Below are 57,671 nucleotides of genomic sequence, written 5' to 3' on the forward strand. Positions count from 1 at the left end.
TTAGAATAATTAGTATGGCGTTTTTCATCATTTTAAATTTGATAGAAATATATTGGTTTTTTCACTTAATAAAGCGTCTAAATGCTATTTTTATTAACTTAAAGACATATAACACTATTTAATGCATTTAAAAACGGACCAACTGAAACGTTTATATCAAGGTTATTTGAATACACCTTTACTGTGGAATTCAAGTTCTGTGTTGGGATTAGATCAACTTCATTTGCCAGATGATGAATTTATTGAATTTAAAAGATTACTACATAGAACACTTCGTTTGGGTCAACTCGCAGAACAATTTGCATTCAACCAAATAGAAAATCTAAGGGATTGTGAAATTTTAGCTGAAAATATTCAGATTCAAAAAGAAAAACAAACGCTGGGAGAGCTGGATGCCTTATTGGAAATAGGTAATAATCGAATTCATCTTGAAATCATTTATAAATTCTATTTATATGATGCATCCTTAGGTAAATCTGAAATTGAACAATGGATTGGTCCTAATAGAAACGATAGTTTAATTGAAAAAATCACGAAGCTTAAAACTAAGCAATTGCCACTACTCCATTCTTCTGAATGTAAATCTACCTTAGAAGAATTCAATGTACATAATAAAGACTTCCAACAATGCGTCTTATTTAAAGCTCAACTGTTTATTCCATATCAGCAATCTGTTGAGTTTAATTTGTTGAATAAAGATTGTGTTTGTGGATTTTACCTCAATAAACAACAATTAGTAGAATTCAACACTTCTGAATTTTATGTGCCTTCAAAACTCGATTGGTTTTTAGAAGTTGATAATTCAGTTGATTGGGTAGATATGGAAACATTTAAAATCAAAACTGAAGCGTTTCTAAAACAGTCTAAATCACCCTTAATTTGGATTAAAATGCCAGATGGAACTATTTTAAAGAGTTTTTTGGTTTGGTGGTAATACATAAATATTTCATCTTTGTTTTTTAACTAAATCTATCTTATGAGACGTTATTATTTTTTGGTTTTTACAGTATTAATAATTCTAATTTCAGGGTGTGGATCTGATGATAATATAGTAGAAGATTGTACTAAAATTATTGTTTCTGAACCTCAACAAGTTGTTACAAATGCTTCAGGAACGACAGTAATTCCTGAAGTAACTCAAGAAGTTCCTTGCGATTATGAAGAAGGAATTCCAATAATTGGAACTAATGTAAATCCATTAGAAAACTTCACATATGAGGTGTTATATTTTACATTTATTCCTGATACTGGAAATAACACTCGACGTATAGAATTTGAAATACAATTGAATAATTCTAATGATTTTATAGCTGAAGGTAAACCCATAACTACAATAGAAGCAAATGGGGAAATTTCAGCTGGACCTTTTTTTATTAATAACGCAATTGAACCATGCTTTTCGATAGATGCCAATTCTACCTGTATTTTTGCTTTTGAAATAGAGGAGCCTTTAGATGTTATTTTAAATAGTATTTCGCTCATAGATGTAGATTATTGGCTGACTACCGAGTAAATTAAAACTATTCACATAAATGAAAGTCTGTATTGCTGAAAAACCTAGTGTTGCAAGAGAAATTGCCCAAGTACTTGGCGCCAATTCAAAACGTGACGGCTATTATGAAGGGAATGGTTATGCAGTGACCTATACTTTTGGACATTTGTGTACGCTTATGGAACCAAACGATTACAAACCATACTGGAAAAGTTGGGATTTGAATAATTTGCCCATGCTTCCAGAGAAATTTAAAACTAAGGTGGTTAGTAATTCTGGAATTAAAAAACAGTTTAATATTGTTAAATCCTTATTTGATAAAGCAGAACTTGTAATAAACTGTGGTGATGCTGGACAAGAAGGAGAATTGATTCAGCGTTGGGTTTTAGATCAAGCAAATTATAAAGGAAAAGTTCAGCGACTTTGGATTTCTTCGTTAACTACAGAAGCGATTAAAGAAGGTTTTGAATGCCTTAAAGATTCTGAAGCGTATGACAATTTGTATTATGCAGGATTTTCTCGTGCTATTGGAGATTGGCTATTAGGTATGAATGCTACGCGTTTATATACCGTAAAACATGGTGGTTACAAGCAAGTGCTTTCTGTTGGTCGCGTTCAAACACCAACATTAGCAATGGTCGTAAATCGGTTTACAGCCATTGAAAACTTTATTCCTCAGCCGTATTGGGAGTTACAAACGATGTATCGCGATACGCTTTTTGCTTATGAAGAAGGTCGCTTTTTAAAAATGGAAGATGGTGAAGTATTGGCGAATAAAGTAAAAGCATCAGATTTCGAAATTGTGTCAACCACTAAAAGGAAAGGAAAGGAATACGCACCAAAATTATTTGATTTAACAGGATTACAAGTGTATTGCAATACCAAGTTTGGGTTTTCGGCAGATGAGACTTTAAAAATCGTTCAGAAGTTATATGAACAAAAAGTGGTAACGTATCCTAGAGTTGACACGACATTTTTGCCAAATGATGTGTATCCTAAAGTGCATGGTATTCTTCAAAAATTGACAAATTATTCTGAATTAACACAACCACTTTTAGGTAAGAAAATAAAGAAATCGGCTAAGGTTTTCAATGATAAAAAAGTTACTGATCACCATGCTATTATTCCAACAGGAATTCAGATTAACTTACAATACAATCAGCAACAGGTTTATGATATTATTGTAAAGCGTTTTATTGCTGTGTTTTATCCAGACTGTGACGTTTCAAATACAACAGTAATAGGAAAAGCGGATGATGTTAATTTTAAAACCACAGGAAAAGAGATTTTAAAAGAAGGTTGGAAAGTTGTTTTTAAATTCGGTAAAGAAAGCACTTCGACTGCGCTCAGTGTGACAGATAAAGATACATTGCCAACATTTGTTAAAGGTGAAAAAGGTCCGCATGAACCTTCATTTTTAGAAAAGCAAACCAAGCCTCCTAATCAATTTACTGAAGCCTCTCTCCTACGTGCTATGGAAACAGCTGGTAAACAAATTGATGATGACGAGCTTCGAGACTTAATGAAAGAAAACGGGATAGGTCGACCTTCAACTCGTGCAAATATCATAGAGACTTTGTTTAAACGTCAGTATATTAAACGTAATAAAAAGCAAATTCTTCCAACAGTTACTGGTGTAGCTTTAATTGATACCATTCAAAATGAACTATTAAAGTCTGCAGAACTTACAGGTCTTTGGGAAAAGCAACTTAAGGATATTGAAAAAGGTGAATACAGTGCAAGTTTGTTTATTCAGAACATGAAAAAAATGGTAGATGAATTGGTGTATGAAGTTAGAAGTGAAACCAAACGCGCAAATATTTCACAAGCATCTGTTGTTAAAGAACGTCAAGCGAAAGTTAAGAAAACGAAAGCTGCAGGTATGACCTCTGAAGCTTGTCCGAAATGCAAAAAAGGCCATCTTTTGAAGGGAAAATCGGCTTATGGTTGTAGTCAGTTTAAATCTGGATGTGATTTTGTAATGCCTTTTAAAGTCTACGGAAAAAAGATTTCAGAAAAACAATTGATACGTTTACTTCAAAAAGGGTCGACAGTGAACTTGAAAGGCTTTACTTCTAAACAAGGAACAACTGAAGGATTGTTGCGATTTGATGATGCATTTAAATTGGTGTTAGAACCGAAAAAGCAACTGGCTAAAGTTTCAGAAGTAAAAAATAAAGACACAATCAATTGTCCGAAATGTAATAAAGGAACTATTATACGAGGTAAAACTGCTTATGGTTGTAGTGCTTATAATTCTGGATGTGATTTCAAAATGTCATTTGATGCTATTCGGTCTAAAGCTAAAGACAAACAACTCACAAAAGATCTTGTTTATGCCATTTTAAAAGGTGCTGTTTAATATGGAACATTGTCATTTTAAACTCTTCAAACCTTATGGCTATTTAAGTCAGTTTCAAACCAATGCCAAACACGAAATCAACAAAAAGTTCTTGGGAGATTTGTATGATTTTCCAGAAGGAACAATGGCAATAGGACGATTAGATAAAGACTCAGAAGGCTTGCTCCTACTTACAACAGACGGAAAAGTTAGTTTTGACATCACAAGTTCTAAAACAGATAAAGAATATTATGTACAAGTAGATGGTGAAATTACAGAGGAAGCAATTTTGCAAATAGAGCAAGGTGTTGCAATTAGTCATCAAAGTGAAACGTACATCACAAAACCTTGTAAGGTATTTCGAATAATGCAAACTCCTAATTTCCCTGAAAGAGCAAAAAAAATTCGTGATGATCGTCATGGAAAAACATCTTGGATTTCAATAACCATAAATGAAGGGAAATTCAGGCAAGTTCGAAAAATGACTGCGTGTGTTGGATTTCCAACATTGAGATTGGTGCGAATTCGTGTTGGCACGATGACTTTGGAAGGGTTAAAAATGGGAGATGTAATGGAATTAAATGCTATCAAATAGAAAAGCCAATGAGTTATCACTGGCTTTTTATAAATAAATAGGACTAAAATTTAAATCAGTTTCACACGAACTGCGTTCATGCCACGTTGTCCTTTTTCTAGTTCAAATTGCACCTTGTCGTTTTCTTGAATTTCATCAATTAAACCACTTACATGACAAAAGTATTTTTCTTGGTCTTCAGTATCAATAATAAATCCAAAACCTTTAGAATTATCAAAGAATGACACTTTTCCTTTACGGATCGGATCATATTCTTCTTCGTCTCCTTCTTCTTTCTTAGGGATACCAATGACAATATTTTTAGCCTTCACTTTAATTTTTTCTGATGGATCTGGTGGAGTGTCTGTTAAATTCCCAAACTGATCTACATAAGCAAAAGGGATGCTTTCTGCACCTCCATTTCCTTCTTTTTCAAGCTTGCGCGCTTCCATTTTCTTACGTTTATCTTCGCGCTTTTTTAAACGTTTTTTTTCTTTTTCACTTTTGTTGAAGGTCTGTTGCGACTTTGCCATTCTTTACTCTTAAATATTTTAATTTTTTACTGTACAATACAGCATTAAACGTAAAGATAACTGTAATTATTGAATTTTTAAAAAAATATGCTATTTAGTTAATCAAAAGTTAAACATTAATAAACTAATAGTATTACTATTATATTTGCGTGTAATTTATATTAAAATGAAATATTTACTTTCAAATTTAAAAATAGACATCAATGAGAAGATCTATTTAAAAGATCCAGAATCATCAACTCTTGGTAAAAAAATTATTGAGCATAGCATCAAGCTTATTGATGATATTGGTTTTGATAGCTTTACATTTAAAAAGTTAGGTGTTATTATTGGTTCAAACGAAAGTTCTATTTATCGCTACTTTGATGGTAAACATAAACTGCTTCTCTATTTGACGTCGTGGTATTGGGCTTGGTTAGAATACCAATTAGTATTCTCTACAACTAATATGTCTAACTCAAATGAAAAATTAGAAAAAGCAATTGATATTTTGACAAGAACCATCGAATCTGATTCCACTTTCGAGCATATCGATGAAGTCATATTAAGTCGCGTTGTGATTAATGAGTATTCAAAATCGTACCTAACTAAAGAAGTCGATGACGAAAATAAAGACGGCTATTTTTCAATTTACAAGCGGTTGGTAACCAGATTACATGACATGATTATTGAAGTGAATCCTAGTTATAAGTTTCCACATAGCTTGGCAAGTACTGTTTTAGAAGGCGCATTACACCAACATTTTTTAAAAGATCATTTCAAATCACTTACAGATTGTGATCATAAAGTTCAGCCTTCAGATTATTTCAAACATTTAGTTTTTAATGCTATAGATTCAAACACATGACAAAAACAATTTTAACAGCTTGGCAACGCTTAATTGGTCTATTAAAATTAGATCGTAAAGACATTAAGCAAGTGTTTTATTATGCAATTTTTGCTGGAGTCGTTAACCTTTCTCTTCCTTTAGGAATTCAGGCCATAATAAATTTAATTCAAGGTGCTCAAATTAGCAGTTCTTGGATCGTCTTGGTCATTTTAGTGACTTTGGGAGTTGCATTTGTAGGCTTGCTTCAATTGATGCAAATGCGAATCATTGAAAACGTACAGCAAAAAATATTTACGAGATCTTCTTTTGAATTTGCCTATCGTTTTCCGAAAATTAAAATGAGTGAGTTAAGACATTATTATCCGCCAGAATTAGCCAATCGTTTTTTTGACACTTTAACCGTTCAAAAAGGATTGTCTAAAATACTTGTCGATTTTCCTGCTGCCATCCTTCAAATTATTTTCGGATTAATGCTTCTATCTTTTTATCATCCATTTTTTATCATTTATGGAATTTTACTAATTCTTTTGATATATGTGGTCTTTAAATTTTCGGCACAACGTGGATTAGATACAAGTTTGGATGAGTCAAAGCAAAAATATAAGGTTGCACATTGGTTGCAAGAAGTTGCACGCTCTATTTTAAGTTTTAAATTATCTGGAAAAACAAGCTTAGCACTTACCAAAAATGATAGTTTAGTTTCTGATTATTTAGATGCCAGAGAAAGTCACTTTAAAGTATTAATTCAACAGTTTATTAAACTAATTGGTTTTAAAATTCTTGTTACGGCTGGTTTACTTGTCATTGGAGGATTTTTAGTATTGAACCAAAAAATGAATATCGGACAGTTTGTAGCTGCTGAAATCATTATTCTTTTGGTGATAAGCTCAGTTGAAAAATTGATTCTCGGTTTAGAATCTTTTTATGATGTATTGACATCAATTGAAAAACTCGGACAGGTCGTCGATAAGGAATTAGAATCTCAAGAAGGTGATGCCATTAGTTCTGAAAACAGAGCAATAAAAATCGAGCTAGACAAAGTTGGCTATTCGGTTCCTGATAGAGCACGTCCAATACTAGAAGATATTTCGTTAGCTATAGAACCAAAAGATAGAATCCTTATTCATGGATCGCATGGTTCCGGAAAGTCAAGTTTATTAAAACTCATTGCTGGTATAAATGCGCAATCTAAAGGCGGTATTTACATTAATGACATTTCACTTAGTGGAATTAAAATTAATGATTACAGAGCACTTATTGGACAATCTCTACCTGAAGAATCACCTTTTGAAGGTACAATTCGTGAGAATCTAACGTTTGGAGATCCATCTATTACTGACGACGAAATCAACTTTGTTTTACAGAAAATAATGTTAGTAGATTTTGTAAAAGCTCAACCAAAAGGATTGCGAACCATTCTATATCCTGAAGGCCAACGCTTATCAACAACAGTATCTAAAAAGATTGTATTGGCTAGAAGTATTTTAAAGAAACCGAAATTATTATTACTAAAAGATCCTTTAGATCAATTTGAAACACATGAAGCTAAAAGCATTATGAAATTCTTAGTAGAAAAAAGTAATCCATGGGCTTTAGTTGTGGTTAGCTACAATATGGATTGGAAAGAAAACTGCTCCAAAATTCTAAATTTAGAAGGCGGTAAACTAATATCAAACTCATAAGTTCATGCTTAATATTTCTCATAACAAATTGAATAAAAAAGTAGACTTATCATCATATAAGTCTGCTCGAAAAGTATTTCATAAAAGACATTATAAGCACTTTAATCGCTTTTTATTGGCTTTTGCATTTACAGTAATCGTAATCATGTTTTTGCCTTGGACACAAAACATTAATAGTCGTGGTAATGTCACTACACTCACACCTGACCAACGACCACAAACTATTCAGTCTCCAATACCTGGACGCATTGAAAAATGGTTTGTAAAAGAAGGAGATCGCGTTAAAAAAGGTGATACTATATTGTTTATTTCTGAAATTAAAAATGAATATTTTGATCCAAACCTTGTTAATAGAACTGGACAACAAATTAAGGCTAAAGAAGCTTCGGTTAGCTCTTATGGTTCAAAAGTAAATGCTTTGAATAACCAAATTGGAGCTTTGCGTAATGAGCGTAAATTAAAGTTGCAACAAGCAGAAAATAAATTAATGCAATCTAAACTAAAAGTAAAAAGCGATAGTATTGATTTTGAAGCGGTAAAAATTGATTTAAAAATTGCTGAACGCCAAATTGGTGCGATTCAAAACTTGTATGATGAAGGTTTAAAATCGTTGACAGAATTGGAAGAAAAGCGTTCGAAATTCCAAGAGAAACAAGCTAAATTGATATCTCAGGAGAATAAATTCTTGGCGTCTAAAAATGAAGTTATCAATGCTCAGATTGAACTCAATCGTATTGGTGCTGAATATATAGATAAAATTTCGAAAGCCGAAAGTGATAAATTCACTGCACAATCTAATGGGTTTGATGCCGAAGCACAAGTGACAAAATTAGAAAGTGATTTTACAAATTATGAAATTCGCAATGACCTATATTATATTAAAGCTCCACAGGATGGTTTTATAAATAAGGCGATTAAAGGTGGTATTGGAGAAACCTTTAAAGAAGGTGAGCAATTGGTTGGTATTATGCCAGCTAATTATGATTTAGCAGTTGAAATGTTTGTAGATCCTATCGATTTGCCGTTGGTTCATATTGGTGAAAATGTAAGAGTTCAGTTTGATGGTTGGCCAGCAATTGTATTTAGCGGATGGCCTAATATTTCTTACGGAACTTATGGTGCTAAAGTTGTTGCTATTGAAAATTTTATAAGTCCGAATGGTAAGTTTCGAATTTTACTTGCACCAGATGAAAACGACCACGAATGGCCTGAAGCTATTAGAGTTGGTTCTGGAGCAATGACCATAGCTCTTCTTGAAGATGTACCTATTTGGTTTGAATTATGGCGAAAACTGAACGGCTTTCCTCCTAACTATTACCAACCCGTAAACTCTGGTGATTCAAAATCTGATAAAAAATAATAGTAGACATGATTAAATATCTAAGCATATTATTCCTTTTTATAACATCATTTGCCTTTTCTCAAGAGCAAACTCAAGTAAATGATTCCATTATCTTTAGTTTTAGTGAATACTTAGGTTATGTTAAGAAATTCCACCCAATTGCAAAACAAGCTGAATTGACAATTCAGATTGGACAAGCGAACTTAATGAAAGCTCGTGGTGGATTTGACCCTAAACTTGAAGTTGATCACAATCGAAAAAAATTCAAGAATACGGCGTATTACGATCAACTTAGTGCCACATTTAAAATTCCAACATGGTATGGTATTGAACTTAAGGGGAATTTTGAGCAAAATGAAGGTGATTTTTTAAATCCTCAAGCTTTTGTTCCAGAAGATGGCTTGTATAGTGCTGGGATTTCGGCTTCTCTTGGTCAAGGATTATTTATAAACCAAAGAATGGCAGATGTAAAGAAAGCTAAATTCTTTAGAGAGCAGACTCTTGCTGACCGCGAACTATTAGTCAATCAAATTTTATACGATGCTTCAATTTCTTATTTTAATTGGTTGCAAGCTTATACGGAAGTAAAAACATATGAGCGTTTTTTAGAAAATGCAAGTACACGAGCTAAAGGTGTTGAACGTAGTGTTGACGCTGGAGATAAAGCAAAAATCGATATTACTGAAGCAAATATTACTGTTAAAAATAGAACATTAGGATTAGAACAAGCTAAAGTTAAATTGATGAAAGCAGCTTTAGATTTGTCCACGTATTTATGGTTGAATGATAATATACCAGTTGAAATTCAAGATAATGTTGTCCCAGATACTGGAATTGAAACCACTATTGATGATGTGTTAGAGATTTCTGGATTACCATTAACTGATTTTGTTATAGAAAACCATCCGAAGTTAAAATCTTTAAATTTAAAGTACGAAGGTTTGCAGGTCGATAAACGGTTAAAAGCAAATAAGTTGTTACCTATTGTTGATATTCAGTATAATTTTTTATCTCAAGATCCAGATATAGTACGATCGTTTAATAGTAATACGTATAAAGGCGGTTTGAATATTGCATTCCCTCTATTTCTTCGTAAAGAGCGTGGAGATTTAAAACTAGCAAAGTTTAAGCTTCAAGATGTAAAGTTTGACATAGCTAATGAACGCATTACAATTCAGAATAAAGTGTTGGCTATTTATAGAGAATTAGAATCTTTTGAAACTCAAAATCAGTTAATAACTGAGATTGTCAATGATTATACAACCATGTTAAATGCTGAAGAGCGCAAGTTTAGTTTTGGAGAAAGCTCACTATTTTTAATCAATTCTCGTGAGAAAAGTTTAATTGACTCACAATTGAAGGCTATCGAGTTACAGAACAAATATTTGAAAGCTAAAGCCAAATTGTTTAATAGTTTAGCAAAAGATTTAGGAAACTTGTAGATTAGTTAATTGTCTTTTTCTTGTTTTTCTTTTGCTTCTTCCACTTCTTGTTTTGTTTTTGGAAAGTCGTTACTCTTAATGACTAGAATTTTGGCTTTTACACCTGTAAGTAAATTCCATCGTTTTGATGACACAAGAACTTCATTGTCATCATAGACTAAAAATTCTGCGGTATTAGGACCAGATTCGCCTTGATTCAAAGCCATAAATACAACTGTATTAATGCCTTCCTTTAAAGGAATATTAAACGATTTATAATTGGCAGTTAGTAAAAGACTAGGAATAAATATTTCATCATTTACAATAACTTGCACTAAATCACCATCAGGAAACTCATGATCTCTACAACGGATATTTGCAAACTCACTATTAATTCTTACATCACCTAAAAACATATCAGACATGGTCTTTATTTTTAAACCTTGCTCTTCGAGTTTAGCATTATAACGTTTTTCATAAATTTCACCAGGATTTCTCAAGTTGTTATCATCAAACATAGAAAACTCCTTTTTTTGAGGTTTTAATTCTCTAATCTTAACGGGAATACCACTTATGTTTTCATCAGTTTTAGTGATTTCAAGTTTTGAATTTGGTTTGATTTTAAACTGTGTAGGTGTTGAATCTTTTTCTTTAGTTTCCTTAGCAGGAATTTTAATAGATTTTTTCTCGTTATCCGGATTTGGTTGTCCGCTAACAAAAAAGGTCAAGCCTAAGAATAATACAAATAATACTTTAAGTTTCATCTAAGTTATAAGTTGAGGCTATCGAAAATCAAAAACCGTTCCTTAATTCAAAATAACGGCTTTCCGTTTGAAAAATTTCAATATTAACAGTTTATTAGGTCGTTATAATTTTGTTAAGCTGTATTCAGCAATTAAAATTTGCCGTTAAAACTCAACCTAAGTTTACGTGTGTACTCTTCTAATAACCAATCTTTATAGTTTTTTGTGCTATTCATAATACAGTAACAATATTGTTTTATGCGGTAGCAAATATCATCATGCAATAATTTTGCAAGTTCTCTAGCTTCAAATACATCTTCACTATTGGCAATCACTAATTCTGAATGTTGAGCAATTGAATTCTCAATAGCCTTCATTGATTTATGGCCTTCACGAGTTACTTTTTTATATTCTTCCTTAATGTCAAACGTATCATTAGGATTCTTTTTAAATCGTTTTCGCAACGAATCTGGCATTTCATAAACAAAATCACGTTCAATATCTTCATCGAGTCTAAGATTCTCTAAATAATAATCAGGATTCTTAAAAATATGTTGCCAATCTACTGGCTGACTCCATGGTCCGAAACGAATCACATTGTTTCCTAAATCTATAACTTTGAAGGTTGATTTTTTCTTATGGATTCTAGATCCTCTACCAATCATCTGGAAATATAAGGTTAAAGATCGTGTAGCTCTATTGAGAATAATGGAGTCTACAGAAGGTTCATCAAAACCAGTTGTCAAAATACTTACAGAAGTTAATATACCATCAGGTGTATTCTTAAACCATTTTAAAATGTCCTTACGGTCTTGCTTTGAAGACGTATTGTCCAAATGTCTAATATTATAACCAGCACGTTTAAACGTATAATACACTTCTTTAGACGTATTAATGCCATTATTAAAGATTAAGGTTTTTTTGCCTTTAGACAATTCTTCATATGCAAATAGTAATTTACCTTGCATTGAGGCATTAGTATAAAGAGCTTCTGAAGATTTGACAGTATAATCGCCATTAATACCAATTTTTAAACTATTAAGCGAAACATCATAATTATAGACATCTGCAGTAGCTAAAAATCCATTTTTTATCAATGTAGAAATATCATCACCAACAATGAGTTCTTTATAATTATCCTTCATTGGTAATTTAATATTGCTACTTAAAGGTGTTGCAGTAACACCAAGAATAAAACATTTATCAAAAAACTTGAATAGTTTTCTGAATGAATTATAATGTGCTTCATCAATTATAACTAAACCAATATCTTCTAACTTGAGTTTCTCATCATTAAGTCGGTTGTTTAAGGTTTCAACCATAGCGACGAAACATTCGTATTGATCTTGATCGGGAAGTTCTTTTACCTTACTATTAATGATTTTATTATTGACCTCAAAGCCATGCAATACTTTGGAAGTTTGTTTGCACAACTCAATGCGATGTGTTAGAATAACTACCTTTTTCTTATGTTTCTTAATGTATCGTCTAACAATTTCAGAAAATATAACTGTTTTTCCTCCACCTGTAGGAAGTTGATATAATAAATTATAATTATCGGGAGCATTCTCTAAAACATCAAAAATGCGATTAAGATCAGCAATTTGATAGTCATATAGACTCTTTTTGACAATTTTTTGGTTTTCTAATTCTAAGGTCGTGGACATATAATTAATAGCTTCTGAAAAAAAAATTCTTACAAAATTAACCTTTTATAAGGTTATCAAGGCATATTGTTAAAAACAAATGAAAAAAACATTCCTATTTTTTTAATAGTGCTACAACTACTCTATTTATCATATGTAGAACTTATAAATGCATCTATCAATTGTTAAATAATGTTAAATAACTACTTTGTAATACATAGTACTGTAACATTTTTGAAATAGTGTCGTCTATTAAGTATAAACATCAATTAAAAAACAAACAATCAAATTAAAAATCAATTATCATGAGAACTTTAAACAACAATCAATTAACAAGTACTAGAACAGAAACTAAAACATTTACTTGGAATCAAAAAAGACGTTACAGATAATTTTACTGTAACAATTCATCAATCAAAATCAATCTACCATGAAAGTATTAACTAGAATTATCAATACGTCGCATACGGTTAACGACGATTTAAACACCGTAAAGTAAAACACATTTGAGTTAGTTTTAAATTAGAAAAGGCACATAAGAATACAGCTTCTTAAGTGCCTTTTTTGCATTTTAAAGTATGGTATTATTATTGAGAGTTTTTAGAGAATCATAAAAACTATACTCATGAAAAACTCAAGACATTCAATGCCTCAAGTAAATGCAGGCTCAATGGCAGACATCGCATTTTTATTGCTTATTTTCTTTTTAGTTACTGCTATGATACCAAAAGATAAAGGTATAAAAAGAACCTTACCAGAACCTTGTCCGCTAGGAGAAATATGTGATACTCAAATTAATAAGCGAAACATGCTTGAAATAAGCGTGAACTCAAGCAATGAACTTTTTGTAGAAAATAAAATTATTGTTATAGAAGATTTAAAGTCAAATGTCAAAGCATTTTTAGATAATAATGGAGATAATTCTTGTGATTATTGCAATGGAACAAACGCGCTTTCATCCTCAGATAACCCTAAAGAAGCTGTTATTTCTTTACAAAATGATAAACTAACGTCCTATGAGTTTTATATTAAAATTCAAGATGAACTCACAAAAGCATATTATGAACTTAGATCGGATTACGCACGGACTATTTTCAATAAAACGACTAACGAATTAAATAAAGATGAATTGGCTGAAGTTCAAAAGGCGTATCCTTTTAAAATGTCCGAAACTGAATTACAATAATTTAGTTTTTAGATTTTAGATCTCTATAGCTGATGTTAACCTTGCGCTTGCCCCATTTTTTTGCAGCTTTAACATCAGTTCCCATATAAATATCAATTTTATTTTTCCAACGAGAATGCATTTTGTCTTTCACCAAGTAGGTGCCTTCTAATCCTTCGACTTTGACTAAGGTGTTGTGTTGTAATCCTAATTTTAAAAGATCTCTGGAAACCGCTATATATTTTAAGCCTGGCTTTAAACTGTCTCCAAAAGCAGCAATAAAGGGATCACTATCAGTTTGACTAACTAAAGAGTTATATGCAGTGGCTGTGACGTTAATGGTTTTCCATTCAAATTCATTTGACGCTTCATCTTTGCAATTGAGAAGGGATAAACTAATGAGTATTAGAATAAAGTACCGTCTATTGGCTGTAGTAATCATATCTAAATATAAGATTTTTAGATGAGATTAAAGTCGTTGATTATATCAATGTGATTTATAATAATTAATGAGTTCAATACCAATATTGATAACCGAAACAACGAGTAAAGCCATCAAAATTGAATTGAGCACTAAGGCTAGAATTTTTTGTTTCGTTTTAGGCTCATTTTTGGTTTTTAAAGCAAAAACAAATCCTACAATAGTCATGAAGAATATGAGTAGTATTAGGATTCCACTAACTACTGAATAGAAATTTATACCAACAATTTCAGAATTAGCTAAAGATTTTAAAATGATAAAACATAAAATCAGGACAATACTAGTGAGTGCTGACCTGAATGCTTTCTTTGAATTTATTGACTTATCCATACTCAATTTAATTTTTTAATAAACCTTGTCCTTCAATCCAAGGAGCTCCAGACGCTTTAAGTTCACTTGCAATTGCTTTCAAATCATTTAGTATTAATCCATCCAACTTTGAGGTAATATCATTAAGTTGATCTTTTGAACGTTGAATCGCAGATTTAAGATTTTCGGTAGGACCATAAGTGTTTTGAGAAGCCATGATACCTAAATAGCCACCATCAAATGGTGTTGGATTAGACTTCTCTCCTATTTCAGACTTTGTTCTATCTCCATTTAACTCTTTATCAAGCGCCAATAATTTCTGCTTTGCATTATAAATTTTGGTATACAGATTATCTGAAGTATTTACAGCTTTATCTGCAGCTCTTTTCATGGCATCGACAACAATTAACTGTTGAGCTAAAGTTGAAGATGTCGCTGAAAGCTTTTGCTGAAACAAATGATGAGTTTCTATAAAGCTTTTTTGTTCAGCATATGAACGTCCTTCCAAAGCTCCTTTTTTTAATGGTATCACTTGAAATTCTTGAGGCTCTCCAAGTTGTGTAATCTTACCATCAATACGTTTTGATAATGTTACTTTATACCTTCCTGGAGTCGCTAAAACAGTATTATTTGTCCAAGGATCAACAACTTTCTTATCCTTAAGTTTTATAATATCACGTTCTGGATAACTAAGATCCCAACTCACTCGGTTAAAGCCTTTATTATTGGTTCCAGTAACTCTATTTATAATACGACCTTGATCATCTTTCACTGTTAGAATTAAAACAGGTTCTTCTTGAAATTTTTCTTTTTCCAATGAATTCCATCCTGGAAATTTAATTTCAGCGTTTTGCTTTTCTTGTTTCTTTTCAGATTCCTGACGTACTGTTTTCAATGACTTTAACTTTTCAGATAAATAATAGGTGAAAACGGCTCCGAAAGGTGGATTTTCAGCAGCATATTTTGCATTTCCTTGTCCGTAAATTTCATCTCTTTGAATATACCAATATGCTGGTTTAACTTTAAACAAAGTGGCATCTGCTTTTGCAACAGATTGATTAAAATCTCGTATAGGACTCAAATCATCTAAAACATAAATCCCTCTCCCAAATGAACCAGCCACTAAATCATCCTCTCTTCTTTGGATTACAATATCTCTCATAGAAATTGTTGGTGCTCCACCTTTTAATTTAATCCAATTAGTGCCACCATTGGATGTGAAATAAACACCATATTCTGTAGCCGCAAATAATAATTCTTTCTTTACATGATCTTGTACCAATCTCCAAGTAATTAATGATTTTGGTAAATCACCATTTATAGAAATCCAAGATTTACCTTTGTTTGTGCTTTTTATAATATAGGGATTATAATCACCATATTTATGATTGTCTAATGCAGCATAAACTGTTGAAGCATCATAAAGATCAGCTCTAATATCATTTACAAATGCAGTAGAAGGAATTCCTTTAATAGAACCAACTTCAATTTTGGTCCAACTATTACCATCATTTTCTGAAACCTGAATTATACCATCATCTGTACCTGCATAAAGCAAACCTTCTTGGATTGGAGACTCAGCTAGAGATGTTATGGTGTTATAATTTGACATAGCTGCAATGTCCCAAGCATTGTCCCAACTTTGTTGTTTACCCATCATAGGGAGTTCAATTCGATTTTGATTACGAGTTAGATCTCGAGAAACAGCGGTCCATTCATCTCCTCTGTTTTCTGAACGCCAAACACGTTGTGAGGCAAAATATAAACGTTTAGGATTATGTGGGCTAACCAATATTGGTGCATCCCAATTATATCGTTCAAAAGGTTCACCTTTTTTTGGTTGAGGCTGAATAAATACAGTTTCACCTGTAGTTTGATCAATTCTAAATAACCAACCCTGTTGAAACTCACCATAGGTTATATTTGGGTTACCTGGTTCTACTGCTGACTGATGTCCATCTGCACTCAAAGTAATCCACCAATCATCATTAGTAATTCCTGTTTTACTTATGGTTCTAGACGGTCCACCATGAGAACCATTGTCTTGAGTACCACCATATATATTATAAAAAGGAACAGAATCATCAACTGCAATTTTATAATATTGTGTGAGTGGTAAATTACTTATAAAAGACCAATTTTTTGTAAGATCGAAAGTTTCATAAAGTCCTCCATCAGTGCCAAAAAGCAAATAATTTTCATCTGTTTTTTTGAATGCAAGCGCATGGCTATCAACATGCTTTTTATCCTCATTCATAAAGGCGAATGTTTTACCATGATCATGAGAAACTTGAACAACATTACTCATTAAAAAAAGTGTTCCTTCATGGTGAGGAGATGCATATAATTCTTGATAGTAGTGAGGTCCAGTTCCACCTGAAACTGCGTCAGATTGTTTCTCCCATGAAGCACCTTTGTTTTTGGATACAAAAAGGCCTCCTTTTTTTCGATCCAATTCAATTGCTGCATAAATTATATCTGAATTAAACGGAGACATAGCTAAACCTATCTTTCCCAAATTTGATTCAGGAATGCCATTTTTAAGTTCTGTCCATGTTTCACCACCATCAGAACTTTTATGTAAACCAGATCCAGGTCCACCGCCTAAGTATGCAGCTACAGATCTTTGTCGTTGCCATGTTGCCGCATAAAGCAGATCTGGATTTGAAGGATCAATTAAAAGGTCTGTAGCACCAACCCATTGAGTGTCACCAAGTGTCCTCTTCCAGTTTTTTCCGCCATCGATAGATTTAAAAACACCTCGTTCTCCTCCACTACTCCATAAAGGACCTTGAGATGCTACCCAAATGATGTTTGGGTTTTCAGGGTGTACTATTATTTTTGAAATATGCTCAGACGTTTTTAAACCCATATGTTTCCAGGTGCCACCATCGTCATGACTTACATAAATTCCGTCTCCAAAACCAACGTGTCTTCCGCCTACATTTTCTCCTGTGCCCACCCAAATAGTATGAGAGTTATTAGGATCTATTGTAACGCAGCCTATTGAATACGTTGTTTGCTCGTCGAAAATTGGAGTCCATGTCGTACCAGAATTCATAGTTTTCCAAACACCTCCAGAGCCAACAGCTATATACCAAATGTTTTCATTTTCAGGATGAATAGCTATATCTGCAATTCTACCAGAGGTTAACGATGGCCCTAGACTCCTAAATTTCAAGCCTTTAAAAGTATCTTCATTTAATTGTTGAGAATGAGTTGTCTTTGTAACACCAATTATTAAAAATAATAACAGTGTCGCTTTTAAAAAATTTTGCATGCGCTTGGTGGTTAGTTTATATAATATGAATTTTATATTAATAGCTTAACAGGTCTTTCAATGTCTCTTCAAATCGACCTTTTGCGATATATTGATCTTCTAACTGATTAATAAACGGAATTGGTGTTTCTAAACTTGCTACACGCTTCACTGGTGCATCTAAATGTTCAAAACAATTTTCCATGATTAACGCCGAAATATCGCTAGCAATTCCTCCAAATAGGGAATCTTCTTGTAAAATAATAACCTTTCCTGTCTTTCGAACTGAGTTGTAAATAGCTTCGGTATCTAAAGGCTGTAGTGTTCTTAAATCGATTACATCAGCATTAATATCCGAATTATTATCCAATGTTTCCATAGCCCAATGTACACCTGCTCCATAAGAAATAACCGTTACATCATTTCCTTCTCTAAGCAATGCTGCTTTTCCAAATGGTAAAGTGTAGTAATCTGTTGGTACATCTTGACGAATACTTCTGTATAAGGCTTTGTGTTCAAAAAATAACACAGGATTTGGATCATTAATTGCTGTCGCTAATAAACCTTTGGCATCATAAGGAAACGCAGGATATACAACTTTTAAACCTGGTGTTTTAGTAAACCAAGCTTCATTAGTTTGCGAGTGAAATGGTCCTGCCGCAACACCACCTCCACATGGCATTCGTAAAACGACATCAGCTTCTTGATTCCAACGGTAATGAGATTTTGCCAAATAATTTACCACAGGATTAAATCCAGAAGTCACAAAATCTGCAAATTGCATTTCAACAACAGATTTTATGCCAGCTATAGATAATCCCATTGCAGCTTCTACAATAGCAGATTCGCAAATCGGTGTATTTCTTACACGCTCTTTTCCAAACTCCTTTACAAAACCATCAGTAATTTTAAAAACACCTCCATATTCTGCAATATCTTGACCCATAATTACCAGGTCTTTATGTTGTTGCATCGATTGTTTTAACCCTAAAGAAATAGCATCAATTAAGCGAAGTTCTTCAGTTTTTGGTTTCGGACTAACATCCTTATATTCAAATGGTTTGTAGACATCATTTAACTCAGTCGTTAAATCTGCTTCAATTGGAGCTTCATCAAAAGCAATTTGTAAATTCTCATTAATTTCATGTACAATTCCTTCTTTGATGGCAACCTCTTGTTTTTCGGTTAAAATCTTTTGGTTTATTAAATAGGCTTGAAAATTTTCAACGGGATCTTTTTTTGCCCATTCTTGCATTAATGCTTTAGGCACATATTTAGTGCCACTAGCCTCTTCATGACCGCGCATTCTAAAGGTTTTGAACTCAACTAGAATTGGTCTTGGTCGTTTTCGAATACTCTGAGCTAGTTTTTTTATTTTAGAATAGACTTCAACAACATTATTACCGTCGAGTATAAAAGATTCCATGCCATAACCTTTTCCACGATCTGCGATGTCTTTGCATCTATATTGTTCACTAGTTGGTGTTGAAAGTCCGTAACCGTTATTTTCAACACAAAATAAAACTGGCAATTGCCATACTGATGCGACATTCAAAGCTTCATGAAAATCACCTTCACTTGTGCCTCCTTCTCCTGTAAATACAGCTGTTACTTGATTTTTGTTTTTCAACAAGCTAGCTAAAGCAATACCATCTGCAACACCTAATTGTGGACCAAGATGTGAAATCATTCCAACAATATTAAATTCTTGAGTTCCGAAATGAAAAGAGCGATCACGACCTTTTGTAAAGCCATTTGCCTTACCTTGCCATTGACTAAATAATCTGTGTAACGGAATATTTCTAGATGTAAAAACACCTAAATTTCTATGCATAGGAAGGATGTATTCTTCAGAATCTAGAGCCAATGTTACTCCAACAGAAATAGCTTCTTGACCTATACCAGAAAACCATTTTGATATTTTTCCTTGACGCAATAGAATGAGCATTTTTTCCTCTATTAGCCTAGGTTTAAGCATGCTTTTATAAAGTTTTAAAAGCGTGCGATCGTCTAGGTTCTTTTTGTCAAAAGTTATTACACCTCTTGTTGAAGTTAACATAGTAATTTGGATTGTATTTAAAAATCAAATGTAATTAAAAATTGATTGAAAAGTATTTAAACCTTATTTTTTTTAGCACATAAAACCTATATGATTTTACCGATGTTTTCGTTATTTTTGTAGTATTGCAGTAATAACATAATATTTAAATCATGGATAGAATACCTAGTGTAAACCTTGAAGATTTTATTTCAGGTGACCCAAATAGAAAGCAAAAGTTTATTAATGAAATTGGAAAAGCCTATGAGGAAATTGGTTTTGTCGCATTAAAAGGTCATTTCTTAGACGATAGTTTGGTTGATAATCTTTATGGCGAAGTCAAGAACTTTTTTAGCTTACCAGTAGAAACTAAACGTAAATATGAAATTGAAGGTATTTCTGGACAACGTGGTTATATTTCATTTGGAAAAGAAAGTGCAAAAGGTAAAAAAGAAGGCGATTTAAAAGAATTTTGGCATTTTGGTCAATATGTTGAAGATGATCCAGAACGTGCTAAAGAATATCCAGAGAATGTTAACGTTGAAGAATTACCAGAATTCAATAAGATTGGAAAAGATACATTTAGCATGCTTGAAAAAACAGCTAAGTATGTTTTAAGAGCTTTAGCTTTACATCTCGATTTAGAAGAAACCTATTTTGATAAATATATTCATAATGGAAATTCTATTTTAAGACCAATTCATTATCCTCCTATTACATCAGAACCAGAAAATGCGGTACGTGCTGCTGCGCATGGTGATATCAATTTAATAACCTTATTAATGGGTGCGCAAGGACGTGGTTTACAAGTCCAAAACCATGATGGCGAATGGCTTGATGCTATTGCTGAGCCTGACGAATTAATGATTAATGTTGGTGATATGCTATCAAGACATACCAATAATAAATTAAAATCTACTATTCATCGCGTTGTAAATCCACCTAGAGAACTTTGGGGAACATCTCGTTATTCTATTCCATTTTTCATGCATCCCATAAGTGAAATGAAATTAGATGTTTTAGAGAGTTGTATTGATGATGAAAACCCAAAGCAATTTGATGATATTACAGCTGGTGAATTTTTAAACGAACGTTTAATAGAACTAGGACTTAAGAAATAAAAAATATGTCTGTTCGAGCGCAGTCGAGAACTAAAATATAAACATCTCGACTGCGTTCGATGTGTCATTTCCTGTTAATTTATGGATTTAGAAGATCAATTAAAAAACCTGTTTCCAGACCACGTTAAAGAGGACGTTTCCGAAGAAAATGATTTGGAAAGTCAAGGTATTTGGTTACAAGATGATCCAATTATTTGTAAATATGAAAAGCGTAAAGGAAAACCAATAACCATTCTTGAAGGTTATACTGGAGCTGTTGAGGATTTCAAAAAACTTGCAAAAGAACTCAAACAAAAATTAAGTGTTGGAGGCAGTTTTAAGGATGATAAAATCATTATTCAAGGTGATTATAGAGATAAAATTATGCAGATTCTTAAAGAAAAAGGATTTGCAGTTAAACGTGTTGGTGGATAATTATGAATACAATACTTCACATTACAAATGGTAACGCGTTTACCAACGTTCTTAAAGAGCTCGAAATTAAGGGAGACATCTTAACTTGGCAAGAAATGCTTTGTGAAGGTCCAACAATTGCTCATATTGATTCTGAAGATTTTATTAAAGTTAGACAACAGTTTTTAAGTGATTTTTATAATATTGAAATCAATGTTGATGAATTAAAAAAAGAATTAAATAAATTAAATGATGTCAGCGACTATACTGAAATAGTTTTATGGTTTGAGTACGATTTATTTTGTCATATAAATATGCTAGGTGTAATGAGTTTATTACATCAAAAAGGAATTAATCTACCACTATATTTAGTTTGTAGCGGAAGGATTGAAGGCGAAAAAAACCTTAAAGGCCTTTCAGAACTTACACCTCAACAACTTTACAAACATTATGAAGAGCGCATTGAGTTAACTGATGAAGATAGAGATTTAGCCATTTCACTTTGGCGAACTTATTGTGGTAAAGACCATAATTTATTCAAGCCTTATATTGTACAAAAATCATCATTTAAATACCTCAGTAATTGTTTAAAAGCACATTTGAGACGCTTTCCAGATTCAAAAACGGGTTTAAGTGTTTTAGAAAAAAACACATTAGAAATTGTAAGAGATAACGATATTAAATCTAAACATCATTTATTAGGTTATGTATTAAATTATCAAGGATATTATGGCTTTGGTGATTTGCAGTTAGAACGTATGATTCAACAATTATCGTTGTTTTTTGATGAACAAGAGGACCAACTAAAACTAAATAGAAAAGGTCATGAAGCCTTAGTGAAAATTCATAATTTCTCTATTGAGATTAATAATAATATGATTTATGGAGGATTAAATCGGTTAGACTACCAATTTAACAAAAACGAAAACAAACTTGTAAAAACGAATATTAATGTCCATTAAAAATTCTGAATTAATACTTAATCCTGATGGTAGTATTTACCACTTAAACCTCAAACCAGAGAACATTGCTGATACTATCATTTTTGTAGGAGATCAAGATCGTGTTGAAAAAATAACGAAACATTTTGATAGTATTGAGTTTACAACGCAAAAGAGAGAATTTAAAACCCAAACAGGTCATTATCGTGGTAAACGCATTACAGTAATTTCAACTGGTATTGGGCCAGACAATATTGATATTGTATTAAATGAACTTGATGCTTTAGTGAACATCGATTTAGAAACGCGTAAACCAAAAACAAATTTAACTAGTTTAAAAATTATTAGGATTGGAACCTCAGGATCACTTCAAAAAGATATTCCTGTAGACGCATTTGTAATTAGCACTCATGGCTTAGATATTAATGGTATGTTACATTTTTATCAAGTCGATGACATCAGTAATCCTGAAGTGGAAAATGCTTTTATTGCTCATACCAATTGGGATAAAAATAAAGCAAGACCAATCATTATTGATAATAGTAAAGATTTAGAGACTCATTTTGATAGTGACCAAATTTTTAAAGGAATGACAGGAACAGCAGGAGGTTTTTATGGACCTCAAGGTAGAGTACTTAGATTGCCTTTGCAAGATCCCTCTTTAAACTCTAAATTGGATCTGTTTTCATATAAAGATTTTAGAATTACCAATTTTGAAATGGAAACTTCAGTTATTTATGGTTTGTCAAAATTACTTGGTCATGAAGCTTTGTCATTAAACGCCATTATTGCAAATCGACCAAATGGAGACTTCAGTAAAGACCCTAAACAGACTGTCGAGAATTTAATAAATTATGCTTTAGAACGCATTGTAAGTTTGTAATCAATATCGTATGAAAAGAATAAATATTGGTGGTGTTCCAGAGCATTTTAATTTGGCTTGGTATTTAGCGCTCAAAAATGGAGAGTTTAAAGAAGAAGGCATCAATTTAAGATGGAAAGATTACTTTGGTGGAACTGGCGCTATGAATAAAGGTTTACGTGAAGGTGAAATTGATATGGCAGTTATTCTTACTGAAGGAATAATTAAAGATATTATAGATGGTAATCCTAGTAAAATTGTGCAAACATTTGTGCAATCGCCTTTAATTTGGGGTATTCACGTTGCTCATGATTCTAGTTTTAAAAACATTGATGATTTAAAAGGAACAAAAGCAGCTATAAGTCGTTATGGATCTGGTTCTCATTTGATGGCATTTATTAATGCAGAAAATAATAATTGGAATCTCGATGAAGATCTCAATTTTGAAGTCATAAAGAATCTAGATGGCGCTGTTGAAGGCTTAACCAATGGTGTTGCCGATTATTTTATGTGGGAAAAATTTACGACCAAGCCAATTGTCGATGATGGTGTTTTTAGACGAATTGCTAATTGCCCAACACCTTGGCCTTGTTTTGTGATTGCTGTAAATTGTGAATTTTTAGAGCATAATGAAGACGATGTAAAAACCATACTAAACATTATTAATAAGACTACTAAAGAGTTTAAGTCTATTCCAAGTATTGATGTCACAATTGCTAATAGGTACGATCAGAAACTTGAAGACGTACAAGAATGGTTGTCATTAACAGAATGGTCACAAGATGTTATAAACGAATCGACAATTATGAATATTCAACAAAAACTTTTAGAACTGGATATTATACCAAAAGCGGTTCCTTATTCAGAATTGATTCACCATATAAAATAAGTTTCAAGGTAGGAATTTCGCCCCTTTAGTTGTTATAGTAATGAAAAGTGGTTCCAATAAAGACGTATAAATATTAACATAACATTAATGTTTTCTTCTCATAAGTTTCTATTTTTCAAAAATTTAGTTACATTTGTTAGTATCCCAACAGTCTATTAACTTAACAAACTTGAAGCATATGATAATGATAATTACTCTAATTCTAGGTACTTTAGTTGCATTAAATTTCTTACTTCTTATATTCAGTTGTAACAAAACTTCAAAGAGAATTACAAATGAGAGTCCTGTAATGTACAAAACGACTAAAACTGCTGAAAAGGTGCCAGCAACTACTCAGCATATTGCTCGAACTCAACCACAAACGCAATTAGCGCCAACAGGAAGTTAATATATTAATTTTTAGACTTACCAATTAATAGGGTCAATCCCCTTTTCAATTAAATACGAATTCGTTTTACTGAAGTGTTTATTTCCAAACCAATAGCCTCTATTAGCACTTAATGGTGACGGATGACCTGAAGTGAAAATTTGATGATTTTGATCGTTAATAAGCTTTGCCTTTCGTTTTGCAAATCCACCCCAAAGTAAAAAGACAACATTGCTTTTTTTATAACTGATGGTTTTTATTACGGTATCAGTAAAACTTTCCCAACCTTTTTTTTGATGACTTCCAGCATGATGAGCTCTTACTGTTAATGTGGCATTTAATAACAATACTCCTTGTTTAGCCCAACGTTCTAGATTACCAGATTCTGGATAATCTGAATTTAAGTCATTTTCAATTTCCTTAAAAATATTAATTAGTGAAGGTGGATGCGAAATACCGTCATTTACTGAAAACGAAAGTCCGTTAGCTTGATTAATGCCATGATAAGGATCTTGGCCAATAATAACTATTTTTACATTATCAAAATGACAAAAATTGAAGGCAGAAAAGATTTTAGATTCTACTGGATAACATTGATGATGAGTGTATTCAGATGTTAAAAAAGCCATTAGAGTTTCAAAATACGGTTTGTTGAATTCGTCAACAAGCAAATTTCTCCAGCTTTCGTGTAGGTTTAAGTTCATTTTATCTAAAAAAGAATCCTATTATCTAAAATATGAATAATGTCATAAAATTGTATAAACAAATATACTATATTCGTTTTTTGTAAAACCTACAAATCATGGAAAAAGCAATTATAGAAAGAGTACAGAATATTTTAAATTCACCTCTACAGGATATTAAAACAATAGAGACAATTTCTCATGATGACTTTTTTAAAGATTATTTGAAAAAGAATACTCCAGTTAAAATCACTAAAATGATGGAACATTGGAAGGCTACAGAACTTTGGTCATTAGATTACTTTGAGAAGATAGGAAAGGATAAAGAAACATATACCTATAAAGGAAATATTAGACAAAATGATACCAATTGGCAATTTGGTGCTTTTCAGGATTATTTAAATGAAATTAGGAATACTAAAACAGACACGTATTTAGGAAATATGCCAATTGCAAAAATGTTCCCTGAACTTTTAGATCATGTAGATTTTTCATTGATTTCGAAAAATACAGTTAGAAATTCAACATCACTTTGGATTGGACCTCCTGGTACTTTAACGGGATGGCATACGGATCGACTAGCAAATAATATTTTAGCATTGATTGAGGGACGAAAATTAGTCTTTTTGGTAAATCCAAAAGATTCAGATGATATGTATCCTAGTGAAAAATATGAACCAGGTTCACGTTTAAGTGATGTAAATATGGAGGATTTTGATGCCTCTAAACATGCTAGGTTTAAAGATGTGAATGTGCAGTATACCATTATTAATCCTGGTGAAATGCTTTTTATTCCGCAAACTTGGTGGCATTGTGTCTATGGTTTAGACATTTCAATTAGTTCAAATAACTTTGCCTTTACTCCAATTGACAATTTTAAAATGAAAACTTCAGAGCTTATTAAACGTAACCTGCATAGTGTTGGTTTATTCGGTTCTAAAGATTGTGTTTGTCATTATGTAAATGATGAAGGGAAACGCGTTAGACGTTAATTGTAATTGGCCATACAATTCACTTTATTACTTAATCATTAATAAGTACCTTTGCTGCTTTATAAGTTTGGCCAAATAATTAATGATTAGTATTCACGACAAAACATTGCAAGATATTGAGTTTTACACGGTTTTACAACAAGTGTCAGAATTGTGTATCACAGATTTAGGGCGAGTAGAAACGTTAAAAATTAGGCCTTTTTCTTCAAAAGAACAGGTTTTACAATCCTTACAGTTTACCAATGAATTTGTATCCTCTTTTTATAACGATAATCGCATACCTAATCACGGTTTTGAACCTATAACGAAAGAGCTTAAACTTTTAAAAATTGAAAACTCATATTTAGAAACTAAAAGCTTTCAAAAGATTGCATCAATAACACTTGCAATTACTAATATACTCAAGTTTTTAAAGTCCTTTGAAGAGTATTATCCAACACTATATAATTCGTCTTCTTCAATTACTATAATCCCTAATCTAGTTTCTGAAATAGATGCCATTATTGATCGCTTCGGAGACGTGAAAGACAACGCAACTGATGATTTATATCAGATACGTCAGTCCATAAATTTGGTTAGAGGAAAAATCAATCAAAGTTTTACTTCAGCTTTAAACACGTATCACAACTTGGATTATTTAGATGATATAAGAGAATCTGTGGTCGAAAATAAGCGTGTACTGGCCGTAAAAGCGATGTACAGACGAAAAGTCAAAGGTAGTATTATGGGAAGTAGTAAAACTGGTAGCATAGTTTATATACAACCAGAAACAACCTTTCAGTATGCCAGAGAACTTAATAATCTTGAATTTGAAGAATCAGAAGAAGTTGATAAAATTTTACGTAATCTTACCGAATATATAAGACCTTATACGCAAGCTTTAGAAGCCTATCAGATCTTTTTAACTTCTCTTGATGTAATTTATGCTAAGGCCAAATATGCACAATCAATAAACGGTATACTTCCAGAGATAAATGAAGATAAAGTTTATGAAGCTAAAGAAGCCTTTCATCCGTTGCTTTATTTGTCAAATAAAAATCAGGGAAAGGTCACATTTCCACAATCTATAGTGCTTCATCCTGAAAATAGAATCATAGTTATTTCTGGTCCAAATGCTGGAGGAAAAAGTATTACATTAAAAACTATAGGATTATTACAAGTGATGATTCAATGCGGATTATTAATTCCTGTTCATGAGAAAAGTAATATCTGTCTGTTTGATCGGATTATCAGTGATATTGGTGACAATCAGTCTATAGAAAACCATTTGAGTACCTACAGTTACCGATTAAAGCAAATGAATTACTTTCTTAAAAAATGTAATAAAAACACCTTGTTTTTAATTGATGAATTTGGAACCGGTAGTGATCCAGAGCTTGGTGGAGCTTTAGCTGAAACCTTTCTTGAAGAATTTTATCATCGCGAAGCCTACGGAATTATTACAACCCACTACTCAAACTTAAAAGTTTTAGCAAACGAATTGCCATTTATGCAAAATGCTAATATGATGTTTGATGAAAAAACTTTAGAGCCCATGTTCAAATTGGCATTAGGTCAAGCTGGTAGTTCATTTACATTTGAAGTCGCTCAAAAAAACGGGATTCCTTTTAGCTTAATTAATCGTGCAAAAAAGAAGATTGAACGAGGCAAAGTAAGATTTGATGCTACTATTGCTAAACTTCAGAAAGAACGCAGTAAGCTTGAAAAAACAGAGCGATCATTAAAAGAAAACGAAAGGAAAAAGCAAACTGAAGCTGACAAACTTGAAGAAGTTAATGCAAAAGTTCAGAAGAAATTAGAAAACTTTCAAGAATTATACGATAGTAACCAACGCTTAATTTATCTTGGACAAAAGGTAAACGACATTTCAGAAAAATACTTTGAAGACAAAAAGAAACGTGAGCTTATGGCAGAGTTGTTTAGACTCGTTCAAATTGAAAATTCTAAACGAAAAAAAGTGTCAGCAAAACAAAAACGTGCCGAGAAGCATAAAGAGAAACAAGTAAAGCAAGAAGCTGAGAAAAAGGTAGCTGTTATTAGAAAGAAAAAGAAATCTGCTAAAGCAAAAGAAATAAAAATAGAAAAGCCTAAACCGAATTTAAAAGTTGGAGATCGTGTGCGTATGTTTGATGGTAAAGCTATAGGAACTATCGATTCTTTAGAAAAAGGAAAAGCCATAGTAAACTATGGCATTTTCACAACTAACGTCAATACAGACTTATTAGAATTGGTTGAGGCTAAAAAAAATTAATTACATGATACGGTAGTCACAGTACCATGATCGTTAGAATCTCCTCCAGAAAATTTATAACATTTTTCAGATGTTACATGGTTTAAATCTATATCTCTTATTTGTTCCCAATCTCCAAACCACCCAATTTGACTCTCAAAGATTATTTCAACATCATATGCTCCATTTGGTGGAGAGGTTGTATGTTGAGACCCTTGGTTTAATTCAAATTTTGGTCCAGTTAAATAGAAATTGCCTCCAGCTGGTTTGTATTTAAAGTAAAATCTTGTGTCATGAAATGAGTTATTAACGACATTAACATCTTCATGAACAAAATTCACACTTGGATCACATTGTTCAACTGTATAATCTGTGTTGTATCCCATTTTAGCTAAAGAATTATTTTTTAGAAAGCGCATCGTATAAGCAATAGGAACTCCTGGGTTATCTGCACTCAATAGTGCATTAGATCCTGTTAGGACATCATTTATTCCTCCTGGTCCAGAACTGAATTCAGAGTTGCTAAGAGGACTAACTCCAACTTCGGCATTACCTCCAATGGTCATTAACTTAAAAGTTGATGTTTGAAGCACAGATTCATAATCAGAATTGAAATTGGCATCTGCATTTACACTATAATCTAAAACCGCACTTAAATCAATATTAGCTGTCTCTTCACTATATTCGGTTTCCATACGTAACACAATTATTCTACCATAGGATACTGAACTTACATAAGCAGCAGGTTGTTCATCAGTAATTCTAGCTCTAACATCATCCAAGGTTAATGTATTTCCTAACATATCGGCAGGAGATTGAGGTGTATCCATTGATACGGTAAAAAATACTTGTTTAAATGACATCGTAGCTACTCTGCGTTCTGTATTATTTGTAAACTGAAGTTGAGAAGCTACATTGTTATCTGCCCAAGCTAAGTTTAAACCGATATCCATGCTCAATTGAGATGATGAATATAATGTTGATGAAGAATAAATAAAATTTGCTGGAATTTCATTTCCATTCGCATTATTATACCACCATTGTAACGCATTATCTATTTTGGTGTCTACAACAGATTTAGTAGGATTTTGTATATTTAATACACCATTCTGACCAATTCCTGGCAAATCAACTCGAATTGTATAACTTCCTTTTTCAATAGATAAAGGATCAGGATTACCATCTAACATTCTATCATTTGCTGCTACAAGAGCTCCTGGATAAATGGCATCCAAATTTGGTCGCAAAATGGCAACATCATCAAAATTGGAATCTAATGAGTAATCAACAATTGAGCATTCAGATGTTTGTCCGTTTACAGGATCCGTAAACCCATCAAATTCATAAGTGGGTGTTCTTCTACTTGGCTCTCCTCCTGTGTCTTTTACATCTAAAAGTGTATTTCCATCATAACTCAATCCAAGTAGATATTCGTTTATACTAGCGGCAAATGGGTTCTCGTCTACTGTATCATCATCCTCTGGTTTGCTACAATTTAATGCTACCAATGCTAAGGCAAATAATAGGCAGAATTTTAAATTATATTTTACAGTATTTTGTTTTATTGTTTTCATGATTTTATTGTTTAATTAAAAAAAATTAATCCCATTGCTTTAAAGAGGTACTCAAACCTTGTTGAAGTAATACCTTGCCTAAAACTGTATCGTCCAAAGTAGCTGTATTTCCTCCTCCAAGATTATAGCTACTAGAGTTGTCATTTTTAGCTCCAATTTTCAATGATGCATATAAACCTAGGAAAGCCTCAGACATAGTTTTTGTATCTGCTCCTTTTAAAACAAAATGATTAAAACCATCATCATGGTCAGGCAATATTTCGCCAACACTAGAAAATGAAGATTCTGCAGATGTTTCTGATAATTTTACACGGTTACTAGCGGCATTGCTTGACCATGAATAATATTTAAATGCAAAGAAGTAATGATCCATTGGCATGCTATTACCATTGGCATTAGCAAAGGTCTTACCTCCTGTCACCTGTTGTACAGAATTATTATTGAATAATTGAGTATCTGAAGCACCACTTTTAGATGTTTCTGCCAGATAATTAAAAAGATTATTGTACTCGCTTTCAGTAATCCAAACCCATTCACCTGGTGAAGCATCTTCATACGCAGTTCTTGTATTTCCATTTAAAAACGCCCAAATATCGTCGACATCTTGAATAGCAATTTTATATTCTAAAACTTCTGTTTCTGAACCATTACTAACGTCAATAGTCACAAATAAGTTTTCGTTGGTTTCATAGTCGAAAGCTAACCAATCACCTACTCGTAATTCATTTCCATTTAAAATAGCAGCTTGAGAGGATGTTTCAAATGCTATTGAATAATTAAGATTTCCTTCTAAATTAGAATTTATTGTTGTGATTAAATCACCACTTGAAGGATATTCATCAATGTTTATTGTAATTACATTGTCTGAAGGTTCGTTTGAATTGCCATCATCTTCCGAACTACACGATACTAAAAGTGCAATAGAGAAATAAAAGCATAATTGATAAATAAATTGTGTTTTCATTATTATAAAGATTTTGTGGTTTTAATTTTTGTAGCGACTCACAACTGGAAAAGTCTGCAGCCATTCCAGCGCAAGACACCACAAAATATTTATGTCATCATTTAGTAATGACGAATCAAATTTAGAGTTGACTTTCTATAAAAACTATTATTTGGTATGGACAAAGTATGGACAAGACACATTTAAATGTATATATTCATACTAAAATCTAATGTAGTATTTTGAGATTAACTTGTTGAGAAATAAATGTTTATAAATATAAAACATGATAGTTGACATGGACAAACTCTAGACTCTGTAATTTGGCGTCAGGACTAATCAAGTTATTTATGTCTATAATTAATTATCTTAGTATCTCCAAAATACATATTATGAAACATCATTTGATTGTTATTTTTTTAATTGCATTTACAAGCAATTTATTACATGCTCAGGATCCTATTTATATATTGCCAAATGAACAACGAGGGTTAATTGACAATGGATATAAATGTTTAAAAGAGAAACAAAAAGATTGCAACTAATATTTTGAAAAAGCTTTAAATGTTTCTAAGGAAATTAAAAACGATACAATTCTAGCGCAAACTTATTTTGAAATTTGTAATGCTTTAGATTTTGCAGGCAGCAGTGAAGATCATATCATTTATGCTAAACGCGGACTTAAGTTAGATGGTAAAAATCATCCGTTAGTAACAAATAGATTACTCAGAGAACTAGGTTATGCATTTTCAAGGTCTGGTAAAGTTGATAGTCTGATTCCTATTTACGAATCAGCAATTTATTGGGCTGAGTATGCAAATGATAGTAGTGAAATTGCTATTAGTAGAATTCGGCTAGCAAGCTCATACAAAAGACTTGGTAACATTAAAAAATCTATTGAACTCTTATTAGACACAAGAGTTTATGTGAAGGCAAGCAAAGATATTCATCGAGAAAGTGGTTTGCTTTTTACTCTGGCAAATGCCTACAGTGCTAATTATGATGATGAATTGGCTATTACCAATTATGAACAAGCTGCAAAAGGGTTTTTAGAAGCTGATGATGATAGAATGTATGCAGCTTCTTTAGTTAATTTATCGATAGTTGCTAATGATATTGGAAAACATAAACTTGCTCTTGATAAACTTCCAAAGGCTATAAAAGTTTTCGAAGAAAAAGACCCTAATAGTATATTATATGCTAAAACACAATTAGGTCATGCACATTATCTCGATAAAAATATAGATAAAGCTATACGTATTTTTAAAGACTGTATCGAAGAATCTGTAAGAGTTGACAATAAAATTTTAGAAAATTTAAATAGAAAACATCTTGCGCAAGCTTATTTGGATACAAGTAAACCTGAATTGGCTTTGAATGAAACCAATAAAGTCTATAAAAATGAAAAATTAAGAGGCATATCTGATGCGTATTTGAGTGCTTTAAAGTTGCATGCTGAAGCCTTGACACTAAATGAAAAGAATACAGAGGCTGTTGCTGTTTATAAAGATTACATAACGACTAAAGATTCCATCTTTACTAAGGATAAAGAAAAAGAAATTGCTAATATGCGAGAACTTTATGAAGCCGAGAAAAGAGAAGCACAAATTGAATTACTGGAAAAAGATGTGTCCTTGAGTCGCACACAAAAAACTCTGTATGGAATTGGGATGTTTTCGTTTATAGCAGTTGCAGGACTACTCTACTTCGGATTTACACAGCGCATGAAGAAGAACAAAATTGAACGCGAAAAACAAGAAGCAATCTTCATACAGGAAATAGAATTTAAAAAGAAAGAATTAGCCTCTCAAACTTTGCACTTGGTACAGAAAAGCACCTTTATCCAAGAATTAAAAGAGAATTTAGAAAAAATTAAAAAATCGCCAGAGTTATTCAAAGTAGAATTCAGACGCCTAGTTATGCTCTTAAAAAAAGAAAGTGCTGAAGATAAAGATTGGGAAGTCTTTAAATCCTACTTTTCAGAAGTACACAATAACTTTGATCATAAAATTAAAGCCATTGCAGAAGACATTACAGAAAAGGAAATACGATTGGCTTCCTTTTTAAGGATGAATTTATCTACTAAAGAAATAGCTTCCATGTTAAATGTACTGCCAGATAGTGTTTTAAAATCAAAATATAGACTCAAGAAAAAAATGCAACTTGATAAGGATGATGATTTAACTCAATTTTTAAATGGGTTATAAAATCTAACACGTATTTTTGCAGAGTGATAGACCATTTACCAAAACATAAACAATTGATTCTTTTTGATGGTGTTTGCAATTTATGCAACTCTTCTGTATTGTATGTGATTAAACATGACCAAGATGAGCGTTTTATGTTTGCACCTCTACAAAGTGCGGCTGGAAAACAAATCATTGAAAAATTTAATATAGATACATCTAAAACAGATTCTATTCTTCTCTATTCTTCAGAAAAAGGTTTATCCATTAAGTCAAGTGCTGCATTGCATATTGCTAAACATTTAGGCTTTCCAAGAAACTTAATGACCGTGTTTTTTATTATCCCGACATTTATAAGAAATTGGGTATATGATTTTGTGGCGAGAAATAGATATAAATGGTATGGCAAGAAAGATGCTTGTATGATACCGACACCAGAGTTAACCTCAAAGTTTTTAAAATAAAAAAGTCCTTTTCTTCAAAAGGACTTTAATAACTAACAACTAATTAAAACTAATTTACTCTAAAAATTATCATTAACATTTGAGGGATTATCTAATATATGTAATGATTAATAGCACATTTATTTTGATACTGTAAACATACGCAACATCCTTAAAATCAAGCTATTTTATCGATATAAAGCGGTAAATAATTGATAAAAAAATTGGAACTGCAAAAATCATCTATAAGATGCACTATTCATACTAAGTCTTCGTTTTTAAAGTATAAAATGACTTTGCTAATCAAAAAAAGGAGTTTACTCAGTCATAAATAGGCTTAACTCACTTTGAATTTGTATTCGTAAAAATAGAACATACATTGAGGTAATAATAGCTTAAAGCCTTAAAGCAAAACAGTCAGTTTGAGCCCAACTTCTGTTAGTTGGGAACGACTCAAGTTCTTATCTTGTGTAAGTCTAACGCATGATGAGTTTCAGAGTAACTTCTGAAAAAGACACTTTTGCCTTTAAGGCTTTTTTACTTTAAACTTTTTAAAATGAAATCTAAATTGGTGTTAGAATTATCATTATTAACATAGGAATCTGTGTAGAATTTTGATGGAATTGCTAAACCTAAATCTTGAAGCTTTTTTATAGTACCTAAATATTCTAGGCTTACTTTTCCTGTTAATAAAGGATTTAAGTCGCCTCCAGATTTAGCAAAATTATAAACTTGATTGATTCCTCTTAAATATAAATGATCTTTTGTGAATCCACCACCTCTATGTACTCTTAAGGTAATAGTAAAAGCTTCATTTCTACCCAATTTATATTGGTTGTGTAATAAATCAAATGTGTCTGCAAAACTATAACCCTTATTTAAAGTGTCAACTGCAATCACACGATAGGCCAATTCTTTTAAGCGTTTCATAGTTAAACAACCTGACATGTATTCTGAATATACAGCTAAGCCTTCTTGAGTTTCTACATTATTTGGTAATCCGTTTGAAAATACCTTGAGCGGTTGAGATAAGCCATTAAAGGTAGTCACCATATGAACTCCAATTTCATGATTGGTTAATACTTTTAACTGATTTAAACTAAACTTATGATTCTTATGTAAGACTAAGGTTTGGGTGTTATTCAATACCATTGCTGCTGCGGAAAGATTTGTAGACAACTTAATGTTGTACTCAAAATCATAACGTGTTGAATAGTCCTTAAAATAATCTACAGCATCATCTGAAGAATACATTGGTAAGAATTCTTCGTCAAAATCACTGTCATCAAAGCGAAGAATAAATTTTGCATTATCAATGTCAATTTCTGTAGGCGTACCAAAACTTTTTAAACTATTAAAGTAGAATTTTCGTCCTTGATTTATGGTTTGAATACATTCAATAAGTCCTGAATATTCATAAATAACATCTTCATATAACTGTCTAATGTCATCATCTTCAATACGCTCTAAGCGTTGAGAGAAAAATAAACGATGCAGTTTATAACCATTGAATTTAATTTTCGGATAATTAAAGACTGGATCATAGGTAAACTTTGAAGAAAAGAACTGTTTCTTTTCTCGTATAATATTTAATGGATTGATATAATTGAGAACTTCAATTTTTTTGACCAATCTATCGATATTTCCATCAATATCAAATAAGTCTTGATATTCAGATGTACTTGGAATTTGAGACATTATAATTTATGTTTTTTGTAGAAATTGGCTGCATGTTCTGGTAATTGTACACGAAGTTGCTTTTCGACAGCTGCAACAACTTCAGGAAATAAAATGTAATCGTACTCATCACAATACACCTTTGCAATTTCAGTTGCCAAAACTAAAGTATTTTTGAAGTTATTGGTAATAAATTTTAAGAAATATCCATTACCTTGAAAGGTGTCATTTATCTTTGAAGTTGACTTAATGTCAAGAGGAAATTTCATTTCAGATAAGCGCTGTCTCCATGCTTCTATATCTGCGCCAAATCTATCATTATCTACATTTGATGTTCCTAAATTCCATGTTGGTACTTCCCTATCCCAACGTTTCCAATTATAGCTATGCATATCATAAACGATGCAAACCCCAAATTTTTCTTCAAGTTTCGAAATAAGCGCATTTACTACTTTATAAAAATTAGCATGCTTGTTTTTACTTTTTTGTTTTTGATCTGCTGGTAAAGGCTGTTTCCATAATTGTTTTCCCCAAGCAGTTTCAAACACGGCTTCTTCTGGAGTTCTATTTAAATCATATTCAAATCGTGAATCACAACCAGCTATCACAATGGGATGTGAATTAATCATGTTTTTAGTTTCAGGATCTTCCTCATACCATCGTTCGTATGCTGTATGCAAACAATTCTCCCAAAGTTCTTTCCTGAATTGATGTCCATCATGCACTGCTCCACAAGCATAATGCACATACTTTTCAATTTTTAAGGTGAAAGAGTAATCTTCAGAAACCGCATGAAATAGTTCTTCAGCGTTTATTTTATCAATAATTTGATCAACTGATAATCTTTCCATAGGACTAACTCAATATTTTTTTTAAGCTATTATAAATGGCATGTTCCATTTGATCCATATGACCATCTGCAAATGCCATGAGTTTAATATCGGCAAAAAGCGCATCAGGATTATTACTGTAAGTTGGTTCGGTATTTACAGCGTCAACAATTTTAGTGATGCTTTGATAATCATTATCAGCATCAAATTCTACCTTAATATGCTTATAGGTTTCGGCATCAACACGAGACAAAATATACTCATGTTCTTTTTTTGTTTCTTGTAAATCAGAATGAGCAACATATAATAAAATATAAGCTACTAATTCTTGTTTTGTCCAGTTAGTGTTTGCCATAATTACGTTGTTAAAGATCCATATTCTGTCCATGAACCATCATAAACAGTAATTTGTTTGTAGTCTAAAATTTCGGCCGCTAAAGCTAAAATACAAGCAGTAATTCCAGAGCCACAGGAAAAAGTTAGTGATTTCTCTCCGATTATAAAAGTATCAAAAACTGTTTGTAATTCCTGTTTTGGTTTTAAACAATTTCCGGTTAACAACTTGGTGTAAGGAAGGTTTGCAGAATTTGGAATTGTTCCGCTTCTAAGACCTTTCCTAGGTTCAGGAACACGACTTGTAAAACGATCTTCGGAACGTGCATCTATAATTTTTATAGTTTCATTTTTAGATGATTTTAAAATATCATCAAAAAAACACATTTTGGAGGCGTCATAAACCGCTGTAAAATTTCCAGTTTTAAAATTGAAAGGACATAATGATGTTGATGTTATAAAGCCTAATTTTTTCCATTCAGGTAATCCTCCATCTAATACTGCTATGTTTTTAAATCCGAAGGTTTTAAATAACCACCAAACTCTTGGGCTCCAATACACTCCTTTATCATCGTATATTACAAGAATTGAATCATTATTAATACCGAGTAATCGAGCTTCATCCTGAAACTGTTGTAGTGAAGGAATCGTATTAGGGAACTCAGCAGTTCTTTCACTAAATTTTTCTTTTAAATCGAAAAATCTTGAATTTGGAATATAGTCTTTAAAAGAAGAGCTATCTGTTTTTACACTGGCATCTAAAATAATTAATTGATCTAAATGTCGATTGTCATTTAACCATTTGCAACTAACAATGGTTGACTCGAATTGACCATCATTAGGCATCTTCAACAGTTTTACGTAATCGTACTCTTCTATCAAAGGCTTGGAGCTTATCTATAACTTTACTCTCAACAAAATCGATGACACGTTCTTCTACTTTAGTTTTTGATTTATAAACTTTATTGATATATGTGATTCCTCCTGGTGACATCACATTGACTTCAACTAATTTGCCACCAATTACATCGATGCCAACAAAATAGAGTCCGTCTTTAACCAATTTCGGACCAATTTGCTTACAAAGGGCTTTTTCTGCTTTTGAAAGTGAATGTTTTTGAACTGAACCACCTGCGGAAACATTTGATCGATGATCATCAGATCCTGGAACACGTTTCATCGCACCAACGGGTTCGCCATTTAACAACAATATTCTAACATCACCTTGATCTGCTCCTTCAATATAATCTTGAAGTATGACATAATTAGAGTCATTTTCACCACTAGTTATATAAAAATCTAATAACGAATTGATATTACTCATTGCCGATTTTTCTATTAAAATAACGCCAGAACCACCAAATCCATTGAGTGGTTTTAAAATCATTTTGTCAGCTTTTGATTCTTTAATTTGTTTTACTAGATATTCTTTGTTTTTAGACACATGTGTATTTGGAATTATATTGCTATGTGCATCTCCAAATGCAGCTGTGTACAGCTTATTGTTAGCTTCACGCATTCCTTGGAGCGAATTGACAATAAATACATCATCTTTTACCGAATCTAAAAAATTTAGCATGATTGGATCTAACGGTGGATTTGCTCTAAAGAAAATAGCATCAAAACCAGCAAGAGGCAACATTTCTTCTCTAAGTACAGATTTATTATAAAATGCTTTAAGCGTAGAAGGTACTTTGTCCATACGACTAATTACAGTACAAAACGCATTAGTCACACTGTCTCTAATAGTTAGGTTTGCTGGTGTACACATGGCAACACCATGATGACGTTTTACACATTCTTTAATTAATGCTAAACTTGTATCGTTTTCAGGATCTATGTCTTTCCAAGGATACATTATAAAACATATATTCATAGTCAATAATTTTGGTTGATTAATCGCATTTAAATTTAGAAATTTTATTTTACTTCTTCATAGTTGTCGTCCCAATTCTTCACTTTTGGTTCACCAAGTTTGCCTACAGATTTAGCTACTATCATAGACACAGTTGCATCTCCTGTAACGTTTACGACTGTACGACACATATCTAAAGGTCTATCGACTGCAAATATTAATGCTAATCCTATTGGTAATAGTTCTGGTGGAAGACCAACAGATTCTAGTACAATCACAAGCATCACCATTCCTGCTCCAGGTACGGCTGCACTTCCTATAGAAGCTAACAAAGCTGTTAACACGATAGTAATTTGATCTGCGAAAGTTAAATCTAATCCGAGTGCTTGAAATATAAATACTGCAGCAACAGCTTGGTATAAACTTGTTCCATCCATGTTGATTGTTGCTCCAACTGGTAATACAAAACTAGATACTTCTTTGTCTACACCAATGTGTTCTTCAACGCGTTCCATAGTAACAGGAAGGGTTGCTGCACTAGAACTTGTTGAAAATGCTAGAAGCTGAGCAGGACTTATTTCTTTTAAAAACCAAAATGGATTTTTCTTTGTAATGGTAGCAACAAGAATGCAATAGAATACAATCATTAAAACTAAACCTAAAACTACTACACCAGCATATTTCAATAAAGCATAAAGGATATCTGGGTCGTCTGAAGAAACGACGACATTTGCCAATAATGCGAATACAGCGATTGGAGCACTCAACATAATTAAGTCCACCATTTTTAGAACAATATCATTTAACGAATCAAATAATTTCTTCATTGGTTCAGCTTGTTTTTCTCCTATCAGAAGCATCGAAATACCTAAAAATATGGAGAAGAATATCACCTGAAGCATTAGCTTATTATTACTTAAAGCATTAAAGGCATTATCTGGAACCATATCTTCTAAAAACTGTAATGGTCCTGTATTCATTTGCTTTGAGGCCTCTTCTATTTTTGCTTTAACACTACTATTTTCTGAATACGTTTCAGTAAGTTTGGCAATAGTTTCTTCAGACACACCATCTCCAGGTTGCATAATGTTTACAAGCATTAATCCAATTGAAATGGCAATTACAGTTGTAATTATATATATTCCTATGGTTTTTAATCCTATGTTTTTAAACTTAGAAATATCTTTTAAATCTGAAATCCCTTTAATTAATGAGGCTAATATTAAAGGAATAGCAATCAACTTTAGTAATTTAACAAAAATGGAACCTATAGGTTTAATCCAATCTTCAGTAAACTCTCTTCCTCCAACCTTAAGCATAACAAAGCCAAATACTAAACCTAATAGCATTCCGATTAAAATTTTCCAATGTAGTGCTAGTTTTTTCATATATCGTATTGAAGTTTAAATTAAAAATGTTTTTGTACTTGTTTTAATACCTAATGATTACAGCAACTAAAATAGCTAGACCAAAATAAAATAAAAATCCATATCATCTAGTTTTCTTGGCTTGTTTAAGCTTTTATAAAAACCGTGCGATTGAATCATTCTTCTCTTCTTCAGCCAAATTCAAGATAATTATTGATACATTTTATTTAGCAAGTAAAAATCTGCTAATACCAAAGCTGCCATAGCTTCAACAATAGGAATTGCTCTTGGAACAACGCAAGGATCATGACGTCCTTTACCTTGCATTTCGACAATATTTCCTGAGCTATCTATGGTGTCTTGTTTCTGAATAATTGTTGCAACAGGTTTAAATGCAACTCTAAAATATATATCCATTCCGTTGCTTATTCCGCCTTGAATTCCACCAGATAAATTAGTTTTTGTCGAACCATCTTTGTTGAATAAATCATTGTGTTCACTTCCTTTCATTCGAGCACCACAAAATCCACTTCCAAACTCAAAACCTTTTACGGCATTAATGCTTAGCATTGCTTTACCAAGGTCGGCATGAAGTTTGTCAAATACAGGTTCTCCAAGTCCAATAGGTACATTCTGAAGCACACAGGTAATGGTGCCTCCAATGGTATCCCCTTCCTTTTTAATGGCTTTTATTCTATTTATCATGCGTTCTGCTGTATCCTGATCTGGACAACGCACATCATTACTTTCAGTTTTAGAAAAATCTAAATCCTGATATGGCTTCTCCAGAAAAATAGCACCTACTGAAGACGTATATGCATTTATCTTAACAGTGTTAATCACTTGTTTGGCAATTGAACCAGCAACAACTCGACAAGCTGTTTCGCGAGCAGAACTTCGTCCTCCACCTCTATAATCTCTGATGCCATACTTTTTTTCGTAGGTATAATCCGCATGACTGGGTCGATATACATCTTTGATATGCGAATAATCTTTAGATTTCTGATTCGTGTTTTTAATGACGAATCCAATTGGAGTTCCAGTAGTTTGACCTTCAAATAGTCCCGAAAGGAATTCAACGGTATCAGGCTCTTTACGCTGTGTAACTATTGCAGATTGACCAGGTTTTCTACGATTTAAGTCGTCTTGAATAGCTTCAAAATCAAGTTTTAAACCAGCAGGACAACCATCAATGATTCCTCCAATAGCAACGCCATGCGACTCTCCAAATGTGGTGAGTTTGAAAATTTTTCCGAAGGTATTTCCTGCCATAAAGTAGTTTTTGTGCTAAGTTAATTGATACATTGGTAATAATGAAACAAGTTAATACTATTCTTTTTTAATTAATGCATTCCTCAAAATGGTTACTGGATGTATCGCTTCACGTTGTGTACCGTCTTTTATTTGATGTCTGCAACTAGTTCCATTTGCCGAAATTATCACCTCGTCTGTAGCATTTCTAACCGCTGGAAACAAAGTTTGTTCACCAATTTGCATACTGATATCGTAATGTTTTTTTTCGTATCCAAAACTTCCTGCCATTCCACAGCAACCACTAGGAATTATAGTAACCTTATAATTTTTAGGTAAATTTAATACAGCAAAACTAGACGATTGGTTTGCTAAAGCTTTTTGATGACAATGGCCATGAAACTTAATGGTTTTAAGCTCTGAAGTAAATTGTTCAGATGTAATGTTTCCTAATTCTATTTCTTGCTGAAGGAATTCTTCGATTAAGAAGGCGTGTTTTGCAATAGTCTCTGCTGAAGCTTTGTCATCTGCTAGTTTGATGTATTCATCTTTGAACGTTAGAATTGCTGAAGGTTCTATTCCTAGCAAATAAAAATCATCATCTACAAGAGTCTTAAAATAGTTGATATTCTTATTTGCAATCCTTTTAGCTTCGTCAAGAAAACCCTTTGACAAATATGATCTACCACTTTCTAAGTGGTTAATATATATTACTTTGTAATTTAATGATTCAAGTAAAACTTGAACATCATTAGCTATTTCAGATTCAAGATAATTTGTAAACTCATCAACATATATATGCACAGTTTTTATGGGCTTTTGAGTATAATTCTCATCACCAATCCAATCCGAAAAATTTGCCAAACTTGAATATGACTTCGATACAACAGGTAAGCTTCTCTTGGGATGTATCCCTAAAATGTTTTTAATAATTGATGACGTAAACTTTCCTTGAAAAAGAGCATTAAAAAACTTAGGACTCTTTGAAGCCATCTTATTATATCGCGTAGAATTGGCGAAAAACCGATCTTTAAATTTAAAGCCATTTGCCTTTTGATATTGATACTGTAATTCTGCTTTTAAACTAGCCACATCAACACTACTCGGACATTCACTAGCACATGCCTTACAGCTTAAACATAAATCGAATACCTCTTTTAGTTCTTTATGATTGAATTTGTTTGGTTTGTCTGATTGCGTTAAGAATTCACGTAAAGCATTTGCTCTTGCTCTGGTCGTATCCTTTTCATTTCGTGTTGCTCTATAACTCGGACACATAGTGCCACCAAACTCAGGCAGTTTTCTGCAATCTCCAGAACCATTGCATTTTTCAGCTTCACGTAAAATACCTTGAGAGCTACTGAAATCTAATATTGTTTCAATCTCTGGTTCTTGTCTATCTGCTTCATAACGAAGTGATTCATCCATTGGAAAAGCATTAATGATTTTTCCAGGATTAAAAATATTATTAGGATCAAATACTGATTTAATTCGTTTGAGGATTTCGTAATTATTTGTTCCAATCATTAATGGAATAAATTCTGCTCTAACAATACCATCACCATGTTCACCACTCATTGAGCCTTTATACTTCTTGACTAAATGTGCAACATCAGTTGTTATTTCTCTGAATAATTTAACATCTGCCCTTTTTTTTAAGTTTAAAATCGGACGCAAATGCAACTCACCAGCTCCAGCATGTGCATAATACACGGCTTTTTGTCCGTGTTTTTTCATTAAGCTAGTAAACGCTTCAATATAATTTGATAAATCAGAAATAGAAACAGCAGTGTCTTCAATGCATGCAGCAGTTTTCTTGTCGCCAATCATATTGCCCAGTAATCCTAATCCCGCTTTTCTGAGCTCATTTGCTTTGCTTATATCATTTCCTACAAGCATAGGATTAGCATAGCTTAATTTTGATAACGCCAAAGTTTTTACAACGTCTTGAGCTTTTTCTTCAACTTCTTGAATCGTGTTTGCTTTAACTTCACACATTAAAATGGCTTGAGGATCATCAATTATAAAGGTTCTGTTTTCTTGTTGTATTTTGTTATGTTTCGTTAAATCTAGAATTGTTTTATCCATCATTTCACAGGTGAATAAATTGTGATTCATAACAGGTTCAACAGCATTTAAGCAATTTTGAATGCTTTTAAAATGCGCAGCAATCATTATAGATTCTGAAGGTGGTATTTTATCTAATTGAAGTGTAATTTGTGTAGTAAATGCCAATGTGCCTTCACTACCGGAAAGCAGTTTGCACATGTTGAATTTATTAGTAGATTCTGAAAACACATTTGCTTTAATTAATTCATCAATAGCATAACCAGTATTTCTTCGATGAATTTCTGGTTTTGGAAAGTTGTCTCTAATCTGTTGTTGTACGACTTTTGAAGATAACTCATCAAAAATTTGTTTATAGATGGCGCCTTCAATTGTATTAAGTTGTGTTTTCTCATGAAACGCTTCAGTAGATATTTCAGAAAAAACAGCTTCAGAACCATCACTTAAAATAGTGTGTAATTCTAAAACTTTATCTCTGGTCACACCATATTGAATAGATGTGGTTCCTGAAGAATTATTTCCAACCATACCTCCTATCATGCAGCGATTTGATGTAGACGTATTCGGACCAAAAAATAAGCCAAATGGCTTTAAATAATTATTAAGTTCATCTCTAACAACGCCTGGTTGTACAGTTACTGTTTGTGTTTTTTCATTGATGTCTAATATCTTGGTAAAGTATTTCGATATATCTACAACAATTCCTTTTCCAACACATTGTCCAGCTAGTGATGTTCCTGCGGCCCTCGGAATTAACGACGTTTTATGAGTATTCGCAAATTGAATGAGAGTCTTTATGTCAGTTTTAGTTTTAGGAATTGCTACTGCTGTTGGTAACATTCTATAAACTGAAGCGTCTGTTGCATAGAGGGTTTTCATTAATTCATCAAAATACAACTCACCAGCCAATTGAGATGACAAGATTTGTAATTGAGAATTAGTAACCATAATTATGTATAAGTATGTTTATAAAACTATAAAGAAAATTAATAAAAAATAGTTTTTGGCGTTATTTTTGTAAAAGTAAACGAAATATAAATTATTAGACTTTTTTAAGTCTACATCAATCTTAATTAATAAAAACAAAAATTAAATCTTATGAAAAAATTATTTTTAGTAGCAATTGCATTTATTGGTTTTACAACAGTTAACGCTCAAGAGATTGCAGAAAACGCACTTGGACTTCGTTTAGGTGACAGTGATGGTTTTGGTGCAGAAATATCTTACCAAAGAGGATTGAGTGACAATAATCGTTTAGAATTTGATCTTGGTTGGAGATCAGGAAGCGGTTATGATGGATTTAAACTTTCTGGTTTATACCAGTGGGTTTGGAACATTGATGGAGGATTTAACTGGTACGCTGGTGCTGGTGGAGGAATTGGATCTTATAGCTTTGACAATGTAGTTCCAGGTTTTGATAGTAGCGAAACCTTCGTTTTTGTTGCTGGTGATATAGGTATTGAATATAATTTTGATATCCCATTATTACTGTCTTTAGATTTTAGACCAGAATTAGGATTTGGGGATTTTAGAGATGATATTGATTTTGATATTGCTTTAGGTATTAGGTATCAATTCTAAACCAATTTAAAATACTAGTTAAAAACCACCTTAATTAAAGGTGGTTTTTTTATTTATATATAACGTTCTTTTATGACTTTACAATGATGGTTTTCATGTCCAATTAATATAAAACCTAATGCCCTTACTGAGATGTCAGATTGACTTGCATTCCCAAATTGGAGTAACATATCGTCGGAAAAACTTTCAAAAAGGGAAACTGTAGCTAATCGTAATGCTTTGTATTCTTTTAGTAAACTTTCCTTTGTGCGTATATTAGCCTCACAAGCGTTTGCGTATTTATCTTGATCATAACCTGGTAATGGCGTTTTGTCTTTTCTAGCAAAACACAAAGCTCTATAAGTAAAAATACGTTCTGTATCCATAATATGCTGAACAAGCTCTTTGATCGTCCATTTGTCATCAGCATACGCATAACTAAATTGTTCTTCAGTTAGAGATTCTAAAAATGAAATAATAGTTTCTCCATTTTGTTTTAAGCCTTCCATCAAACCTAATTCACCTGCTTGATCAATATAAGTTTGATAGTAAGGAATACATTCCTTGGAACTGAGTTGATGTCTTGTCATTTTTAAATATTTAGTGTATAAAATAACGAAAAACCCCTCTATCTTTCAAAGATAAAGGGATTAATCCTAGTTAAGATAATTATTAGGTTAAGCTTTACAATTCGTTGAAAATAGTATGCATTAAACGTTTTTTGTCGTTTATACTTTCTTCAAGAGAAATCATAGTTTCAGTTCTGTAAATGCCTTCGATATCATCTAACATAAAGATAATATCTTTTGCATGTGATGTATCCTTTGCTCTTACTTTACAAAATATATTAAATTTTCCAGTCGTAATATGAGCGACAGTTACATATGGTATTTCGCTAATACGCTCTAAAACAAATTTGGTTTGAGACGTATTATTTAAAAACACACCAACGTATGCAATAAATGAATACCCAAGTTTTTTATAATCTAAGGTTAATGATGATCCTTGAATAATTCCTGCTTCTTCCATTTTCTTCACTCTTACATGAACAGTTCCTGCAGAAATCACTAATTTTTTTGCAATATCAGTGAAAGGAATTCTCGTATTATCGATTAACATATCTAAAATTTGATGATCAATTTCATCTAATTTGTACTTTGCCATTATTCAGTTTCTTTAAATTTTATACAAAAATAACGCAAAAAGACTGAAGATAATGTACTAAATGCTAGATATTTTTCATTTTCAATGAATATTTCTCATTATTTATCCATACGAAATCGTTTTCGCTTCCTTCAGCAATTGGTTCGTTGTTAGCTGCAAATACCTCTTGTCCTCTAGCATCAATCTCTTTATGTGCAAAAAAAGAGCTTAAGTCTGAGATTTTTTCAATTTTAGGCGCAAAATGAATAGAATTTTCTATCAATTCTTCATGAAACTGTATGCCAATATCTTTATTGGATGTATTTCTAATTATAATGTCATAAAATAACTTCTGGTTTTCTGGAATTTTAAAATAAGTTTTATGGTTATTTCCAGAAATAGTATGGTCTGAAATGTAGTGTAAAGCAATGAACAAGGATTGGAAAATATACTCACGTGTAATGTCTCTATGATAATCGTTAGGAAAATGTCCCGCTTCGAATAACATGGTAGGAATGTTATGATTTTGAAATGTATCACCAACACAATTAATATTAAAAGCATCGTCATAAATACCGATCTGATTAGGAATTTGCTGTTGTAAATAAGAATTCATTTCTGAAATGATCTCCATAGCAATTTTTCTTGTTGATGTAATTGTGCAATTTTCATCTTGAGCTGGAGCAAGAAATGACACGGTTGCAGGATTATTTGAGTTTCCTGCACTAAATAGTGTGCGCTGACCATGAAGATTAAAACAATAATTTGGCTTAAATGAATCAAAAACCTTCTTTAAGACTTTGCTTTCTGGTTGTGAAAGGTCTTGCGCATCTCTGTTTAGATCAATCTCATTGGCATTTAGCCGAGTATAGGCTTTTGCACCATCTGGATTTAAAATGGGTATAATTCTAATGGTACAAGACGCTAAAATAGATTTTGAAATCGATTCTGAAGCCAATAAAACATTAAGCATGTCAAAAATGGCCTTAGTTGTTGTGCTTTCGTTTCCATGCATTTGTGACCACATGAGAATTTTTTTAGAACCTTTTCCAATTGTTATGCTATAGATGTTTTCATTATTAACTGAATGTCCGATTAAAGCTACTAACGGATTTATTCTAGAGTTTTCTAATAAATTTAAAATTGTTTCAGTATGAATATAGCGTCCAGAAAGCGATAATTCTTTATGGGTTTTGTAAAGGGATTTTAAAAGTTCTGTCTGCATAAAATCGTATTGATTGTAACAAAGGTAATCAAATGACTTTTTACAATTGTAAACACTGTTTTGAGCCAAATCAGATTACATTAGTAAACAAGTACCTTTAGTTTTGATTCTGTTTTGTTTAAAAGGAATAAAGATTTATTCCTTAATATAGATATTGCATTTAAATAATTATAAATCAATATTTTATTAATACTAACTTAATGCAATAGATTAGATGAAATTTGAAGAAAGTATGGCGAATATTGTTATTTCATAAAATAAGTTTACATTTGTAACGTTCATAAATCAATTGCTATTGTTTACAATGATAAACACTGAAGATTTTACAAATAGACTGCAAAAAGTGATGGATTACTACGGTGAATCTGCATCATCTTTTGCTGAAAAAATTGGAGTGCAACGCTCTAGCATTTCACATATTCTTTCTGGTCGAAATAAACCTAGTCTAGATTTTGTTCTAAAGGTACTTTCCTCCTTTCCTGAAGTTGAATTGTATTGGTTAATGAATGGTAAAGGTAAATTTCCGATTGAAGTAAAACATGGGACTCATTCTCCAGAAAAAGAATCGGATGTATTTCCGAAGACAAGTATTCCTCAAATTGAAAACTCTAATGATAAATCTATAGATCGTATTGTTATATTTTATAAGGATGGTAGTTTTCAAAATTTCGAAAATTCGTAACGTTTCGTTTTATTTTTTCAAATACGCTATTATAGGTGCTTTTGATCCAAAATTAATGTGCTCATGAATCCTTCAATATATCTCATTAATTAATTGTCATTTTGTAATTTTGTAAAAAATACAATTCATGAGGATTACCCTAATATTAGCCTGTTGTTTACTTTGTACTAGCTGCTATAACATTGAACGGAATTGTTCTGAATTTAAAACCGGAACGTTTGAGTTCACTTATGTAGTTGATGGTATTGAAAAGACTAGTAAATTTGTTAGGACAGAAACCATGAATATTGATTATTTTGATAATAAAATAGATTCAGCAAGTGTGCGATGGATTAACGATTGTGAGTTTATACAAAAATCGTTGCATCCTAAATCTATGGCCGAAGAGAAAGCTATTCATTTTAAAATTTTGAGCACTGCAAAAGACACCTATACTTTTGAATATCAATTAGCGGTAAAAGAGCCTTATAATAAGCCACGAATTGAAAAAGGTACAGCAAAAAAAATAGACTAATTATGTTAGATTTTTTATTGACCAGTGATGCGATTATGGCATTGTTAACCTTAACGTTTTTAGAGATTATTCTAGGAATAGATAATATTGTATTTATTTCCATAGCCGCAAACAAATTGCCTGAAAACCAGCGCTCTAAAGCAACAAATATTGGTTTAATATTGGCAATGGTCCAACGTATTATATTGCTATTTTTTGTATCCTTTTTAGTCGGACTTTCAAAACCGTTTTATTCTTTAGAAACTTCTTGGTTTGAGGTTCATATAAGTTGGCAAGCGATTATACTATTAGCTGGTGGGTTGTTTTTAATTTATAAAAGCACTTCTGAAATAAGAGAGAAGGTAACAGATCCAGAACATGATGAAGACAATATAAAAGGCAAAAAAATTAAATCCTTGTCGCAAGCCTTGACTCAAATTTTGATTATTGATTTTATTTTTTCAATTGATTCCATTTTAACCGCAGTTGGAATGACTAATAATTTGCATCCAAATCATAATTACACTTTAGTATTGATGATTATTGCTGTTATGATTTCAATTGTTATAATGATTGTTTTTGCTAATCCAATACGCAAGTTTATTGAGATAAATCCGAGTATTCAAATGTTAGGATTGGCGTTCTTAATCTTAATTGGGTTCATGCTTATTACTGAAGCCGCACATTTATCGCATACCGAATTCTTTGGAAACACGGTTGGCGCCATTCCAAAAGGTTACCTGTATTTTGCAATAGCATTCTCTTTATTTGTAGAGTTCTTGAATTATAAGTCGGCTAATCGAAAGAAGAAGAAAACATCATGAACATTTTATTTGTTTGTTCTGCCAATAAGCAAAGGTCAAAAACTGCTGAAGATTATTTTTCTTCCAAAAATCTTAACCACAATTTTCACTCTGTAGGTACTAACCAGAAAATTTGTAATAAAGAAGGCACAAATTTTATTACAGAAAATGATTTAGTTTGGGCTGATTTGGTTTATACTATGGAAGAAAAGCACAGAAAAATCATAAACAAGCACAGCAATAGGATATTTAATAGTAAGATTAAAGTTCTTCATATTCCTGATATCTATAAGTACTATCAAAAAGAGCTACTTGAACTGTTAGATTGTAAAGTGTCTATTTAAAGTATTAAAACAACTTCCCTTGACCTTTCTCATCCACATCTAAGTCATCATCTTTAACTTGAGGAGTGTCTTCTGGTTCTTTAGTTGCATCTGAAGTCGGTTCAATTATTTCATCAACAACCTCAATATCTACGGCATGTACTTCTTCTGGCGCTTCGTATGGTAAAGGTTCTAAGATGTTTACTTGATTCACTTTGTCTTTAGTCAATTGATTACCAAGCGCAGATATTCCTTTTATAGCTATGAATTCTTCAAGATTGACAATTTCATTATCCTTTCGGTCTTTACCTCTTTCTTTGGTGAATTCAATTTCTGCCATTGGTTTCCAGTCGGTAGAAACGATTTCCAATTGGGAGTTAGGATGCTCAGAGATAAACGAATCTTCTTTTCCTTCATTTTCAATTAAGAAACGCTTTACGTAATACATTTCTTTTTCGCCATTAAAATAGATAACAGAAATTGGTTTTTTAGGAATCCATTTTTCTAAGACAATCATATCGTTATCAAAATGTGTTGTAAGTTCTGGTAAAATGGTTTTAGCCATTCCAGATTGTGTAATGATTAGCAAACGATCTTCACCTCTAAACTCACCAACCAATTCACCTCTTCCATCAACGTTAAGTCGTTGAACTGTATCGTCAAACCATATTTTTCGTGGTTTTAAAGTGGAAACACCTTTTTCTTTAAGTTCAATTTTCTTAACTGAATATTTGGTAACACGATTTCCTTTAGATGCACGACCTTTAATAAGGACTTCGGCAAAATCAATATCCCATTTTAATTTTTTAATACTACCAGCTTGTCTCAGATGAATTGTAATGACTTCAGCTTCACCATTTGGGTTTGCTGAAAAGTACCAAACTTTAGAACCTTTATTTTCATTGGTCAAATCGTATTCGCGATCACGAGTTACTGAGGTCACTGCAAAACGTTTGATATATGTTGGACCTTTACTACCATCCCGATAAATCATATTATAAATGGTACGTTTATCTTTTTTCTTAAAGACAGCAACGTGAATAATATCTTTACCGATAAAGGTTTTGCTATCCACTTTGGTAACCATCATTTTGCCTTCATTTGTGAATACAATAATATCATCAATATCACTACAATCACAGACGTATTCATCACGTCTTAATGAAGTACCTATAAAGCCTTCCTCTCTATTGACGTAAAGCTTTGTATTTCGAATAATCACCTTTGCAGCATCTACATCTTCAAAAGTTCTGATTTCAGTTTTACGTTCACGACCTTCACCATAGTCTTTTTTAAGACGCTCAAAATAAGTAATTGAATACTCGATTAAGTTTGCTAAGTGATGTTTCACTTCTGCAATTTGATCTTCAAGCGCATCAATTTTTTGTTGAGCTTTATCAATATCAAATTTTGAAATACGTTTGATTCGGATTTCTGTTAAACGTGTAATATCTTCAACAGTGATGGCACGTTTTAAATGTTTAATATGTGGTTTTAATCCTTTATCTATAGCGCTAATTACACCATCCCAAGTTTCCTCTTCTTCAATATCACGATAGATTCTTTTTTCAATAAAAATACGCTCTAAGGAAGCAAAATGCCATTGCTCTTCAAATTCACTAAGCTTGATTTCTAAGTTACTTTTTAAAAGCTGAACAGTATTATCTGTTGAACGGCGTAACATTTCAGAAACACCGACAAAAAATGGTTTATTATCTTCAATTACACATCCTAAGGGAGAAATTGAAGTTTCACAACTGGTAAAAGCGTAAAGAGCATCAATGGTTTTATCTGGCGAAATTCCTGAAGGTAAATGCACTAAAATTTCAACATCTGCAGCAGTATTATCTTCAATTTTTTTAATCTTGATTTTTCCTTTATCATTCGCTTTTAGGATAGAATCAATTAATGACGACGTATTTGTTCCGAAAGGAATTTCAGTAATAACTAAGGTGTTTTTATCAAGTTGTGAGATTTTAGCTCTAACTCTAACCTTTCCGCCTCTTAATCCATCATTATAATTTGAAAAATCTGCAATACCTGCTGTTGGAAAATCTGGAAGAATGGTAAATCGTTTTCCTTTTAAATGTTTTATTGAGGCATCAATGAGTTCTATAAAATTATGAGGTAATATTTTAGTTGAAAGTCCTACAGCAATGCCCTCGCCACCTTGTGCCAATAACAAAGGAAACATTACTGGTAAATTTACAGGTTCTTTACGACGTGCATCATAACTCGATTGCCATTCTGTAATTTTTGGGTTGTAAACAACGTCTAATGCAAATTTTGATAATCGCGCTTCAATATAACGTGATGCTGCAGCACGATCACCCGTGAGAATATTTCCCCAGTTTCCTTGCGTATCGATTAATAAATCTTTTTGACCAATTTGAACCATAGCATCTGCAATACTTGCATCACCATGTGGATGGTATTGCATGGTATGACCAACTATGTTTGCAACTTTGTTATATCGACCATCATCCAAATCTTTCATGGAATGCATGATACGACGTTGCACTGGCTTAAAACCATCTTCAATAGCTGGAACAGCGCGTTCTAAAATTACATACGATGCGTAATCTAGAAACCAATCTTTATACATACCAGTAACCTTGGTAATAGTTTCGTTATTATCGTCTTGTTCGTTGACTAAATCGTTAGTATCATCACTCATTAATTATGAAGCTTTTTTATTTGCTTTTACAATTTTTTTCAAAGATTGTCTTATATATCTGCGTTTGCGTCTTGTGACCAAAGTAATATTGAAAGTTTCTCTTCGTTTTTTACCTCTAGAATCTTTAATGTAAATTGATAATGTTCTATATATTATATAATTTTTAAAACTGTAGGCTATTAAACTTTCCTTTTCAAATTCGAGCACATGTTGTCTGTAGTTAAAATATTGAGAAAGTAATAATCCTTTATTTGTTAAAATGACTTTTGTGCCATCACTGTCATATTCAAAAAACTTACATATAAAATGGACTAGAAAAAATAATCCAGCAAATACAACTGCAAAAATCACAGAATTCAATGTTGGATTGCCACTGAAAATTCTTAGTGATTTTATAAAAATAGGCAACGCAATGGCTAAAACTAGGAGAACAAAATATATTGATGTAATTATTTTCTTGACGTGTGAATTATTGGTACGCATAAAGTATTCTTGTAGTTTTTAATTAATATTTAAGGCATTTACTTCGAGTATCAGTTGTTGACAAAAAACCACTTTTAAAGACTACAAATAACATTTGACTACTTTTTTTCATTCTAAGCATTATCTTCAACTAAATCTAATTCTACTTTTAAATTTTCAATAATAAACTCTTGACGAGTTGGCGTGTTTTTTCCCATATAAAAAGACAATAACTCTTCTATAGACATATCTTTATCAAGCATAACAGGATCTAATCTAATATCTTCACCTATAAAATGCACAAATTCATCAGGAGAAATTTCACCAAGACCTTTAAAACGTGTAATTTCTGGCTTAGGTTTTAGCTTTTCAATAGCATTCCGACGCTCTTCTTCTGAATAACAATAGATGGTCTCTTTTTTATTACGAACTCGAAATAATGGCGTTTGCAAAATATACAGATGACCTTCTTTAATTACTTCAGGAAAAAACTGCAGAAAGAATGTAATTAGAAGCAATCTAATATGCATACCATCAACGTCAGCATCTGTAGCAATAACAATATTATTATAGCGCAAGTCTTCTAAAGATTCTTCAATATTTAAAGCTGCTTGTAACAGGTTAAATTCTTCATTTTCATAAACAATTTTTTTACTTAATCCATATGAATTGAGAGGTTTTCCTTTTAAGCTGAACACTGCTTGAGTATTCACATCTCTAGATTTAGTAATACTTCCAGAAGCCGAATCTCCCTCAGTAATAAATAAGGTCGTTTCTAGGTTGCGTTCGTTTTTAGTGTCACCAAAATGCACGCGGCAATCGCGTAATTTTTTATTGTGAAGATTTGCTTTTTTTGCTCTGTCTTTCGCTAGTTTTCTTATTCCTGAAAGCTCTTTTCGTTCGCGTTCAGCCTGGAGAATTTTTCGTTGTATTTTTTCAGCAGCATTTGGGTTTTTATGTAAAAAATTATCCAGGTATTTCTTTAAGAAATCATTAATATAAGTACGAACAGTTGGTAAACCGCCTCCCATATCTGTAGATCCTAATTTGGTTTTTGTTTGACTTTCAAAAACAGGCTCCATGACTTTTATAGAAATGGCAGAAACTACAGATTTTCTAATATCTGAAGCTTCGTAGTTTTTCCCATAGAATTCACGTATTGTTTTCACTAAGGCTTCACGAAACGCAGCTAAATGTGTTCCACCTTGCGTCGTGTTTTGCCCGTTAACAAAACTGTGATACTCTTCACTGTATTGCGTTTTACTATGTGTTAAAGCTACTTCAATATCATCACCCTTTAAATGAATAATATCATAAAGACGATCTGTTTCAGTGATATTATCTGCTAAAAGATCTTTAAGTCCGTTTTCACTATAAAATTTTTCTCCATTAAAAACAATGGTTAAACCAGGATTTAGGTAGACGTAATTTTTGAGCATTTTAGCAACATACTCATTACGGTACTTATAATTTTTAAAAATAGTTTCATCAGGAATAAAGGATACTTTGGTGCCTTTTCTTCTTGATGTATCGTCTAACAGGTCTTGATTCGTAAGGTTTCCTTGTTCAAATTCTGCTGAAGCCGATTTTCCATCACGTGTAGATTCAACTCTAAAATAATTTGAAAGTGCATTAACCGCTTTTGTACCAACACCATTTAATCCAACCGACTTTTTAAAAGCGCGAGAATCATATTTTCCGCCAGTATTCATTTTTGAAACGACATCAACGACTTTACCTAGAGGAATCCCACGACCATAATCTCGAACAATGACTTTATTGCCTTGTATAGAAATTTCTATTGTTTTTCCTGCTCCCATAACGTATTCGTCAATGGAATTGTCTAAAACTTCTTTTACTAAAATATAAATGCCATCATCTGGAGATGAACCATCACCTAATTTACCAATATACATACCTGGTCGCATTCGGATGTGTTCTTTCCAGTCAAGCGAGCGTATGTTATCTTCGGTATATTTGGTTTCTTGAGACATAAATCAGTGAAAAAATTAGAATAGGATGCAATATAACATAACCCTACAAAAAATGAAATACGATTTACACAAAGTAATTAACAATAAAAGCCCAATATTGTTGAGAACATTGAAGTTTTATTGAATTTAAGATAATTCTTCTGCTTTTAGCTTTAAAAAAGCATTTCTAGTTGTTAAAAGTTTGGTCATGTAACGCTTAAGAAACACTACATTGGCTATTTTGCCAAGGATCCCAAAAGGAGATTGGAATTGAAATTTATCGACCATTAAGGTTTGGTTTTGTTTGGTTTTAAAAATATGTTCGTGTTTAAACGATTTAAAAGCACCAGAAACCATTTCGTCAACAAAGTAATGCGGACGTTCAAACTCAGTGATTTTTGAGGTTAATTGTTGTTTAATTCCGAAATGATGGGCTTCCCAAGTTACCCATTCTCCTAATTCGATTACACCCGATGTTTTTCCAGCAATGGCTTTTTCTTTTGAATGTATTAGAGATACTGTATGAAAATCAATATTTCGAGATAAATCAAAACAGGTTTGAATATCTGCATTAATTAGTGTTTTGATTTCTATTAAGGACATTCAATAATATTTAGGTCTCAACTGCGCTCGACCTGACAGTTATGAGTAAATAGCCAAAACGTTATACATTAAACAAGAAATGCATCACATCGCCATCTTTAACGACGTAATTCTTTCCTTCAACACGCATTTTCCCCGCTTCTTTAACTTTAGCTTCACTACCATATTGAACATAATCATCATAGGCAATAACTTCTGCTCTAATAAATCCTTTTTCAAAATCGGTATGAATAACACCTGCAGCTTGAGGTCCTGTTGCACCAACATCGATAGTCCAAGCTCGAACTTCTTTTACTCCTGCAGTAAAATACGTTTGCTGATTTAACAATTTGTAAGCTGATCTAATTAGTTTTGCTGAACCCGCTTCATCAAGTCCGATGTCTTGAAGAAACAGTTGTCGTTCTTCGTAATCGTCTAATTCATTGATATCTGCTTCTGTTCCAACGGCAAGAACTAATACTTCTGCATTTTCATCTTTAACAGCTTCTCTAACTTGTTCTACATAAGAATTTCCTGAAACAGCACTACCTTCATCAACATTGCAAACATACATCACAGGTTTTGCTGTGATCAATTGAGCTGGTTTTACAAATTCTTCTTGATCTTCATCACTAAATTCTAGAGCTCTAACCGATTTCCCAGCCTCTAAACCTTGTTTCAGTTTGATTAAAACAGCTTCTTCTTTTTGAGCGTCTTTATTTCCGGTTTTAGCAGCACGTTTGACTTTGTCCAGTTTCTTTTCAACGGTTTCCAAATCTTTAAGCTGCAATTCCATGTCGATAGTTTCCTTATCACGAATTGGATCTACACTTCCGTCTACATGAACAATATTATCATTATCAAAACAACGCAATACATGAAGAATTGCATCTGTTTCACGAATGTTACCTAAGAATTGATTGCCTAAACCTTCACCTTTACTCGCACCTTTTACTAGACCTGCGATATCAACAATCTCAACGGTTGCTGGTAAAACACGTTCAGGATTTACCAATGCCTCTAATTTCTGAAGTCTTGGATCTGGTACATTTACCACACCAATATTTGGTTCAATAGTACAAAATGGGAAATTTGCACTTTGTGCTTTAGCATTCGATAAACAATTAAATAAAGTTGATTTTCCTACGTTTGGTAATCCTACTATTCCGGCTTTCATAAATAATGATTTTTGCGAGTGCAAATATAGGTTTTCCTCTTGGAAATCATACGAACTAAAACTTAAAAAACATGAGGTTGATAATTTGCCAAATAATCCAAACAAATACTAAGCCTACAATTGCAAAGAGTGTGCATCCTAAATATTTCCAAAACCCATTGTATTCTTTTTTACGGTCTTCCATTCCTGCAAAATAAGAAAAAAAACACCATTATATATTGTAACAATATTTATCAAGTTTTGTCAATACTTTATAAGCCATCAGTCCAGAAAGTACAATTTTGTCTATTATTGTCTTCTTTTTTTATTCTCAATATTCAAGTTCTAGAATTTGAGGGTGTGATTTGTAAAGAACTAAAAACCATTGAGGTTAATAAGAAATAGATAATTGCTTTTTCATTTAAGGTAGGACTTTTAAGAATTAGCCTGTTTTATTACTATCAAAGGTAAAATTATAGTATCTTTTAAATCTTAAAACTCTAAAAACCAACCACTATGAAATCACTCGTATTATCTTTCCTAGTATTTATAACTTTATGTGCTTGTAGTAAAGACGACAACAATTCAACAGATGAAACATTTGATATTACAGGTCAATTCTTAGCACCAAACGGTGTTGATCCAATTTCTAATGCTCGTGTAGGTGCTTATTTAAACTCTGAATTAAAATCTGAGACTAGAACTGATGCTTCTGGAAATTATTCTTTATCTGTTGCAAAAGGCGACTACACCTTGGTATTAAATAAAGGGAAATTTAAAACAGAGCGTAACATTAGTTTAGAAAATGATTTAGCTATAGAAACTTTAAGTGTGGAAACACTTCCAAATATTGCTGTAGTTACTGGTTTATACGATAATATAGAAAGTGTTTTATATAGTATTGGACTTTTTAATCCAATAACTGGCGAGCCTTTATTTGATATTATAGATGGTAATGATGGTTTTGATAGAAATGCGTTGAATCAAAATTCTAAACATTCGCATGGACATTCTGCTTTACATAGGAGCTCAACCAATCCTCAATTGCAACCCAATGTAGACTTTAGTTTTGAAGATCTTATGGGTGATCAAGGTATTTTAGGTACCTATGATATTGTGTTTTTAAACTGTGGTTTAACTGAAGAATTTGTCAATAATTCGAGTGTATTAGATACCTATGTTAGTGATGGAGGTATTTTGTATACTACTGATTGGGCTGTTGGATACTTAGATGCAATCACAAACTCGGGTTCTGAATACTTAAGTCCTTATACACCTGCCAAAAGTGGCTCATCAGTATCAACTGTTGCCACAATTTTGGATGGTGATTTAAGTGCTTGGTTATTGCTTAATTTTAATATCTCAATTGAAGACACGGTTGAAATTGATGATTTTCTACCATCGTGGCAAGTCATTGATTCTTATGATAATGCAACAACAATGTCTTGGCTAAATGGTCCTGTTACGTATTGGGATGATACTAATACAGATATCTCTGAAAACAAAGACTTAGCATTTACATTCTTACATGGTGATGGTGGTGTCTTTTACTCTTCCTTTCATACTGAAAATCATGATGTTGAAGTTGTTACCGAAGTAGAAAGAATTATGCAGTTTTTAGTATTTGAAATGTCTGATTTACAATAACAAACTAGAATAACACAAAAAAAATCCCAAGTTAATACTTTGGGATTTTTTTGTTTTAAATAGTGTTTTTCGTTTAATCTTCGGGA

At 32.3% G+C, this 57,671-nt stretch carries 53 protein-coding genes (2 of these 53 running past the window's edge); 25 read left to right on the plus strand and 28 right to left on the minus strand.

The features are described from left to right. On the minus strand, positions 1-28 hold the start of the coding sequence (locus tag VOI25_RS10100) for a PepSY-like domain-containing protein (RefSeq protein WP_323788947.1). It extends 395 nt beyond the left edge of the window; the window shows 28 of its 423 coding nt (coding positions 1-28); the start codon lies at positions 26-28; the stop codon falls past the left edge of the window. A 93-nt stretch (positions 29-121) separates the two neighbouring features. Between VOI25_RS10100 and VOI25_RS10105 the strand changes: the two genes are divergently transcribed. From VOI25_RS10105 to VOI25_RS10120, 4 genes are read left to right on the plus strand one after another with little or no spacing between them, the layout of a single operon-like run. Further along, positions 122-934 (plus strand): DUF1853 family protein, encoded by an 813-nt coding sequence (locus VOI25_RS10105; RefSeq protein WP_323788948.1) that lies wholly within the window; start codon positions 122-124, stop codon positions 932-934. 42 nt (positions 935-976) lie between these two features. Further along, positions 977-1,513, plus strand: coding sequence for a hypothetical protein (locus VOI25_RS10110; protein ID WP_323788949.1), 537 nt, complete (start codon positions 977-979; stop codon positions 1,511-1,513). Positions 1,514-1,532: 19 nt separating this feature from the next. Further along, the gene (locus VOI25_RS10115) at positions 1,533-3,854 is read left to right on the plus strand and encodes a DNA topoisomerase 3 (protein ID WP_323788950.1); all 2,322 of its coding nucleotides are present in this window, start codon (positions 1,533-1,535) and stop codon (positions 3,852-3,854) included. 1 nt (position 3,855) lies between these two features. Then, positions 3,856-4,428 carry a pseudouridine synthase gene (locus VOI25_RS10120; RefSeq protein WP_323788951.1) on the plus strand — a complete coding sequence of 191 codons (573 nt, stop codon included), beginning with the start codon at positions 3,856-3,858 and terminating at the stop codon, positions 4,426-4,428. 50 nt (positions 4,429-4,478) lie between these two features. Here the strand turns inward: VOI25_RS10120 and VOI25_RS10125 are convergent, their stop codons facing one another. Then, positions 4,479-4,940, minus strand: coding sequence for a cold shock domain-containing protein (locus VOI25_RS10125; RefSeq protein WP_323788952.1), 462 nt, complete (start codon positions 4,938-4,940; stop codon positions 4,479-4,481). 166 nt (positions 4,941-5,106) lie between these two features. On the opposite strand from VOI25_RS10125, the gene VOI25_RS10130 reads away from it, so the two are divergent. Genes VOI25_RS10130 through VOI25_RS10145 form a run of 4 tightly spaced genes read left to right on the plus strand, consistent with a single transcriptional unit; the run spans position 5,107 to position 10,235 of the window. Continuing rightward, on the plus strand, positions 5,107-5,787 hold the full coding sequence (locus VOI25_RS10130; protein WP_323788953.1) for a TetR/AcrR family transcriptional regulator: 681 nt from the start codon (positions 5,107-5,109) through the stop codon (positions 5,785-5,787). Continuing rightward, positions 5,784-7,451 carry a peptidase domain-containing ABC transporter gene (locus VOI25_RS10135; RefSeq protein ID WP_323788954.1) on the plus strand — a complete coding sequence of 556 codons (1,668 nt, stop codon included), beginning with the start codon at positions 5,784-5,786 and terminating at the stop codon, positions 7,449-7,451. Before VOI25_RS10130 ends, VOI25_RS10135 begins: the two co-directional genes overlap by 4 nt. Before the next feature lie 4 nt (positions 7,452-7,455). Continuing rightward, positions 7,456-8,811 (plus strand): HlyD family secretion protein, encoded by a 1,356-nt coding sequence (locus VOI25_RS10140; RefSeq protein ID WP_323788955.1) that lies wholly within the window; start codon positions 7,456-7,458, stop codon positions 8,809-8,811. An 8-nt stretch (positions 8,812-8,819) separates the two neighbouring features. Further along, positions 8,820-10,235: a TolC family protein gene (locus VOI25_RS10145; RefSeq protein ID WP_323788956.1), complete on the plus strand. Its 1,416-nt coding sequence runs from the start codon at positions 8,820-8,822 to the stop codon at positions 10,233-10,235. A 5-nt stretch (positions 10,236-10,240) separates the two neighbouring features. Here VOI25_RS10145 and VOI25_RS10150 read toward each other — a convergent pair whose 3' ends face one another. Next, positions 10,241-10,978: a hypothetical protein gene (locus tag VOI25_RS10150; protein ID WP_323788957.1), complete on the minus strand. Its 738-nt coding sequence runs from the start codon at positions 10,976-10,978 to the stop codon at positions 10,241-10,243. A 131-nt stretch (positions 10,979-11,109) separates the two neighbouring features. Further along, the gene (locus VOI25_RS10155) at positions 11,110-12,624 is read right to left on the minus strand and encodes a DEAD/DEAH box helicase (RefSeq protein WP_323788958.1); all 1,515 of its coding nucleotides are present in this window, start codon (positions 12,622-12,624) and stop codon (positions 11,110-11,112) included. A 604-nt stretch (positions 12,625-13,228) separates the two neighbouring features. On the opposite strand from VOI25_RS10155, the gene VOI25_RS10160 reads away from it, so the two are divergent. Next, positions 13,229-13,789 (plus strand): biopolymer transporter ExbD, encoded by a 561-nt coding sequence (locus tag VOI25_RS10160; protein WP_323788959.1) that lies wholly within the window; start codon positions 13,229-13,231, stop codon positions 13,787-13,789. A gap of 1 nt (position 13,790) precedes the next feature. Here the strand turns inward: VOI25_RS10160 and VOI25_RS10165 are convergent, their stop codons facing one another. The 4 genes from VOI25_RS10165 to VOI25_RS10180 are packed head-to-tail and all read right to left on the minus strand — an operon-like array spanning position 13,791 to position 19,876. Beyond that, complete coding sequence (locus tag VOI25_RS10165) at positions 13,791-14,210, minus strand: hypothetical protein (protein WP_323788960.1); 420 nt, start codon at positions 14,208-14,210, stop codon at positions 13,791-13,793. Between the two features lie 45 nt (positions 14,211-14,255). Then, positions 14,256-14,579, minus strand: a complete 324-nt coding sequence (locus VOI25_RS10170) for a hypothetical protein (RefSeq protein ID WP_323788961.1) — start codon at positions 14,577-14,579, stop codon at positions 14,256-14,258. A 7-nt stretch (positions 14,580-14,586) separates the two neighbouring features. Then, on the minus strand, positions 14,587-17,838 hold the full coding sequence (locus tag VOI25_RS10175; RefSeq protein ID WP_323788962.1) for a WD40/YVTN/BNR-like repeat-containing protein: 3,252 nt from the start codon (positions 17,836-17,838) through the stop codon (positions 14,587-14,589). 37 nt (positions 17,839-17,875) lie between these two features. After that, positions 17,876-19,876 carry a dehydrogenase E1 component subunit alpha/beta gene (locus tag VOI25_RS10180; protein WP_323788963.1) on the minus strand — a complete coding sequence of 667 codons (2,001 nt, stop codon included), beginning with the start codon at positions 19,874-19,876 and terminating at the stop codon, positions 17,876-17,878. Between the two features lie 152 nt (positions 19,877-20,028). Between VOI25_RS10180 and VOI25_RS10185 the strand changes: the two genes are divergently transcribed. The 6 genes from VOI25_RS10185 (at position 20,029) to VOI25_RS10210 (ending at position 24,449) form a co-directional block, all read left to right on the plus strand. After that, entirely contained in the window at positions 20,029-20,976 is a 948-nt protein-coding gene (locus VOI25_RS10185) for an isopenicillin N synthase family dioxygenase (RefSeq protein WP_323788964.1), read from the plus strand. Positions 20,977-21,057: 81 nt separating this feature from the next. After that, complete coding sequence (locus VOI25_RS10190) at positions 21,058-21,390, plus strand: translation initiation factor (protein WP_323788965.1); 333 nt, start codon at positions 21,058-21,060, stop codon at positions 21,388-21,390. A 2-nt stretch (positions 21,391-21,392) separates the two neighbouring features. After that, positions 21,393-22,331 carry a DUF1835 domain-containing protein gene (locus VOI25_RS10195; RefSeq protein WP_323788966.1) on the plus strand — a complete coding sequence of 313 codons (939 nt, stop codon included), beginning with the start codon at positions 21,393-21,395 and terminating at the stop codon, positions 22,329-22,331. Continuing rightward, complete coding sequence (locus VOI25_RS10200; RefSeq protein ID WP_323788967.1) at positions 22,321-23,193, plus strand: nucleoside phosphorylase; 873 nt, start codon at positions 22,321-22,323, stop codon at positions 23,191-23,193. The genes VOI25_RS10195 and VOI25_RS10200 overlap by 11 nt, the downstream gene beginning before the upstream one ends. 10 nt (positions 23,194-23,203) lie before the next feature. Continuing rightward, on the plus strand, positions 23,204-24,061 hold the full coding sequence (locus VOI25_RS10205; protein WP_323788968.1) for a substrate-binding domain-containing protein: 858 nt from the start codon (positions 23,204-23,206) through the stop codon (positions 24,059-24,061). Between the two features lie 178 nt (positions 24,062-24,239). Continuing rightward, complete coding sequence (locus tag VOI25_RS10210) at positions 24,240-24,449, plus strand: hypothetical protein (RefSeq protein WP_323788969.1); 210 nt, start codon at positions 24,240-24,242, stop codon at positions 24,447-24,449. Positions 24,450-24,466: 17 nt separating this feature from the next. Here VOI25_RS10210 and VOI25_RS10215 read toward each other — a convergent pair whose 3' ends face one another. Next, the gene (locus VOI25_RS10215; protein ID WP_323788970.1) at positions 24,467-25,132 is read right to left on the minus strand and encodes a uracil-DNA glycosylase; all 666 of its coding nucleotides are present in this window, start codon (positions 25,130-25,132) and stop codon (positions 24,467-24,469) included. A gap of 98 nt (positions 25,133-25,230) precedes the next feature. On the opposite strand from VOI25_RS10215, the gene VOI25_RS10220 reads away from it, so the two are divergent. Both VOI25_RS10220 and VOI25_RS10225 read left to right on the plus strand, forming a co-directional pair. Continuing rightward, complete coding sequence (locus tag VOI25_RS10220; RefSeq protein ID WP_323788971.1) at positions 25,231-26,103, plus strand: cupin-like domain-containing protein; 873 nt, start codon at positions 25,231-25,233, stop codon at positions 26,101-26,103. Positions 26,104-26,185: 82 nt separating this feature from the next. Next, positions 26,186-28,354 carry an endonuclease MutS2 gene (locus VOI25_RS10225; RefSeq protein ID WP_323788972.1) on the plus strand — a complete coding sequence of 723 codons (2,169 nt, stop codon included), beginning with the start codon at positions 26,186-26,188 and terminating at the stop codon, positions 28,352-28,354. Here VOI25_RS10225 and VOI25_RS10230 read toward each other — a convergent pair. Together VOI25_RS10230 and VOI25_RS10235 are read right to left on the minus strand one after the other, a co-directional pair. Continuing rightward, positions 28,351-29,907 carry a thiol-activated cytolysin family protein gene (locus VOI25_RS10230; RefSeq protein WP_323788973.1) on the minus strand — a complete coding sequence of 519 codons (1,557 nt, stop codon included), beginning with the start codon at positions 29,905-29,907 and terminating at the stop codon, positions 28,351-28,353. The genes VOI25_RS10225 and VOI25_RS10230 overlap by 4 nt on opposite strands. Positions 29,908-29,932: 25 nt before the next feature. Then, positions 29,933-30,871 carry a hypothetical protein gene (locus VOI25_RS10235; protein ID WP_323788974.1) on the minus strand — a complete coding sequence of 313 codons (939 nt, stop codon included), beginning with the start codon at positions 30,869-30,871 and terminating at the stop codon, positions 29,933-29,935. 905 nt (positions 30,872-31,776) lie between these two features. Here VOI25_RS10235 and VOI25_RS10240 point away from each other — a divergent pair. Further along, positions 31,777-33,057, plus strand: a complete 1,281-nt coding sequence (locus tag VOI25_RS10240) for a tetratricopeptide repeat protein (RefSeq protein ID WP_323788975.1) — start codon at positions 31,777-31,779, stop codon at positions 33,055-33,057. Positions 33,058-33,080: 23 nt separating this feature from the next. Next, positions 33,081-33,500, plus strand: a complete 420-nt coding sequence (locus tag VOI25_RS10245) for a thiol-disulfide oxidoreductase DCC family protein (RefSeq protein WP_323788976.1) — start codon at positions 33,081-33,083, stop codon at positions 33,498-33,500. Between the two features lie 516 nt (positions 33,501-34,016). On the opposite strand, the gene VOI25_RS10250 is transcribed toward VOI25_RS10245, so the two are convergent. The 8 genes from VOI25_RS10250 to VOI25_RS10285 all read right to left on the minus strand — a co-directional run bounded on the left by VOI25_RS10250 (position 34,017) and on the right by VOI25_RS10285 (position 43,807). Then, a complete protein-coding gene (locus VOI25_RS10250) occupies positions 34,017-35,177 on the minus strand; it encodes a flavohemoglobin expression-modulating QEGLA motif protein (protein ID WP_323788977.1) in 1,161 nt (386 codons plus the stop codon). Then, positions 35,177-36,007: an N-formylglutamate amidohydrolase gene (locus VOI25_RS10255; protein ID WP_323788978.1), complete on the minus strand. Its 831-nt coding sequence runs from the start codon at positions 36,005-36,007 to the stop codon at positions 35,177-35,179. Before VOI25_RS10255 ends, VOI25_RS10250 begins: the two co-directional genes overlap by 1 nt. Before the next feature lie 4 nt (positions 36,008-36,011). After that, the gene (locus tag VOI25_RS10260) at positions 36,012-36,341 is read right to left on the minus strand and encodes a hypothetical protein (protein WP_323788979.1); all 330 of its coding nucleotides are present in this window, start codon (positions 36,339-36,341) and stop codon (positions 36,012-36,014) included. 2 nt (positions 36,342-36,343) lie between these two features. Continuing rightward, the gene (locus VOI25_RS10265) at positions 36,344-37,165 is read right to left on the minus strand and encodes a sulfurtransferase (protein ID WP_323788980.1); all 822 of its coding nucleotides are present in this window, start codon (positions 37,163-37,165) and stop codon (positions 36,344-36,346) included. After that, entirely contained in the window at positions 37,158-38,195 is a 1,038-nt protein-coding gene (gene gshB, locus VOI25_RS10270) for a glutathione synthase (RefSeq protein ID WP_323788981.1), read from the minus strand. Before gshB ends, VOI25_RS10265 begins: the two co-directional genes overlap by 8 nt. A 44-nt stretch (positions 38,196-38,239) precedes the next feature. Next, entirely contained in the window at positions 38,240-39,562 is a 1,323-nt protein-coding gene (locus VOI25_RS10275) for a dicarboxylate/amino acid:cation symporter (RefSeq protein WP_323788982.1), read from the minus strand. A gap of 189 nt (positions 39,563-39,751) precedes the next feature. Further along, a complete protein-coding gene (gene aroC, locus VOI25_RS10280) occupies positions 39,752-40,813 on the minus strand; it encodes a chorismate synthase (protein ID WP_323788983.1) in 1,062 nt (353 codons plus the stop codon). A gap of 57 nt (positions 40,814-40,870) precedes the next feature. Then, positions 40,871-43,807, minus strand: coding sequence for an FAD-binding and (Fe-S)-binding domain-containing protein (locus tag VOI25_RS10285; RefSeq protein WP_323788984.1), 2,937 nt, complete (start codon positions 43,805-43,807; stop codon positions 40,871-40,873). 150 nt (positions 43,808-43,957) lie between these two features. On the opposite strand from VOI25_RS10285, the gene VOI25_RS10290 reads away from it, so the two are divergent. Further along, positions 43,958-44,440 carry a hypothetical protein gene (locus VOI25_RS10290; RefSeq protein ID WP_323788985.1) on the plus strand — a complete coding sequence of 161 codons (483 nt, stop codon included), beginning with the start codon at positions 43,958-43,960 and terminating at the stop codon, positions 44,438-44,440. A 53-nt stretch (positions 44,441-44,493) separates the two neighbouring features. Here VOI25_RS10290 and VOI25_RS10295 read toward each other — a convergent pair whose 3' ends face one another. The 3 genes from VOI25_RS10295 to VOI25_RS10305 all read right to left on the minus strand — a co-directional run bounded on the left by VOI25_RS10295 (position 44,494) and on the right by VOI25_RS10305 (position 46,787). Then, complete coding sequence (locus VOI25_RS10295; RefSeq protein WP_323788986.1) at positions 44,494-45,009, minus strand: DinB family protein; 516 nt, start codon at positions 45,007-45,009, stop codon at positions 44,494-44,496. A gap of 94 nt (positions 45,010-45,103) precedes the next feature. Beyond that, positions 45,104-45,583: an Lrp/AsnC family transcriptional regulator gene (locus VOI25_RS10300; RefSeq protein ID WP_323788987.1), complete on the minus strand. Its 480-nt coding sequence runs from the start codon at positions 45,581-45,583 to the stop codon at positions 45,104-45,106. A gap of 64 nt (positions 45,584-45,647) precedes the next feature. Further along, positions 45,648-46,787, minus strand: coding sequence for a M14 metallopeptidase family protein (locus VOI25_RS10305; RefSeq protein WP_323788988.1), 1,140 nt, complete (start codon positions 46,785-46,787; stop codon positions 45,648-45,650). 304 nt (positions 46,788-47,091) lie between these two features. Between VOI25_RS10305 and VOI25_RS10310 the strand changes: the two genes are divergently transcribed. The 4 genes from VOI25_RS10310 (at position 47,092) to VOI25_RS10325 (ending at position 49,109) form a co-directional block, all read left to right on the plus strand. After that, on the plus strand, positions 47,092-47,469 hold the full coding sequence (locus VOI25_RS10310) for a helix-turn-helix transcriptional regulator (protein ID WP_323788989.1): 378 nt from the start codon (positions 47,092-47,094) through the stop codon (positions 47,467-47,469). A 127-nt stretch (positions 47,470-47,596) separates the two neighbouring features. Continuing rightward, entirely contained in the window at positions 47,597-47,983 is a 387-nt protein-coding gene (locus VOI25_RS10315; RefSeq protein ID WP_323788990.1) for a hypothetical protein, read from the plus strand. A 2-nt stretch (positions 47,984-47,985) separates the two neighbouring features. Next, positions 47,986-48,786 carry a TerC family protein gene (locus VOI25_RS10320; protein ID WP_323788991.1) on the plus strand — a complete coding sequence of 267 codons (801 nt, stop codon included), beginning with the start codon at positions 47,986-47,988 and terminating at the stop codon, positions 48,784-48,786. Next, a complete protein-coding gene (locus VOI25_RS10325; RefSeq protein WP_323788992.1) occupies positions 48,783-49,109 on the plus strand; it encodes a phosphotyrosine protein phosphatase in 327 nt (108 codons plus the stop codon). Before VOI25_RS10320 ends, VOI25_RS10325 begins: the two co-directional genes overlap by 4 nt. Positions 49,110-49,113: 4 nt before the next feature. Here the strand turns inward: VOI25_RS10325 and VOI25_RS10330 are convergent, their stop codons facing one another. The 5 genes from VOI25_RS10330 to ychF form a co-directional block, all read right to left on the minus strand. Continuing rightward, positions 49,114-51,765 (minus strand): DNA gyrase/topoisomerase IV subunit A, encoded by a 2,652-nt coding sequence (locus VOI25_RS10330; RefSeq protein WP_323788993.1) that lies wholly within the window; start codon positions 51,763-51,765, stop codon positions 49,114-49,116. A 3-nt stretch (positions 51,766-51,768) separates the two neighbouring features. Continuing rightward, a complete protein-coding gene (locus tag VOI25_RS10335; RefSeq protein WP_323788994.1) occupies positions 51,769-52,248 on the minus strand; it encodes a hypothetical protein in 480 nt (159 codons plus the stop codon). 113 nt (positions 52,249-52,361) lie between these two features. Then, on the minus strand, positions 52,362-54,221 hold the full coding sequence (locus VOI25_RS10340) for a DNA topoisomerase IV subunit B (protein ID WP_323788995.1): 1,860 nt from the start codon (positions 54,219-54,221) through the stop codon (positions 52,362-52,364). Between the two features lie 126 nt (positions 54,222-54,347). Further along, positions 54,348-54,803 (minus strand): SRPBCC family protein, encoded by a 456-nt coding sequence (locus VOI25_RS10345; protein WP_323788996.1) that lies wholly within the window; start codon positions 54,801-54,803, stop codon positions 54,348-54,350. A gap of 61 nt (positions 54,804-54,864) precedes the next feature. After that, positions 54,865-55,959 carry a redox-regulated ATPase YchF gene (gene ychF, locus VOI25_RS10350; RefSeq protein ID WP_323788997.1) on the minus strand — a complete coding sequence of 365 codons (1,095 nt, stop codon included), beginning with the start codon at positions 55,957-55,959 and terminating at the stop codon, positions 54,865-54,867. Positions 55,960-56,454: 495 nt separating this feature from the next. On the opposite strand from ychF, the gene VOI25_RS10355 reads away from it, so the two are divergent. Further along, a complete protein-coding gene (locus VOI25_RS10355) occupies positions 56,455-57,585 on the plus strand; it encodes a carboxypeptidase-like regulatory domain-containing protein (RefSeq protein WP_323788998.1) in 1,131 nt (376 codons plus the stop codon). Between the two features lie 73 nt (positions 57,586-57,658). Here the strand turns inward: VOI25_RS10355 and VOI25_RS10360 are convergent, their stop codons facing one another. Continuing rightward, positions 57,659-57,671, minus strand: partial view of a 4Fe-4S dicluster domain-containing protein gene (locus VOI25_RS10360; RefSeq protein ID WP_323788999.1) — the 3' portion only. It continues 341 nt past the right edge of the window; only the last 13 of its 354 coding nucleotides appear in the window; its start codon lies off the right edge, out of view — the gene reads right to left on this strand; it ends in the stop codon at positions 57,659-57,661.

This window comes from Psychroserpens sp., assembly GCF_034670085.1.
In the GTDB taxonomy this organism is placed as follows: domain Bacteria; phylum Bacteroidota; class Bacteroidia; order Flavobacteriales; family Flavobacteriaceae; genus Psychroserpens.

Coding starts and splice junctions, on each gene's coding strand:
- VOI25_RS10155 (WP_323788958.1), bottom strand. CDS start 12,624: ATGTCCACGACCTTAGAATTAGAAAACCAAAAAATTGTCAAAAAGAGT.
- VOI25_RS10210 (WP_323788969.1), top strand. CDS start 24,240: ATGATAATGATAATTACTCTAATTCTAGGTACTTTAGTTGCATTAAAT.
- VOI25_RS10215 (WP_323788970.1), bottom strand. CDS start 25,132: ATGAACTTAAACCTACACGAAAGCTGGAGAAATTTGCTTGTTGACGAA.
- VOI25_RS10140 (WP_323788955.1), top strand. CDS start 7,456: ATGCTTAATATTTCTCATAACAAATTGAATAAAAAAGTAGACTTATCA.
- VOI25_RS10180 (WP_323788963.1), bottom strand. CDS start 19,876: ATGTTAACTTCAACAAGAGGTGTAATAACTTTTGACAAAAAGAACCTA.
- VOI25_RS10175 (WP_323788962.1), bottom strand. CDS start 17,838: ATGCAAAATTTTTTAAAAGCGACACTGTTATTATTTTTAATAATTGGT.
- VOI25_RS10275 (WP_323788982.1), bottom strand. CDS start 39,562: ATGAAAAAACTAGCACTACATTGGAAAATTTTAATCGGAATGCTATTA.
- VOI25_RS10115 (WP_323788950.1), top strand. CDS start 1,533: ATGAAAGTCTGTATTGCTGAAAAACCTAGTGTTGCAAGAGAAATTGCC.
- VOI25_RS10250 (WP_323788977.1), bottom strand. CDS start 35,177: ATGTCTCAAATTCCAAGTACATCTGAATATCAAGACTTATTTGATATT.
- VOI25_RS10340 (WP_323788995.1), bottom strand. CDS start 54,221: ATGTCTCAAGAAACCAAATATACCGAAGATAACATACGCTCGCTTGAC.
- gshB (WP_323788981.1), bottom strand. CDS start 38,195: ATGAATATATGTTTTATAATGTATCCTTGGAAAGACATAGATCCTGAA.
- VOI25_RS10235 (WP_323788974.1), bottom strand. CDS start 30,871: ATGAAAACACAATTTATTTATCAATTATGCTTTTATTTCTCTATTGCA.
- VOI25_RS10160 (WP_323788959.1), top strand. CDS start 13,229: ATGAAAAACTCAAGACATTCAATGCCTCAAGTAAATGCAGGCTCAATG.
- VOI25_RS10185 (WP_323788964.1), top strand. CDS start 20,029: ATGGATAGAATACCTAGTGTAAACCTTGAAGATTTTATTTCAGGTGAC.
- VOI25_RS10290 (WP_323788985.1), top strand. CDS start 43,958: ATGAAAAAATTATTTTTAGTAGCAATTGCATTTATTGGTTTTACAACA.
- VOI25_RS10145 (WP_323788956.1), top strand. CDS start 8,820: ATGATTAAATATCTAAGCATATTATTCCTTTTTATAACATCATTTGCC.
- VOI25_RS10330 (WP_323788993.1), bottom strand. CDS start 51,765: ATGAGTGATGATACTAACGATTTAGTCAACGAACAAGACGATAATAAC.
- VOI25_RS10135 (WP_323788954.1), top strand. CDS start 5,784: ATGACAAAAACAATTTTAACAGCTTGGCAACGCTTAATTGGTCTATTA.
- VOI25_RS10150 (WP_323788957.1), bottom strand. CDS start 10,978: ATGAAACTTAAAGTATTATTTGTATTATTCTTAGGCTTGACCTTTTTT.
- VOI25_RS10205 (WP_323788968.1), top strand. CDS start 23,204: ATGAAAAGAATAAATATTGGTGGTGTTCCAGAGCATTTTAATTTGGCT.
- aroC (WP_323788983.1), bottom strand. CDS start 40,813: ATGGCAGGAAATACCTTCGGAAAAATTTTCAAACTCACCACATTTGGA.
- VOI25_RS10190 (WP_323788965.1), top strand. CDS start 21,058: ATGGATTTAGAAGATCAATTAAAAAACCTGTTTCCAGACCACGTTAAA.
- VOI25_RS10130 (WP_323788953.1), top strand. CDS start 5,107: ATGAAATATTTACTTTCAAATTTAAAAATAGACATCAATGAGAAGATC.
- VOI25_RS10355 (WP_323788998.1), top strand. CDS start 56,455: ATGAAATCACTCGTATTATCTTTCCTAGTATTTATAACTTTATGTGCT.
- VOI25_RS10305 (WP_323788988.1), bottom strand. CDS start 46,787: ATGCAGACAGAACTTTTAAAATCCCTTTACAAAACCCATAAAGAATTA.
- VOI25_RS10315 (WP_323788990.1), top strand. CDS start 47,597: ATGAGGATTACCCTAATATTAGCCTGTTGTTTACTTTGTACTAGCTGC.
- VOI25_RS10300 (WP_323788987.1), bottom strand. CDS start 45,583: ATGGCAAAGTACAAATTAGATGAAATTGATCATCAAATTTTAGATATG.
- VOI25_RS10230 (WP_323788973.1), bottom strand. CDS start 29,907: ATGAAAACAATAAAACAAAATACTGTAAAATATAATTTAAAATTCTGC.
- VOI25_RS10310 (WP_323788989.1), top strand. CDS start 47,092: ATGATAAACACTGAAGATTTTACAAATAGACTGCAAAAAGTGATGGAT.
- VOI25_RS10165 (WP_323788960.1), bottom strand. CDS start 14,210: ATGATTACTACAGCCAATAGACGGTACTTTATTCTAATACTCATTAGT.
- VOI25_RS10220 (WP_323788971.1), top strand. CDS start 25,231: ATGGAAAAAGCAATTATAGAAAGAGTACAGAATATTTTAAATTCACCT.
- VOI25_RS10170 (WP_323788961.1), bottom strand. CDS start 14,579: ATGGATAAGTCAATAAATTCAAAGAAAGCATTCAGGTCAGCACTCACT.
- VOI25_RS10325 (WP_323788992.1), top strand. CDS start 48,783: ATGAACATTTTATTTGTTTGTTCTGCCAATAAGCAAAGGTCAAAAACT.
- VOI25_RS10105 (WP_323788948.1), top strand. CDS start 122: ATGCATTTAAAAACGGACCAACTGAAACGTTTATATCAAGGTTATTTG.
- VOI25_RS10200 (WP_323788967.1), top strand. CDS start 22,321: ATGTCCATTAAAAATTCTGAATTAATACTTAATCCTGATGGTAGTATT.
- VOI25_RS10195 (WP_323788966.1), top strand. CDS start 21,393: ATGAATACAATACTTCACATTACAAATGGTAACGCGTTTACCAACGTT.
- VOI25_RS10345 (WP_323788996.1), bottom strand. CDS start 54,803: ATGTCCTTAATAGAAATCAAAACACTAATTAATGCAGATATTCAAACC.
- VOI25_RS10265 (WP_323788980.1), bottom strand. CDS start 37,165: ATGCCTAATGATGGTCAATTCGAGTCAACCATTGTTAGTTGCAAATGG.
- VOI25_RS10225 (WP_323788972.1), top strand. CDS start 26,186: ATGATTAGTATTCACGACAAAACATTGCAAGATATTGAGTTTTACACG.
- VOI25_RS10125 (WP_323788952.1), bottom strand. CDS start 4,940: ATGGCAAAGTCGCAACAGACCTTCAACAAAAGTGAAAAAGAAAAAAAA.
- VOI25_RS10320 (WP_323788991.1), top strand. CDS start 47,986: ATGTTAGATTTTTTATTGACCAGTGATGCGATTATGGCATTGTTAACC.
- ychF (WP_323788997.1), bottom strand. CDS start 55,959: ATGAAAGCCGGAATAGTAGGATTACCAAACGTAGGAAAATCAACTTTA.
- VOI25_RS10285 (WP_323788984.1), bottom strand. CDS start 43,807: ATGGTTACTAATTCTCAATTACAAATCTTGTCATCTCAATTGGCTGGT.
- VOI25_RS10260 (WP_323788979.1), bottom strand. CDS start 36,341: ATGGCAAACACTAACTGGACAAAACAAGAATTAGTAGCTTATATTTTA.
- VOI25_RS10295 (WP_323788986.1), bottom strand. CDS start 45,009: ATGACAAGACATCAACTCAGTTCCAAGGAATGTATTCCTTACTATCAA.
- VOI25_RS10255 (WP_323788978.1), bottom strand. CDS start 36,007: ATGGAAAGATTATCAGTTGATCAAATTATTGATAAAATAAACGCTGAA.
- VOI25_RS10120 (WP_323788951.1), top strand. CDS start 3,856: ATGGAACATTGTCATTTTAAACTCTTCAAACCTTATGGCTATTTAAGT.
- VOI25_RS10335 (WP_323788994.1), bottom strand. CDS start 52,248: ATGCGTACCAATAATTCACACGTCAAGAAAATAATTACATCAATATAT.
- VOI25_RS10110 (WP_323788949.1), top strand. CDS start 977: ATGAGACGTTATTATTTTTTGGTTTTTACAGTATTAATAATTCTAATT.